This is a genomic window from Parabacteroides chinchillae, assembly GCF_900108035.1.
Classification (GTDB): domain Bacteria; phylum Bacteroidota; class Bacteroidia; order Bacteroidales; family Tannerellaceae; genus Parabacteroides; species Parabacteroides chinchillae.
In genome coordinates this window covers 115343-172217 of record NZ_FNVS01000008.1, presented here as the reverse complement: position 1 = coordinate 172217, position 56875 = coordinate 115343, and the positions used below count along the sequence as shown (strand labels likewise).

Below are 56875 nucleotides of genomic sequence, written 5' to 3'. Positions count from 1 at the left end.
ATTAAAACTATTATATAAATCCGAAGATACCTGGCAATGATGTGCTAATCCTAACAAGTGATACTGATAGACTTTGCTATCATAACCGGCTTGTATCACTTTATTATCGGCCAGATATTCCAGATTATGGCGCACTTCGCGCTTGAGCAGCCAAACAAATGGGTTGAACCAACAGAAAATAGCTATAATCTCACTTATGATCACGTCAACTGAATGCCATTGCGACACATGTGTACATTCATGTGTCAATATTTCATCAGTCTCTTTATCCGAAAAGTTTTCAGGACAAATGAATATGAACCGGAAAAAAGAAAACGGTCCTGCAGAAGGCTCCAGCAACCGTACCATCACTCCATGAACCATCGTCTTCCGGCAAGTAAAAGCAAGCCGTATAATACTACCTAATTGAATGAAAAAACGTATAATCAACAAAAGAACCCCTACTCCATATATACCGACAGCACAAGCTGGTAAAACCAATTTCCAGTTTATTGATTGCTCTGCTGCCTGCACAGTCACATCCGGCAACATGACGGCACTATACATATATATTACGTCTGCAATAGGTTCCTGGCCTCTCACCCAATCTTGTATATTAAACAAGGGATAGAGCAATGCCAAACCAAAAAACGCCAACAGAATCATACGTCTCAGCTTAAAGAACGTATCTTTATAAAAGAACAGGCGGTAGAAGGCGTAAAAGAGTACAAGCGCCATATTCACCTTCATAAAGTAGGCAAATTCCGGATTCATGGTATATATATTTTAACGTTATTCTTTCTCTTTTTCAATCATATCGATGATGTCTTTCAAATCATTGGCCGAGATTTTCTGATCTTTGGCAAAGAATGAAACCATCTCTTTATAAGAGTTTTTGAAATAGTTGTTCACTACTCCCGTCATGAAGGTTCGCTTGTAATCACTTTCCTCTATCAAGGGTGTATACTCGTATGTATTGCCATAACGTTTAGCTTTGACATACTTTTTACGTTCCAAATTCTTTATTACTGAAGCTAGCGTAGTATAGGGAGGTTTGGGATCGGCATATTTTGCCAGAATATCTTTTACAAAGCAAGGCCCCAGATGCCATATCCAGAGCATCGCTTCTTCTTCCTGATGTGTTAATTTTTCCATGACAATTATATTTTATGACAACATCACAAATCTACGAATAAATCGTAAACACATACAATTGTTTGCGTTAATTAGTATTAATATAACTAATATCATCACTAAAGCTGATTAATTTTTATAATTATGCAACAGTACAACTTTATTATACGTCTTATAAAACGAATGAACTTAATAAAAAAGTTAGATTATGAAAACACGTACTTGCCTATTTATTTTTTGTTTATTGATAACAGTTTCAGTTGGTTGCATTGCTCAAAAAAGCATTCGTGGCAACGGGCATATAATAACAAAAAAGATCGAAATTTCAGATTATGAATCTATAAATATGATTGGTTGTTCTGCTTATATTGAGTATAAGCAATCTGATGAAACCCCGAAATTAACTGTAATCATTGATGAGAATGTGCTTCCTTATATTTCCATTAAAGTAGAAGGGGGAACTCTGAAAGTAGCCCCCAAGGCATTGGATGATCCCGATAACGAATGGAGAAACACCTGTAATATTAATCCCAGTAAGTTTAAGATAATAACCAATTCAAAAAACCTTAAAGAAATTCAGGCTGTAGGGTCCGGAGATTTTTCCGTATTAAGTGACTTGTCCATTAATAAACTGGCGGTAAATTTAGCAGGAAGTGGTTCTGTCAATTTCACAAAAGCGGTAAAAGGAAGCAAAATAGCCCTATCTTTAGCTGGCAGCGGAGATATTAATGCAAATGATATACGTGTAGATAATCTTGAATGTTCACTGGCCGGAAGCGGAGATATCACTTTAGGAGGTGAAACGCCACGTGCCAATTACAACGTAGCTAGTAGCGGTGAAATAAATGCTTATAAATGCATTGTAAAAAAACTGGATTGCAGTGTAGCCGGAAGTGGCGAAATAAAAGCTTACGCAACAGAAAACATTGATGCCACTGTAACTGGTAGCGGCAGCATCTATCACAAAGGAAACGCCAAAGCAAGCACCTCTGTATTTGGACCAGGTTCGATAAAAAAAGTCAATTAATAATTCATCTGAGTCTCTATGGTTTGAATACAAACAAAAGAAACTTTTTTTGCTATTTTTGTAACGGATTTGGTTTACAAGTCGTCTTATTATTAGAAACAATTCTAAAACATTACGTATATGAAGGCAAAAACCTGGTTGCTTACGGCATTGGTAATATGTTTCTCTACCACCTCTATTATGGCGGCAGACAGAGTGAAAGGAGATGGAAATCTTACTACAAAAAAGATTTCTATTGACGATTACAACGAAATAAAAATAGATGGAGTGATCGACTTTAGTTATGAACAATCTGAAACGACACCATCCATGGAAGTAACTATTGATAAAAACCTTCATCAATATGTAAACATAGAAGTAAAAGACCGTGTATTGTCTATCGGATTTAAAGGTGCAAAGGTAGATCACTTTACTAAATTCATTGTGAAGTCAAATTCAAAATGGTTAAAAGGCGCAAAGGTTTCGGGCAATGGCAATTTTATACTTAATACTCCTTTAACCGGAGATGAATTGGAAATTAAAGCAAATGCAAACAGCCTGGTACAATTAAAACATTTGGTTACCGTAAGCAAACTGGAAATGGATGTTTCAGGCAGTGCCAATATGGTAATAGACGACCTGAAAGTAGATATAATAGAATGTAATGTGGATGGCTCCGGTTCTATTACTCTGAAAAACGGCAGTGCAAAAGAAGGAAAATATAGTATAGTCAGCAGTGGAGATATTCACGCCTTTGGCGTTGCTGTTCCCGATCTGACCTGCAAGATTACAGGCAATGGTTCTGCCGAAGTTCATCCTACCGATAACTTGAAAGCTACCATTATAGGCAAAGGAAATATCCGTTACAAAGGTCCCACGGCAGTTCAGCAGAAAGTGATTGGCAAGGGAACCGTTGAAGAAGTAAAATAATTAAACCATAAAGGGCAAAAGTTATGAAAACATTACTAATAGGACTGGTATGTATCGTTTCCATGCTAACGGTGTTACCAAACATCAGCTTTAAGAGTGGCCAGCAAAAGGTAAAAGGTAACGGTTCTATCGTAACCCGTACCATAGAGATTGGTGATTTTTCAGAAATCGACTTAGGCAGCAACATCGAGAGCGGAAAAAACATATTTGGCGGATCCAGCCACCCGGCTGTATTCAACTACGTTTTAACAGAAGATGCTCCACAGTTACAAATCACAACAGACGAAAATCTTTTGCCTCTTATAGAGATTAAGGTAAACGGAAACAGTTTAACTATAAAATCCAAAGACGGGAAGACCAAATTAATTCCTACCCAATTAACAATCAATGGATCTTCACGGAATCTGACAAAAGTAAATATCAGCGGTTGCATGGACTTTGTATCCGAAAGGCCTATACAACTTAAAGAGCTTAAAGCTTCCGTCAGCGGTGTTGGCGATATAAAAATGAACGATCTGGAATGCGGTGATTTGTCATGCCGCGTATCGGGAGTAGGAAATATTAAACTGACCGGTAAGGCAGACAAAGGAGACTTCCATGTATCTGGTGTAGGCCATATTTATTGCTACGACTGCGTTGTGAAAGATATGAAATGTGGAGTATCAGGTGTAGGAGGAGCCGAAGTAAATGTCTCGGATAATTTGGAAGCGAATGTTTCCGGTGTCGGTTCTATCAAATATAAAGGTACAGCCAATGTTCAATCCAACAAGTCCGGAGTAGGAAGTATAAAATGCGTCAATAACTAATCGATAACAATATGACAAGAAAAATCTTTTTGTACTTATGTGCAACTTCCATATTACTTTTACTGAACAGTTGCTTTTTCAAAGTAGTAAATGGAGATGGCAACATTGTTACCGAAACGCTTTCCATCAGCGACTTCGAAGAGATAGATATGAGCGGGTGCAAGATGATTCTTAACTATACTCAATCTGCAAACGAAGCTTCCATGCAAGTAACTACAGACAAGAACATTTACGATATGTTCGACTTTATTGTTGAGAACCACACCCTCAAAGTAAAGCCGAAAACCGAATATCGGATGACTAGTTTCTCTCCAACCGAATTTACAATAACTGCCAACTCCAGCAAGTTGGAAGAATTGGAAACATCCGGTTCTATGAATGTCAACGTAAACAGCACACTCATATCAGACAAACTAAATATATCCATGAGTGGCAGCGGGACAATAAACCTGAATGACAGTGTAACTGTACAGAATTTCTCTATCGATATAGCAGGTAGCGGCACTCTGAATGCAAAGAAACTATTCTGTATAGAACTGAAATCCGAAATTGCAGGTAGCGGCGAATTAACTCTAGGAGGCGAAGCCGAAAAAGCATCCTACGAAATTGCAGGCAGTGGAGATGTGTATGCGCTGGACTTTATTGTAAACGAAGTACGTTGTGAAATTGCCGGTAGTGGAGATTTAGAGGTATATGCAAATAAATTTATCAAAGCTGAAATTGCCGGTTCGGGAACTATTAAGTACAAAGGCAATCCTCAGATTTCCACTGAAGGAATAAATTCGGGAAAAATAATAAAGGTTGACTGATTTATTTCAGCCAACCTTCCTTTTTATACCACGCAATACTTTCCTCTAACCCTTTCCACAACGGATAAGAAGGAACAAAACCCAGTTCTTTCCGAAGCGGTTCCACATCGCATATCCAGTTACGTTGTTTAAGGATAATATATTTATCGCTGTTCAATGTCATGCTTTTATTCAATAGTTTCCCGATAGCCTCAGAACAAATACAAGCTATATATGCCAAAAACAAAGGAATACGGGCATGTAATACATGTTTTTTCTCTAACAGTTCCTGGATAATACGCGCAAACTCTTCATCGGTATATACATCTCCGTCCGCAACAAAATAATGCCGGTTAAGAATCGTCTCGTTCTCCAAAGCCAGGAAAGCTACGGTTGCCAAATCTTTCACATATATAAATGTAATGCGTTGGGGAACGAACCCTACAGCAAAATCAAGTCCGGAACGAATGCTTTTTATTTCCATAAAATAGTCTTTCTCACCCGGGCCATATACTCCGGTAGGACGTAAGATGACATAAGGAAAGTAGTTTTGCGAACGTACATAATTTTCTGCCAGCAATTTGCTTTTTCCATAAGCCGTGTCCGGTTGTTGAGAATCATCCAGGCGGATAGGACTGAATGTATCTTCATCGCCACAACCATACGAACTGAGGCTACTCATCAACAGGAATTTCTTTGGTTGGCAACCGGCAGCATGAAGTGCTTCAACGAAGTTATACGTATTTTCCGCATTTACCCGGAAAAAGTTGCGTTTGTCCAATGTCTTTGTCAGTCCGGCATTATGGATTATATAATCCCACGCACCTCCGGCAGTTGCAAACTCCGCCAATTGAGCAGTCAACGCTTCCCTGTTATTATACTTCAGGTCAATAAAATGGATTCGTTCATCCTGCAAATGTTCGCGGCTGCTGCCGGAACGGATTCCCGCCCATGTTTCATATCCTCTCCGAAGGGCTTCTTTTACCAGGAATCCACCAATAAAGCCACTTGCACCGGTTATCAATATCTTCATATCCGTATTATTTATCTTTCATATAATAGGTATAGTAATACCATAATAACCCGATCCAGTTCAGTAAAAGGATAGTAAGTATCCAAAGCACTTTCTTGCCCGTACTGATGAACGGGTTTTGCATTACTGCCGTACAGCCAAACATAATAACTGCAATTCCGATAATATATCCGATCTCGGAAATGCTTATAAGGCCTAAGATATGTGGTATCATTGTATAATAAAGATTTAATGGATACTAATGCTCATGTTCATGTGTTTTCAGTACCCGGTGCGGCAAGTTTCCGTGTCCGACAAGTTCGATCGGGCAAGCATACTTCTCGCCCAGCCACTCTTCCGACACATCTGCTCCCGGATGATAATGCAGAGACTCGTTTACACAAGCAATGTTTTTCACCATAGTCAGCACAGTTCCTATATCATGGGAAACCAGGATGATGGCACTTTCCTTATTTATTTCTGTCAGCAATTGGTAGAAACGCGATTCAAACCGCTTATCGACGTACGAATTAGGCTCATCCAGAATCAGCACTTGCGGTTGTGAAACAATAGAGCGTCCCAGCAAAACACGCTGCAACTGTCCGCCTGACAATTCCCCTATAGGGCGGGTAGCCAAATCTTCCAGTCCCATTTGCCCTATCACCTTCTCTATCCGTCCCTGCTGCGAACTATTATATTTTCTGAACAAAGGTTTCTCTGCTGCTAAACCCGAAGCAATTACTTCACATACCGATATGGGGAATTTTTTATCTATATTATTCATTTGCGGCAGATAGCCTATCTTCAAGGAAGATACTTCCCCGCCATTGCTATAGAAACGGATTGTTCCCGATTTTGGAGACAACAATCCTAATATAAGCTTCAGCAAAGTTGTTTTTCCTCCGCCATTCGGCCCGATAATCCCCAGGAAATCATCTTTCCATACATCCAGCTTAATATCCTTCAATACGGTTTTCGTTCCATATCCGGCCGTTACATTGTCTATTTCAATCAGCTTTTCCATCGGCAAGAGATTGGGCAATATGTATCATTTCTTTATTCCAGTCATAATCCAGCGGATTTATACGTATCAGCTTACAGCCTGCCTCTTTGGCAATCAGTTCGGCATTTCTTTGGTCAAACTCCTGCTGGATAAAGACAACTCTGGCATCATGCTCCTTGGCTGTTTCTATTAATCGCTTCAGTTGTGCCGGCGAAGGCTCCTTGCCATCCATCTCTATACAGAGTTGATGCAATCCAAACTCATCAGCCAAATAGGTCAAAGCCGGATGATAGATAATAAAAGCCGTCCCTTTCAAGGGTTCCAGTAAAGAAGTAATAGACTCAGAAGTCTGGTTGATTTCACCCATAAGACGATCGTAATTGTCGCGGTAATACGCCTCATTCTCTTTATCCAAAGCAATAAATGCATTCAGCGTATTTTGAGCTATCACCTTCGAACCTTGCAAAGAACTCCACACATGCGGGTCTATACCTCCCGGATGATGATGGTGGTGTTCGCCTTCATGGTGATGTCCGTCATGCTCTTCTTCATTACGGACAAATTCCATTCCTTCCGAAAGATCAAAGATTTTCAGATCCGGATTGTTCTTTATAATATTATCCATCCATGCCTGTTCAAAACCGATAAAACCAATCCGGAAGTAAGCCTGGCTTTTATCGATCTGTATCATTTGCTGGGGCGTCGGGTCGTATGTCTCCGGGCTTTGGCCGGATGGAACAACACTATTGACTTTAAATTTATCCCCTGCAATCCGTTCCGCAAAATACCGTTGAGGTTCTATGGTTACAGATATCATCTTTGCATCCTGTTGTTTGTTTGTACAAGTCGCCAGCAAACACAGTGAAAGACAGATCATCCATATATTCAAATGTTTCATCTTCTTCATCTTTTTGCAAAGATAGACAGATTTGCAGAGAGAAGAAATATGTTTTCGTATTATTAATAACCCGCCCCTGCTCCCTTCCTGAAAAAAGAGAGCAGGGGCGCATTTTATTATATATCCTCCTTCAGGTTATCTATGCCTGTCTATGATGGCCAATGCGTCGGAACAAAGCGCACTGATGTGTGCCCAATCTCCTTTAGCTATCGTTTCTGCCGGAAAAAGTTTCGATCCCATTCCTACACATGCCACACCTGCATGAATCCAGGCGGACAGGTTCTCTTCGGTCGGTTCCACAGCCCCGGTAGCCATAATCTGTGTCCAAGGCATAGGCGCCAGCATATTCTTAACAAAGGAAGGGCCTCCCACCGATCCGGCAGGAAATATCTTACATACGTCGCAGCCGGCTTCTTGTGCCGTACCAATTTCCGTTACCGACCCACAGCCCGGAATGTATGGAACCAAACGGCGGTTGCACACCTTGGCCACTTCGGCATTAAAGCAGGGGCCAACGATAAAGTTTGCTCCCAATTGCATGTATAAAGCAGCCGTAGCAGGGTCTACAACAGAACCAGCCCCAAGTATCATATCCGGGCATTCGTCCTTTAGCCGGCGGGATACTTCGCCAAATACTTCGTGGGCAAAGTCGCCACGGTTAGTAAACTCGAAGGCACGTACACCGCCTTCGTAACAAGCTTTTATTACTTGCAGCGTTATTGCCGCATCTTTATTATAGAAAACAGGAACCATACCTGTGCGGCGCATTGCCTCTATAGTTTGCAGTTTATTGAATCTTGCCATAATGTTTATTTATTATCATCTTGCAACGCGTCCGCTGCCGTCACCCGACATTAGTTTCTCTACTTCTTCAACCGACACCTGGTTGAAATCGCCATAAATCGTATGCTTCAGGCAAGAGGCCGCCGTTGCAAAATCCAACGCTTTCTGGTCGTTGCCTGTATAAGTAAGCAAGCCATAGATAAGACCTCCCATAAACGAATCGCCACCACCTACGCGGTCAACAATATGGGTTATGTCATAACGGCGGGATTCATAGAGCTTGCCATCTGCATAAAGCACACCTCCCCAGGTATTATGATTGGCATTAATAGAACCCCGAAGCGTGATGATCACTTTCTTTGCACGCGGGAAACGGGTCATAAGCTGGGTGCAAACCGAACGGAATGCATCGGCCTGCACATTTCCTCCCGTATGCGCCACGTCAAATCCTTCGGGTTTGATACCAAACACTTTCTCCGCATCTTCTTCATTTCCCAGAATCACGTCGCATCCGGCTACAAGTTCCGGCATAACCTGCGAAGCTGTCTTTCCGTAGTTCCAAAGGTTCTTGCGATAATTCAAGTCGCAAGATACAGTGATCCCCATCCGGTTTGCAACCCGAATAGCTTCCAGGCAAACAGCCGCCGCCCCTTCCGACAAGGCAGGAGTAATGCCTGTCCAATGAAACCAAGTTGCATCCTTAAACACTTCCTCCCAGTTAACCATACCGGGTTGAATGGTCGAAATAGAAGAATGTGCACGGTCGTACGTCACCTTGCTGGGACGTGCTACAGCACCCGTCTCCAGGAAATAAATACCGAGACGTTCTCCTCCATAAACAATGTGCGATGTTCCTACACCGTATTTACGTAAATCCATTACACAGGCGCGTGCCAGATCATTCTCAGGCAGGCGGGTTACGAACTCGGTCTCGATACCGTAGTTGGCAAGCGACACGGAGACATTAGCCTCTCCCCCACCAAAAGTGGCGTTGAACTGGTTGCTCTGGCAGATACGTAAATAGTCCGGTGTGGCTAAGCGGAGCATAATTTCTCCGAATGTAATTACTCGATGTTTCATAATGGTTCTCATAAATTGTTAACGAATTACTTATTATTGGTTTATTCTCATACAGCTAAGTCCGTCTATTTCTATTTCTTTATTTCCAGGTAAATACACTTTATGTTTGTTTTCATCCATGTTTACTACAAGTATGGCCTTCTTGCCGTCTACGCTTGTCCATTCGGCTGCGCGAACTACCGGGGAGATTTCGTAACCGGGTATATCACGCGTTGGATTATCGCCCGCAGGAATAATTTCCTGCATATAACGTCCGCCCAGGAACAAGTCGTGTTGTTTCTTGCGGAATAACATCATATTTTTCAGGAATTGTGCTTCGGTACGCGATTCGGGTTTCATCAGAAGCACAGGATTCACCCATCCGAGTTGCGAACCCCACAACAAACTCTGCATACTGATATAGCGGAACACTCCATCGGTCAGGTTTGAAGGCTGATAAGCAAATCCACTATATATAGCACGATCCGAATATACGATCGGGAAAAGAGGTACCATACGGATATTGGCATTATGAGCCGTATTTACCACAAGCAGCATGTCGAAAAGGTCGATATAACACTCTGCATTTTCTTCACTGGTGAAGATATTGTCTTTTTTCAGATGATTAGCGTGCATATCTGTCAGCAGGCTGCGATAGGCCTTAGGCCAGAAATCTCCGCCTCCGGCAGGATGCGAATGATTTTTAGCATAGCAAGGTTCGGAAGCCGCTGCTGCTATCTGGTCGATATATACGCCGCTGGTTCCCAGTTCGTTTTGTATACGGTCTACCAATCCCTTCAATATATTCTGCCAGATCGGGGAAGAAGGACAGGTTACCGAGTTAGGCACTTTAGAACCGTACACCTCGGTATACAAAGCTCCGTCCGCTTTACGGCAAGAGGCATCCTTACCATTCAACCGGCCATAGCTTTCCGTTGCCGGGTCCCATAAACGGCCATTTATATAAGGTGTAACATGACCTCCCAACTTCTGCGCTTCTTTTACAGCTTCTGCAAAGCCTTCTTTGGCCGGAAAGTAATCCGGATAATGTGTATCATAAGGAATCTGATGCCAGTCGTACCAATGAATGCCGCATCCTTTACCGTAAAATTTCAAAGCATCCCGTACTCCTTGCATGATTTCGGGAGATAAATTACGCGGACGGATCCACATATCCGCATTGCGGAGCCATTCCGGAATAGAACGTTCGGTCAACAGTTTGCCTCCCCATTCGGTAGTAAAAGTAAACGGACGATACCATTCAGTAGTGGCTGCTATCCAGCCTTTCGGGTTAAAACCGGTAACGGTAGTCCAGGGTAACTTAAAATGCCCCGCTTTTGTCCAGCCTTCAGATGCAACAATATCTGTCTGGAAAGTAGCGATCGTACCGTTATCTTTCACCTTTAATGATTTACCGCACGCGCCACGGTCTTCGGTTGCATAATAAAAAGCACCTTCGGAATTATGCATAAGCAAAAACTGCATACCGCCTGTGCATGAAGGATAACGTGCTCCATATTCGCTCTGCCGTCCCATTTCATATTCTATACCCCAGCCAAAAGGAATGATAAGTTTAGCTCCTTCAGGTCTGGACACCGGAATACGTGGAAATTCCAACTGGCTTACCACCCAACCTTCCGGCATAGAAGCTTCGATGTTCCATTGTGCCAGTTCGGAATCGTCAGACAAAGACACAGACATGCGAACCGGATATGTAGGCGTATACCGTAAAACCATCTGCCAGGTAAAAACGAGTGTGGCACGGTTGCCTTCTTCCTTCACTTCCACTCCTTCGTAGGTGCCGTTTACCGGCAGTAGTGTAGGATTTTCCCCATTCTCTCCTTTATATGTGATTTGCCAGGGTGCCATATCGACTCCTTTTGCAGGAAGCAACGCCCGGTTTCCGGCATGCATGGAAACTAATTTAAAATTCTTGGAATCCGAAAAAACAAGTTCCGTTTTACCATTGGAAAGAATAATATTTCCATTTTTTTTCTTCACAGAAACCGCACTGTTCACCAAGTGCGTAAAAACGAAAAGCATGCATACAAGCATGCACGTCAGCGTGGTTCTTGATCTCTTCATGATATTTCGTGGTTTTAATAATACTGTATGACTTTACAAAGATAGAATCTTTCTTTTATATGTTGCATATCCGAATTCACTTTCGTGTTTAAAAACTATAAAGATATTCACTATCCGTTAGGTTTTTTATAGGGGGCAATACCAATAGTACAAAATATAAAAAAATAGATAAGTCATTATAAAACAATAGTTAGGACGAAAACAACCACTTCGAACAGCCTTCATTAAAGTTGAACTAGATTGAATCAGCTTTTAAACGGAGGCTTTCTTTTTTCTGGACAAAGTTACCTAAGTTTAATTTGGCGCGTGTCACAGGGCTAAAAACAGGCAAATTAAAGATGTTGTTTTGAATGACCCCTGAAAGGGTGTTTTTATGGTATGCAAATGATGCATAAAGTATGGCGTAAATTGTACTAGTGGTTTGCCATAGAAAATGCCATACTTTATGCCATACTTTTTTTCTATGGCGTAAAGTTGTACTAGTAGTTTTTTATAATGATAACAAATATTGCTCATTCTCTTTGTTTGCCAATTCTATTATAGCACGATTAATGCCAAAACCTTTCAATGTACATTCTTTCCAAAAAGTCGTACTTTGAAATTGCTTTAATCGTTCATTCATTAAATGATGGTCTATATGATCTACTTCATGAGCCATACAAGGAGTAACATATGATATGTCTCCTGAAAAATTAGGAGGAAATATACTATTCCATGCATCCAAATCAGATGAAAGTATTATTCCATCAATTAGATCAAATTCTACTGGATATTCTCTATCTCTTATGGTGTCAATTCTCCAATAAGGAAATAGTTTGCTTTTCCCTTTTAGTCGCCAATAAGTAGAACCCAACAGGCAAGCATTTACAGCATATGAATATTCATTTTGTAATGATTGTATATCATAGTTTGGAAATAGTTCAAATATTGCATTTTTGAAATTAGAAAAAGAGGAACTTTTACGAAATAATTCATTAATAATATAAACATCTTCTTTTGTTTTAGCTATGTGAAATCGAAATAGATTTATATTTATGATCTCAGAATAAGCAGTATCAAATGTATTATATTGGAACGACATGATTTTATGAATTATGTATATTAATAGCTTTTGACAGTTGTTGATATTGTAAGGCTAGTTCATCTATTCTGTCTTCCAGTTCGGCTTGTTTGTGGTAATAAGTTTCCTGAATGTTGGGAATCTTAGCGGAGAAATACCACTCTGCATACCAAATGGTGTTTAGTTCTTCTTGATATAGGTTGAAGTTGGGATAGTGTTGCTTTTCCACATTGTCGGACATGCAGACAATAAAGCCGTGCTGCCGCAAGCGATTTTTTAATCTTTTTACATAGGCTTTGCCTTCCGTATCGCTTACTACATATACATAGTTATCACGAATACTCTCCCATTCTGACCTATCTAGTAAACGAATGATCAAATAGCCTCCATCCATGATAGAAGGAACCATGCTTTGACCTTTCACGCGTACACAAAGATATTGCTTCCCATCTTTGATCATTGTAGACGGCATAGAGATGCATTCTACTTCCTCTATGTAGTCTGAATTTATATATCCAGAACCTGCAGCAACTGATATATCAACGATAGGGATACGTGTTAAATCTTCATAGTTGGACACTAATGAAATCAGAGGAGCGTTATTTGCTTTCGCATTCTCAGAAGGAATGATACTACCTCCCTTGAATAACCAATTAAAATCAATTCCTTCACATTTTGTGTATATGAGATCAATATCAAAAGTACCTCTATTGTACCAGTTCGTAATAGTATTAGGTGCAACACCTAAAAAACGAGCTAAATCAGCATTATTTTTTAAAGAATAACGCTCCTTTATCCTATTAAGTACATCTCCTTTGTTAAAAAAACTTCCCATTTTGTGTGATATTTATTCCCATTTTGTTTGCATATTCCCAAATTGTGTGTATGTTTGCAACATCATAACAGCTGTTAGGGTGGCTGTAAAGATAGAAAATATTCACAAAACGAGTTGTATATGGCAAAAATTTTAGTAGACACAGAGATCAGGAAAAAGCTGGAAACAATATTCCAGTGTAGGCGTGAAACCGTTAGCCTTGCATTAAACTGCAAAACTAACAGCGACCTCTCAAAACGCATCCGCAAAGTTGCAATAGACTTAGGCGGTTCTGTAAAAAAAGAAGAAAATGTAACCGTAATCAGTAAGTAATTATGAAAACATGGAGTCCTAAAGACATTGCAGAACGTACAATTGAAACGTACCCGTTTACAGGAGACTGGAAACGTATCTTTGGAGAACCCGATATACGTTTCTCGACCCTTATACAAGGGCCGGCAAAAAGTGGTAAAAGTACATTTTGCGCCAAGTTTGCCCAATATGTCAGCCAGTTCGGACGCATATTGTATATATCTGCAGAAGAACGTATCAATAGTAAGACTTTACAACAACGCATAAAATTATGCGGCGTTACCTCTCAGAACGTGCGGTTTGTGCATTTGCGTGATTTGAATGAAATTGAAAGGCTTCTACAAAAGGGTGGGTACCGCTTTGTCTTTATTGATTCCGTTCAACATGTAAAGATGAATGTAGACCAGTGGGTAAGCCTTCGTAAGAAATTCAGCCGTCGTAAATTATCCTGGCACCTGGTCATGCAAATGGGTGAAAACATTACCAAATATAAACATGAAGTGGATGTTTTGGTATTCGTGAAAGATGGCATTGCCTCTGTACACGGAAGGTATAACCGTTCCACGGCGGTTCAGGTATTTGCCAGCAACCAGCCCGATTTATTTGGAGGGCTTTAATATGAGGGCATTAATTCTACTCCTTATGTCTGTACTTATGGTTGTGTTTGCTGTCGGAGGATTGCAAACTATAGAATGGTGTATAGATGAAGGTATTCCTATTCCCTGGCAAGCATACGCCATGTTAGCCAGTGTGGCTGTTTGGTGTATCATTATGGCCAACCTTCCAAAAAGAGACTTTAAACGAATGAATAAGTTGCTGGATAAGCTAGGCGGTGGAAAATAACATAATTAAATCATAATACAATGACAACTAAAAGCTACAAAAGATTGATATTGACAGCTTGTGTTACAGGCTACAGCAGACAAGAGGCCAAAGAACATGCCCATGATTTTTTCAGAATGCATGGAGATAAAGAACTAACTTCAAATACCTTCGGAATAGAAACGAAAGAGCTATCTGCAGAGTCTTTTCTGATCTCCTTCTATGATGTATACTTTGTCAAACATCTTTCCTTCAAGGATTATGTTCGCCACTTGTTCCGCAAACTCTGTACAGCAATAATCCCAAATTTCGGCATAAAGATATTCTTCGTCATAATAGAACCGAACGGAACGCAACCGCAGTTTGCGCTTATGGATTGGGCACTCCATACCAAGCAATGATGGTTTAATCCTGTCTATAGCTATTCTTAGCTGATTTTCGGGGTCTTTAAATAATTCAAGGTCAATCATACTCTGAAAATTAATGTTTTGATGATGCAAATATAAACAAATTCCACTAGGAAAGCCAATGACTTGCAATTACCGGAGCGAGACCGGGGTGGAAACAATTTAAACAGTATTTAAACAATGAATATCCGGCAAAATGACATAGTAGTACGACGCTTCCAGGAAGCCACAACCTTGTGGGTTTCGGAAAGGTATATCTGCGAGGTGCTGGGAGAACGAATGTCTGACTATCTATGGAAAATAGGTAGATTAAATTATAAGAAATCCGTCCCTCCCTGCCACCAGTCAAAGGATATTCTACCCGATACAGGGAAAGCCTGGCGTTATGCCCGTATAAACGGCCAGTTTTACTATGATTTTGACAGAATACCGGACAGGAAAGATACACAGTACCGTTCACGTCTGGGCGATAAAGATTCGTTGTTGCTGGCTGCTGACAGTTCCGTGGAAATAGGACGCAGGGCTGTCGAAAGAAGTACAACGGATATGATCCAGCAATACGTAAGCCAGCGGATCAGCAATAACGACGTGACTATTTTCCGTTTTAAGAAGATAAATGGTACCTGTAAATACAACCTTGACAAAGCCCATGAGTTGGCTGAAGCTATTACATGGGCACGCTGCATAAAAGCCCTGGTTGTTAATGGAGGATTCAAAGAGTTCGGCATCAAAACAAAAGAGGCTTTCTATGAAGCCTGTGCAACCATCCTCCACAAAAAGCAACTGGAAGGTTTTATGATTACAACCGGAGGGAGCCTCCGCAAAAAATTACATTATTTTCCGGCAGATGAATCGGAACAATATGCCTTTTTTGTAACGAACCGGTTCGGTAACGATAACGCCCGTAAACTGGGTAAATACAAACTGGTAGACGAAGATACAGGCGAAATAAAACGCTTTGACATCCACGAAGCACTTATCCTAAAGCTATGGATGAACTTCGGCGGATCAGCCAAAGAAACAAAGGTTGCCCTTTGGAGCCAGTACGAACGCGATATACAATGGTTGGGCGAAAAGGTTCTGAGTTATTCCACCTTCTGCCATTATACCAACATGTATGATACACGCCTTAAAACCTACAAGGAACGTCACGGATGGAAAGCTTATGCTTCTACTTTCCTGTCATACATACCGTCTGAATCCCTCCGTTATGGAAATTCCCTTTGGTGTGCCGATGGTTCCGGAACATTAGCCTATTCTTATCTCGATAAAACCGGTAAACTCCGTTCCATGCGTCTGTATATCATTATGGTTACAGACGTTGCAACGGGTAAAATCGTAGGCTGGGCACCTGCCATAAAAGGTCAGCACAAAGAGACGCCGGAAATGGTGAAGCAAGCCGTTTTGATGGGCTTGGAAGGATGCGGACGCCGGGAGATCATGGAGTTTGTAAGCGACAACCACGGTGCATTCACTGGCGGTGAAAGCGTAGAGTTTTTGACACAAGTTTGCCGAAAGGTTAGAACCATCGAAGCGCATAACTCCCAAGCTAACTATGCTGAAACCCAGTTCCGCCTGTTTAAGAAAACAATCCGTAATGAGTTTAACTGGCTTGGGTCAAGCTGGGGTTCTACTGATATAGAGAATACCGCCAATGAGGATTACCTGAATAAAGAAACATTTCCGTCCTATGAAGAAGTAATTGGACAGATAGCCCGAAAGATAGACGATTGGAACAACCAGGTAACCCGTACAGGTGAAAGCCGTACAGAGTTATACGCTGAAAGTATCCACCCGGAAGCAAATGAAATTGATTCCCGTGTATGGCGGCATGTGGCAGGCAACTATACCAAACAGGAAATTACCCGCCAGCGTGGCAATATCGTAATCGAAAAAGCAGGACAAAAATATATGTTTGAAATACCGGATGTCGCTTCAATCAGTGAAGTGATCCGTAATTACCTGGGTTATGCTGCCACAGTGGAAGCCCATATGTATTGGGATGAAGAAGAATGCGACCTCTATACGATGGACGGACGTTTTATGTTTACCTGCTTTGCTGCCCGTAAGGCAGTTAAGAGCCACGCCGAAGAAACGGAAGAAACCGCCCATAACCTGGGACACCATGTATGGCGCCAGGCAGCCCAGAAAGAGGCTGTTTTACAATATGAAAACGAAGCCCGCGAAGTCGCAGACTGGCTGGATGAACAACTGCCGTACGGCGTAGCTGCCAAACTTAATGGCGGTAAGAATGCAAAAGAGGTTACCAACGAACAAAAAGAACGTGCCCTTGAAATAAAGGCAAACCGGAAAAAAGAGGTTGTCCCTTCTTCCAGCCAAGACGAAGACGAATATATGCAAATGAGAAAGAAACTATATAAAAACAATTGATATGATAACATTAGAACAAAAACGGGAAATTGCACAAGCCTGCATTGATTATGCAACCGCTAACGGTTGGGTAAGTGATAAGACAACCGGGGTCAACCAGATGGCCACTTTTACGAAAGTGAATGTCATGTATGTATCACATATTTTACGTTTTGATTTTACGTATAAGGATTCAAAAACAGGAGAAAACAAGGAAATAGCCGAACGTTGGTTCCGGCAATTGGCCGAATGTATCGGCATGAAGCTGCAAAAAGAATACTGGCCACATGTTGACACCCCACAGTATAATGCAATTGACCTTGAACTACGCGAATCATTGGCAACGAGTGCTACCCGTGTCTTGATTTGTGAAAGCGGATCAGGGAAAACATATACAGTTGACAGGTTTAAAAAAGAATTTCCGAACCGTGTATTTGTTATTACGTGCCACCGCTATGACACGGTAAATGACCTGATAGATAAGATGGCAGAAGCAATGGGACGTACGGCGGAAGGTAAAAGCATCGGCAGGCGCCTTACCATCTTAAACGTATGGTTATACACACAAGGGCGTTTTGACGGGAGCAAGCCGGTTATCATCTTTGACGAAGCCGAAAACCTGACACTTAGCACATTCCAGGCATTGAAAGCCATGTACGATACAATCAATTGGAGTTGTGCTATTGTCCTAATCGGAACCGACCAGCTCATAAATACAATGGAACGGTTGAAGAATAAAAACAAACAGGGCATGCCCCAATTCTATCGCCGCTTTAAAGCCGGAATCCGGTATATCACGCCGATGGATCGTGACTTTAATGTATTCCTGGCGGATAAGCCTTTCCCTGTTGCATTCAAAAATACGATCCGTAGCTTGTGTGAAAACTACGGGGAATTGCACGACTTCCTTGTACCTGCCATGCGTGAAGCCGACGAAATGGGGGTTCCGTTCACAGAACGCTTTTTCCGTATGAAATACCAATTGCCAATAAAAGACTGATTATTCACTGTTAAAACATCATTTATATGGAACTTAAATTAGACAAGGAGGCCATTTGTGCCCAATGCAGGAAAAATAAAGTACATGCGGATGTATGCCGGATGAAGGATAAGTCACTTCGGGGACAGGTAGAAATAGAATTTTCAGTGTGTGGAGTGTGTGGGAAAGGTTATTGTAGCCTCCGTGCTGATCCCGACAAACGGCAATGCGAGTTCTGCGAAGATTCCATTTATAATAATGTGAATGAAGACGGGACTTTGGAATGTGAGCTGGTCTGGAAAAAAAAAGACTAATCCCGAACGGTTAACGGGGCGGTTCGATTCCGCCTCCGGGAACAATAATAATCACTTAAAATACAATCAAATGAAGGCAAACGAAGAAAACCTAAAGCAAAAGCGGAAAGTATTCCATGTGTTGTTGGCCAAAAGTATGATGCTACAGGCAAAGCCGTACATGCTCGAGAGCTATGGGGTCGAATCAACCCTTGATTTATCTGAAAGCGCACTGGACGAGTTAATAGCCCGTGTACGCCGGATCATGTATGGTAAAGAAGAAGATACAGACAAGACTGTCCGTGAATTACGTCACAAATGCTTACGTATTATATCAGAAATCGGTATTGATACAAAGGATTGGGAAAACGTAAACCGGTTCATGATGAATCCACATGTATGTGGCCGTATGCTGTATGAATTGGACGAAGAAGGTTTGCGTGCTCTACGGATGAAGCTGTATGCTATCCGTGACGAGGTTGAACGCCGCCGGATCACCAGCCAGGAGGCACAATTAAAAGAACAGCGGCTTGCCGCATTAAACTAATGCCGTCATGGTAAAAATCAAACAAGACAGGAAAGTTACCACTCCTGCCGATCGGGAGGAAATGAAGCGCCTGGAAGAAGAAAGCGACCGGATTCTGGATTTGCTTTTCGAGAATCCAACAGACCAAAGGCTACTGGATAAGCTTAACCAGATAGATGTTGCCTATGTCCGGTTGTCGGGTGAGAAATCAATGGAGTATTAATAACATAAAACAATTACAATCATGACAGATTTAAGTAAACTATCAAGTGAAGAAATTGCAGTCCTGCTCAAACAAAAACGGGAAGAAGAACGCCAGGCTGCACTGAAAAAGCGGGAGGCTTACGAAGGTATCCGTGCCGAATTGGTACAGAGGGTGTCTACAAAAGTACGTTCCGTATGTGAAGAAGTAAAGGGCTTGCATACTTTCTGCGTGTCCGAAATGGGCGCTTTCCGTCAGGTCTTGGCTGAATACGGACAGCTTCGCAACGCGGAACAAATGAACTATACGGTACAGGAAGGTGACTTTAAAATAGAAGTAAAAGCCTGTAAAGTAAAGAAGTTTGATGAGCGTGCCGATGCTGCAGCAACCCGCCTGATCGAATTCCTGCAAGCATGGATTCAGGGAAAAGAAGACGGGCAGGACAACCCGATGTACCAGTTGGCAATGACATTACTGGAGCGTAATAAGTATGGCGATCTGGACTACAAGTCTATCAGTAAATTATATGACCTGGAAGGACGTTTCAATGACCCGGAATATTCCGCTATCATGTCCCTGTTTAAGGAAAGCCATTTGGTAGAAGGCACTTCGGTAAACTTTTATTTTTCCGAGAAAAACACAATGGGCGTATGGACACGTCTGGAGCCATCATTCAACCGGCTGTAAAACGATGTAAATCCGTAAATCTCATCCCGGGATATTGGATATATGTATGTCCCTGTGGTTGTCAGTATTCGGTATCCAGGGTGGCACGGAAAACAGAAAAATACTTTGTCTATTGCTTTGCCTGCAAACAACAAAATGGAAAATATTACAGAGTTATGATTGAAAGAATAGAATTTACAACGAATTGGAACGGAAAGCTGAACTGCAACAGCTTCACTACGATGCGGCTCCATAATCCGGTTAAGTATTGCGTAGGGGCCATCAAGCAGATATATCTGCAGGGCGTGTGGAAAGGCAATGCCAAGATAATAGAGGTGCGCCGTATCTATCTGAGGGAGATCAACCGGTTTATAGCAAAACTGGACACTGGTTTATCGCCAGAAGATTGCCGCCAACTTTTCCGCACCATGTACAAGAACCGCCCCGGTATCAACTGGGAAACTCAGCTAATAGACCTCTGTCTGTTGGAATACACGAAAGAAAGTAAGGAACCTGAATTATTTAACTACTAATCCTGAACGGTTATTTGTGTCGGGGTTCGATTCCCCGACCGGGAACAAATTTTATAAACTATTTATTATGAGCATAAAACAAAACTCAATCCTTGTTATGCCTCCTGAATATCAGGAAGTGTGGGAAAAAATATCATTCACAGGCTATCGGTGTCCGGTCTGTAATGGGCAGAAAAGTTTTTCGGAACAAGTTGGGTATAACCAGTATGAAGAAAAAGCCTGTGATTATTGCAAGGGTACCGGCAAGGTCAAGGCAGAAATCACGATAAACTGGGTACCAGATGCGGATTGACAATATTACTAACTATTAAATATACAGCGATGAGCAAATTAAGAGCAGAAGACGCAAGAAAGATTGCGAATGACAATTCCGAAGCCATCCAAAGTATTTTGGATGATGTATTTAAAATGATTGAACGTACTGCAAAAGAGGGACGTTTTAAACTGAACTACACATCTGAAATTTCGGATGTCAACCTCATTACTCCGGTCATGGAGCAATTAACAACAATGGGCTACCGAGTCGATAGCTGTAGCCTTAAAAATATCAATTTAACGATAGAATGGTAACCTAAAAAATCAATACAATGAAAATAAAAGAAATGAATAATGTATCTGAAATGATACAAGGTTGCAATGAAGCAGTAGTTAATTATGCATTAACTGATAATATGAAATTAGTTCATATGGTTACTTTTTACAATTCAAATGATTGCGACATTGAACATGTCTGTAGTTCATTGAACGAAATCTGTAAAAGGCAAGGTAATATATCAATATGTAAAGCATTTTTATACAAAATCATATCATTAGCAAAAGTTGCTAAAAATAAAGGTTTTGATTTTCATGCAATACTATTTAAAGATATACCGGGCTATGCGCCCGATCAAGATCGTGTTTCTGATTGTAGAACCTCAAAATCAACAAGGATATGAAAATACTTTATTTTTTCCATAGAGAATATGCACCTCAATCGGGTATCATATTAGCGGCCTATTTAAAAAGGAGTTCAAACGGACAAATATTTTATGAAAGGGTAGAATACTTAACCCTCTTTACGCTCAAAGGCTCAAATCAAGTTGTTTCTTTTTATCATGAATTTGCAAAAAACGACCATGATATTCTTTGGATAAGAAATAGAAAAGAACTGCTTTCTGACATAGCAAAAGATCAATTAGAGATTATTGAAGGTCATAATTATATTCGTTTTCGAGAGGCTGCTTTAAATATTTATAAAGGCGTAGAAATACCTGATTTAAAAACGTTCAACCATAAAAAAGTATGAATATAAAATACAAGGATATAGATGCTATATCATACGCATTGTGCTACGCTAATGCAATGTTAGATTTCAAAATAGAAGAGCTTGAACAAAAAGGATTCAACAATGCAGTAGCAGGCTATAGAGCAAAAAAAGAAGAAATAAAGGAAGGAATAGATGCACTTCAAAAGATAAGGAAAGAACTTCATTTGAAGGATGATTATGCTTATAATGAAGTATTCGGAGTGTTTAACGTATAACTTAATAAAGAAATGAAAATAGCAAAAATAATAGACACCTGTACAGAATGCCCGAATAGTAAGAGGTTTATCGATGATTCAGCAAATCATGGCTATGTGTTAATTTGTCTCAAATCCAAACGGCTAATAAGTATAAATAATGTCTTAAACCATCAATACGGGGTCGATCCTGTCAATATTCCTGAATGGTGCGAGATGGAGGATTATAAAGGAGAAAATAAACCTGATAGTTTATAATGGTTTCAAAACCTGTAAGATATGAACCTCTCGATGTATAGGTAATCGAACGGTCTTTGACGTATTGGATTTATCGCTTATGTTATAAAACATACAAATAATAATGTGGTAAGTTTGCCACATTGAAAAATTAATTGTATATTTGTAATACAATATAAAACAATTAGAAGTGGTGGCAACACTTATAAATTCTGCAGTTTAAAAATGGCAAAATATACTATCACTTGCAAATGCGGTCACGAGATCACAGTTAATATCGTAGGAAAAGTATCTGAAAGAGAAGGAAAGGCTGAATATCTTGCAGGCAGATTGTGTCCTGAATGCTACAAGAAAGAAAAAGAGTTAAGTGCTAAAGAATTGGTACAGGAAGATATGAATCTTCCTGAACTGAACGGATCTGACAAGCAAGTATCATGGGCCACATCCATCAGAACAAAATTTATTGAAACGGCTGAAGAATTGTACACTAAAGCTCCTGATTCTAACAAAGAAAAAATACGCCAGGTTATTGATTTGTACAAATCCGATATGCTTAAAAATACATCATCCTCTTTTTGGATTGATAAAAGATACGATTTGTCTCTAACCGATGTCGCTAGAGAAGCAAGTAAATACGTAGGCAAATAATACTTTAAAGCTGGACTATCGGCATGACGGGTAAAAAAAACAATGACAGAACACATATACATTATCAACGACTGTTATTTAGATAGGGAAGCTCTTATAGACACTATCAGGAGAAAAAAAGCCCTCATTGAAAAGACAGGACATCCCTATTTATTTGAGGAAAAAACAGCTTATGAGTTAAAAGATGAAGAAGGATATAAACACGAGTATGTGGCCGAAGATCAATTATCAGATGAAGATATAATTTTTATGATCGAAAAAGGTAGTGGAAACTATCTTGATCTTAAAAAACAAGATGAAGATGGGTTGTTTTCCTATATTAAACAAGAACCTGAAATTGTACAAGTTAAAACTATCAATCTTTACAAAGCCGAGAAAAGTATCAGAGAAACTATAGGTACAAGAATTAGTGATATCCGAGATAAAAGAGGATATACACAAGATCAACTGGCATCACGCGCTGGTATAGATAGATCAAACTTGTCAAAGATAGAGGCTGGGAAATACAACGTAAGAGTTGATACCTTGGAGAAAATATGCTCTGCATTAGGATGCAGACTTGACATTGTCGAAGATTATACATTATCAAACATAGATTTATCTCTTTGAAAAATTATTATTAGTATATTTGCAGATATAAATGTCGCACTTCTGTGCGTGGATAGAAACAATTGTTGGTAACAAACAGTTTGTAGGCGGTAAATTCAAAACTTACCGCCTTTTTTATGTCCGGGCGGTATCTAAGTTCGGACATTTTTGTTTCAAATCAGATAAAAGATGAAATTCTCTAAATAGAACAGCAAAGTCGCCCAGTTGCAGCCGGGCGACTTCTGTAAACTCTCACGCGGCGTTTAACCGCCGGATAAGCAGTGTTTAACCAATGTCCTACAAAGATAGGGCTTTACTTTGAAAAATATACAACTATGGAAGCACAAGTATTTAACCTATCAACAAACAGATTTCCGTCCTATTCCAATCATCTATCTGTTAACACAAGTTCTAAAGGCATCCTATTCTGCGATTTTGCAGCCACCTATCTTGCCAAATGCCGGAAATCAGTTAAAGCAAAACATTGTTACCAAAACGTACTGGATCACTTTGTCAAGTTTTGTAGGATCAACAATATTGCTCCAATGACCTACGAAATAGGCATGGAAATGATGGAAGATTTTGTTTATTACTTACAAGCTACGGCAAAACTTATGAGTACCACCGTTGCCGGCCACCTATGCCATATAAAGACATTGTTAAAGATGGCCTCTTATAGCGGGTATGATATTGATTATACCTATTCTGACGTTAATGTTAAAATGGACGAGCACGACGTTGTTACGTTGGATCGGGACGAGATCACCCGGATATACGTATATAGTAATTTGACAAAATCAGAGATTGTAGTACGTGACTTGTTTGTTATTGCCTGCCAGACAGCTTTGCGTTATTCCGACTTTTCCCGTTTGACTGAGGACAACTTTATTGACAATGTAATCCAGATCAAAACACAGAAAACTGGCACCCTTGTAATTATTCCGCAATCGAAGTATGTGCGCGAAATCTTACGTAAATACAACTACCAGTTACCCAAATGTCCTTGTATTCAATATTTTAATAAAGTCATAAAAAGCGTGTGCCGAAAAGTCGGAATTACCCAGTCTGTACCATACGAGCGTACTATAGGCTTGGAACGGGTTTCATTGATGGTCGAAAAATGGAAACGTATCGGTTCTCATTCAGGTAGACGTAGCGCCGCGACCAATATGTTTTTAGCCGGAATACCGGCACTTCGGATCATGAAAATCACCGGACACAAAACAGAAGAAGCATTTATGCGCTATATTGGATTAAGCAAAGAAGAAAATGCGGCGGTATTGGCAGGGAATATGTTTTTCCATTAGAATTTATTGCTAATTTCAAATCAATTCATACTTTTAATGCTGAAAAAGTATTTTTTCATAGTTTAAGTTTTAGGTAGGCAGTAGCTGTGAAGCTGCTGCCTTTTGTTTTTATTACTGTTTTATTTGGCTTGTGTTGTTTATGACCTTTATTTTGTAATCAAAGTATAGGAATATGCCGGAACAATACGAATTAGGATTTGATGTTGGGACAACAGTCCCGGAACGACTCAGAAGGAGACGGGTAAGAATGCCTGCAACTTCTGAAACCGATCTTTCGAATCGTCGTATGCGTGTAAATGATCGTAATCGTACCTTGATTGCTCGTTATTATTATTGGACAGAGATACGCCGCAGGCGGTTTGATGATGTAATGTATATCCTTTCAAAACAAGAATTTTTTGTAGAAGAACGAACAATAAGCAATGCTTTACTTGATTTGAGTGATTATTTAAACGACCTTTACAAAGTAAAAAAAGAAGCTAGAGAACTAAAAAAGGAGTTCCCTAGCTGGAATTGGGATAATAATTAAACTGATTTGATATGAAAAGACTATTGATGTTATTATTGGTTTTGATACCTGTTCTTTCTTGGTCACAAGACAAAATAAATTATGATTCTGAATATAAGTACAGCTCAAGATATACAGTGATAGCCACTAATACTGTTAAACGGAAAATTTATCAAAAAAATGATAGTATTATCATTGAAAAATATTTTAAAGATTCAGGGGCAAACCTTTCTTTGAAGATTGACAAAAAAGATGATAATAAGGAATTGATGTTTCTTAAGCGAAAAGACAATGCCCCTTGGTATTACTGTCATGATAAACTTGGATATAAATATATCCTAATTGGATTACATAGTAAAACGGTTGATTTATATACCATCTGGTCAGAATTGGAAATCGAAAAAGAAACCTTTGAATAATAAGTAAGCGGGGCACTCCACCCCGCTTTATTTATTGTAGTTCCATAAACGTTGTCCCATAAACAATAGTATATACCTTAACCTTGTTTGCTTGTACAGTTGATCTCGCACTTTTCCGGCTAACGGGTGAAATAATTTCTTCTGCTGTCCAGCCTTGCATACAGTTTTGTATCTTCTCTATTATATCCAGCCTTTCCAGTGCCTTACGCCGTACGGCTTCCGGCGCTTTACTGTTCGTTTCTCCGGCAGGTTGGAATCCTATACGTAAAGTAATGTTTGCGGTAACAAGTTGCTCCGTTTCGTTTTCATCCTGGCAGGAAGGGTATTGGATATCTACCAGACAACAGGGAAAATCTACAGCCGGTCGTATATCTGCTGCCGTATTCAGTTGTCCTTCGTCTTCATCTATCCAGCGTAGTTCCGGTACTTCTTTCTCCAAATGGTCGCATAGCGCAATAAATATTTCTGCATTCATGGTTTGTCTATTTTAATGAGTTTATATATCCTTCTATCCGTTTGTGTATTTCCGCTGCCAGTTCATCCGATTTACCCATAAACTGGCGTTGTGGTATGTTTGCCTGGCGGGTGTGCTCCTTAACATTCACATCCCCGTATTTTCGCGTTCGGCGCACATGTGCAGGCACTACCACCGATCCCGCATAGCCTTCGTTGTGTACTTTGGCATAGCCTACCTGATCGTTTCCGGCAGAGATAACAACCTTATCACGCCCTACATAAGCCGGGCGGATGCTGTTCAAAAGTTTCCCGCTGTCTATCAGCAGGGAGCCTGTTTTCTTTGGGATTCTGGGCGGCACCCAGGGGTTTCCGTCAAAAGCCTTTTCGGTAAAGCGTCTTTTATAATATTCCGTGGCCGTCTCCGCCACTATGGCGGATGCCCTGTCCAGCACTTTGTCCGGCAGGGTGGTTAAATAATTTTCTAATCCGTTGAAATCCATATCAAAAAGTTTTATATATTTGTAATCAGAAGCGCATAGTTCCGGGGGTGAATAGACGATGCCACCCTCGCGGGTGATGGGGGCATTATGAAGGCTTGGGCTTTATACAGCGGAGCGATGCGTTAACCCGAAGCGGCGATAGGAAACTGGCTATCCAATCCGGTAAAGCGGAAAACCTCGTGCAGGCATTCCAATAAGGCGGACGGACGCAAAGACTTGTCACCGCGTTATTTTTTTATCAACAGCCCCCGGCGGTACCTCCATCTGGGATCTATTTTCCGGCTTTTCTTCGATACCTCCCTGATCCGTGGGTTTTGTTCTATTTCAAACCACGTTGCCACCCGGTACACCGTCCCGTTCTTTACGTCACACACCACGTTTATAGCCTTGCCGGAGTAAAACTTGATAAAGTTCATGTTCCTAAACTCCCCGCCTTTTACATAATCGTTGATCCATATTTCATCCGGCCTGGAAAGCGTATCAACCATGCAATCAAGCAAAGGAATACGTGTTTCCGTGTACTTCCCAGCCGTGTGCTTTTTGAAAACATTCTCCGTCAGTTCGACATCCCGTCCTTTGTAATCCTTTATCAACCGGTGAGAGGCCAGCCATTCATCCGTATTGCCTTCAAACAGGGGGGCTTCTGTTGTTGCTGCCCCCAGTTTCTTCCCGAATGAATCCAACCCGTAATCATTGTAATAAAGGTTACCCACCAGCTTTGATGCCTTGTCAGGGAATTTCTGTATATACATCTGGTTGCGGGTGAATACCTCTGCCGTCTTACCCCTGTTCACATCCCAATGCTGGGCTTTGTTCTGTTGCCATTCGGCCGTATCAAAATAAGCGTCGCACCTTTCCTGCATAGCCTTAATATTGACGCCCGCTACTTCATGCGCCATACGCGGAACCACATAACAGCGGCATTTCCACCCGTTTGGCGGGAATATCTTATTCCACCTCGGATCATTAGCCGGCAATATCAATCCATCCAGTTCGGCATGTTCCGGCCGTACCTTATCATCCCCTGCTGTTTTGTACTCCCAGTATGGGAACAGGTCGGTTTGTTTGACAAGCCGCTGGTAATTACTTGCCGATTCCGCCGTTAATACCGCAGTCTCATGCTCTGTTTTCTGCCATTGCTTGTTGAAAACTTCCGTTACCTGTGATGCTTTCTGATAAAAGTCTTCAAAACTGTTGCTCTCCCGGAACAGGCTGTTTAATTCCTGCAATTCTGCCAATGTTTTAGCGGCTGAGAAATGAAAGAGGTTTATTTCCATAGCCGTGGTAAACGCATCATCCCTTGCCCCGTATGTAACCCCGGTATCTGCAAGTCTCAATTTCTTGTTGTTACCTTCTGAAATAGCGGCTACCAGATCGCCGGAAATAAAATTGAATAGTTCGCTATCGAAATAAAGTCCGCCTCCACTTTCGGCTATCCGGTTAATGATTCTGTTTTCCAACGTGTCATCACTCAGCCGTATGCGGGCTTTTCCATTCAATGCCCCGGCTTGCGGGGCTCCTGCGAAAAAATCCCACAAACGGAGATACCAGCTACGGTCATGGTTCTTTATATCCGGTTTCTTGTCTTTCTGGCCGTCAGGATCGGCCGGATTATCAGGATCATCGTCTGGCGGTAAAATAAGTTGCGGCTGTTGTTCCTTCCGTGCTATCGGCTCGTCTCCTTCGGGTAATGGAATATTATACTTGTCATACAGATAAGATTGCGGTATAGGTAATATATCCGCCAACTGTACAGTCTCTGCTACCGTTATCTCCTGTGCCTTATCCAGGAATTTGAACTTACCACCCGATACCGGATAACCCCGTTTTTCAAGTAACGGAACAAAGAACTTATTCAACATGCGTTCCACAAAACGGCGATCTGCGCGGTGTTTCTTTTCCTGTACTTCCATGTGTACCTGGCTTTGGGAAAGTGAACTGCCGTCCTGTGTTGTCATGGTTTGCCCCAGGATAGTAATAAGTACCTCCTCGTTGCAGGCGTTCCGAAAGTCATTATAAAGAGCCCCGTTACCGCTGTTGCTGAGTGTGGTTTGTTCGGCTTCCGTTTCTTTGGGTATTACCAAATACGGGGCGGAACCAGCCTCTTCAAAGGCCTGTATCAATGCGCGGCGGCTTTGTTCGTCCATACTGCTATACTTTCCGATACGCTGGGGCATCCCGAACAGTTCGACAAATTGCGCCCAGTCGCCAAAGCCGCCCCGTTTGTAAATAACATAAGGCGCGGCACGGAGCAGTATGCCGTAGTCATCATCTTGTCCGAACTGGGTAATAAGATCGTTGCCGGCATAAGGTATGCCGTGTTCGTCTTCTTCGCGTATTGCTATCTCTTTTGTTTTCGGACGGATGTGTTTACGCGGTATTGATTTAAAGCTTAGTCCGTCCTTAAAGTCAAATTCATCTACCGTTATGCCCCAGAAGCGGGATAACATTATATCGCGCAGGAGCAATTCAAATTCCGGTGTGTCCATCAGGTCGTCAATCACATCGGCACGCTTACCGTTAATTGTAAATGCCAGGTCGGCATCCGTTACCGCATCGATACGTTTGTCGATTGCATCCGAAAGGTAGCCGTCAATCAGGAGGTCTGTATAGAGGTCATATAGTTTTGTCCGGTTCCCCATATCCGCCAGGCGTAGCGCGCTTCGCCACGTACCAATATCATTTATCCCGCGGTGTATGGGGCGTACCAGTATTTCGGTATGTACCGGAGCTTTATTTTTACCGGGCTGATTTAAGCCCGTTTGAAGCGTTCTCTTTTTTTTGTTTGCCATGATTCATCTTTTTATTTTGGATTGATTGTGCAAAAGTTTAAACAGCGTTTAAACGCTCATTCTAGTAATGCTGTGTCCTCTTGGGATTGCTCCCGTAGGCAACCGGGCCGATCGGATTGTTTTTTTCGGCTTTTCCTCCTTCCGGTTCCTTACTCGGTAGATCGGGCGAAACATCGCCACGCTGTACGGCTTTGAGCCAGTCAACGGCACGTTCGTACCGGTCTTGCCTGAGAGGTAATTCACTCCCTGCATTGCACAGGTTGATAAGATGCCATACGGCAATGTCCTTTACGAAAATCAGCAGTAGCTGGTTCCGTTTACTACCGGAGGCGGAAAAGGTACGCGCCGTATCAAACCGGGTCAGGTAGCCGCGCGCCTCGGCAATGGCGGCATCGATAGCCGCTTCGGCAATCGTATTGTCTCCCCGTGTAATGGTTTCCACCTGTTCATCGTGCAGGTGGGTGCTTAGTTCTTGTAATGTCAGGTATGCCATGTGTTATAATGGATTGGGTTATTAATATCGTTTATTGTTCCGTGGCCGGGTGCCTACCGTGCAACTTCCGGCCTTTAGTGATACCATTTTCTGCTGGCAGACATAGAAGCCGCCTTCTACACCATCCGGGCCGTCGGCAGGTGCCGGCAGTCCGTCGTCAAACAACAGGAATTGTTCTTCCAGGCGAGCCATGTGAGGGTTGTCCTTTTCGGCAATATTCAGTATCATACGCCCGGCACGGTTCAGGGGTTCAAGATTCCCCTCTATACGGGCAAACTTGTCCGGCTTATTACGTAAATCCGGGGAGATTGGGATAATATATCCGGTTTCCTCCCATTTCTTTTGGAAAAGCGGAACAAAGACCTGCTCATAAAAAGGGTCTTGGAGTTTGTTGTTTTCAATAAAGTTATAGACTTGTGTTTTGTCTTTCACATAGTCACGTTGGTAGTAGTACCAGTTGACAAATTCTTCATTCTTTACATGATCCAGATACCCTGTTATCACATAGAGGTTGCCTTCCAATATGCCTACAAGAAAGTTTGCTTTGTATGATCCCAGTTTTTTTACCCCCTTTTTATTGGCGACTTTATTGGATGGTGCCGGGTCTCCATAACTGACCAGGAACGGGAATTTATGTAGAGGCGGGATAGCGCCCCATTTAATCTCTTTAAAATAACTGCCTTCCGTCACCGGGTTGTTGAAACATTCTTTTTGGGCACTGGCGGCGCTTACCTGTGCCAGTACATCGTCTATCGTTTCCTCGTCGTTCTTTTCCGGCCAGACGGATGTTCCATAGGCAAAGTCATTTTTTGCGTCAGGGTGGTTCATGTCCACCATGCGCAGGTTGATAATATCCCAGTTACCGATTGGATGCTCGCGCTCTGAAAGTTCCCTTGCTTTCTTTCCGGCACGGGCTACACAGCAGTCTTTAGCTATGATATTACCGCAAAAGATGGTAAGCAGCGGTTCGGAAAAAGAGCGGGTAAAATAAAGCGCCTGTTCAAACCAGTTCCATTTGTCATTAACGATCTCCGGGTTCCGGCATTCTTCGTCCGTATCGTAATCATCAACCAATATTGTGTCAGGGCGTACTTCTTCGATCTTTACACCGCGGGGAGATTGGCGGGCGCCAACGGCTATAAAAGATACCCCATTTTTCGTAATAAAGTTATCTTCCGTCCATTTAAACCCCTTTTGGTCGCCATAGTAGAATTGTATTCGCTGGTTGGCTTCGAGTTGCGCCCGGTAATGGCTCAGGAGCTTTATTGCATTGTCGTTACTGTTGGAACAAAGGATGATGTTGCGTTTCTTTCCGGTAAGTACCAGGAACAGTACAACGAACATGACAATGGTACTTTTTGCCAGTTCACGCGCCCAGGATAAGACTTCATACCAGTTCTTGGGGCTGTATACGAGCCGTTTTATAGCTTTTTTCTGAAATTCGGCAAACTCATATTTTGCATAGTTCGGAAACATTTCTTTCATCCATAGTAAGGGGTGGCTTTCCAGGTAAGAAAGCCGTTTTTGCCGTTCGGCATAATCCATGTCGAAATCGACAGCCGTATCTTTACGGAGTGCCTTAAGATATCCGTCCCAGTCTTCAATGGCCTGTTTGTCTATCGCTTTGAACGTTTTCATTTCAATCTCTCCTTTATGTATGCGTCAAAATAGTAGCTTAATTCTTTGGCCTTTTCCACATCGGTTTTGCGTAGCCAGTCTAGCAGCCCTTTAGACACACTGATAATATCCGATATACCTGTTTCTTTTTCCATCTTCTCAATGGTAGATGCCAGTTTGTTGATCGTATCGGCTTCTTTAGACGTAGCAAAACGTTCGCCGTCTTTACGTCCGGCTATGGCCTTGTTAATCTCCGCTACCTGGCGGTAGAGGTTGGCCAGTTGTTCCTCGCGTGTAAGACTGACAGAGGTCTTCAATTCCTCCCATTTTTCGATCTTTACCCACTTACATAAGGTTTGTTTACTCACTCCCACACGTTCGGCTACCTCGGCCTGCGTAAGATGTTCTTTCAAATAGAGCATTTTCGCCCAGTCCTTTTTTTGTTTTATGCTTAAATCCGCTCCCATCTATATACCTTTTTTATTGGTTTACACCATCAAAAGTACAGACCTGAAACCGACTAGAATAATCGTATTGTATTGGTCTACAGATATATGTAAATAAACTGCACAAATAGCGTAACCATTACAAACTGATTTTTTTACCTCATTTTAAGCCTCCAACTTTGGGGTAGAAAATCAAAAAAACGATGGCGAAAAAGACATTTATATTACACGATGATACAGTTAACACACAGGGATTCCGTATGCTCACCTCCGGGGCTGACCTTTCCGTGTTTATCAGTAATCCGGTAATGCTCCTTAACCATAATGATTGGGATTTGCCGATCGGCCGATGGGAGAATATCCGCAAAGAAGGCAACCGGATATTGGCTGATGCTGATTTTGACGAAAAAGACGAACGGGTCGCTGCTATCATGGGGAAAGTAGAACGGGGCTACCTGAAAGCGGCCAGTATCGGTGCATGGCCTCCCCTTGAAACATCTTCCGATCCTGCCCTGATGCTACCCGGACAGGAATTGCCTACGGTTACCAAATGGCTTGCGCGTGAAGGTTCCATTTGTCCCATCGGGAGTAACCACAATGCACTGGCCATGTATGATAAGGAAAACAAACGCATAGACCTGAGCGACAAAAAGCAGCTTATAAAATTATTCGATACCGGAAACGGTAGTAACCCATATAAAAATGAAGTACAAATGACAATTTTAACAGGACTATTAAAACTGTCGGATAATGCCAACGAACAGGCCATTGCCGACGAAGTGCGTAAAATCATCCAGATGCGCGACAACCTCCAAACGGAGAACGGGACATTGAAAACAGAGAACGGGGCGCTGACTGCCAAGTTGCAAGCCTTTGAGAAAAAGGAGAAGGACGCCGCTAAAGCTGCTGCTATCGGGTTGGTAGATGCAGCCATTAAAGACGGCCGTCTGGATGCCAAAGGGAAAGATGCCTGGCTGGCCATGTTTGACAGCAATTATGAGCAGGCCAAAACGCAGTTGGAGGCTATACCAGCCCGCGGATCGGTAGCGGCACAAGTGCAAACCTATGCCGGTGATAAAGGTGCAATCAAGTTGGCGGATATGGCATTTGCCGACATCGTTAAGGCTGACCGCCTGAAAGAACTGAAGAAAGAGCCGGAGTTGTATAAACAGAAGTTTTTTGAGGCATACGGAAAATATCCGGCCTGAAACAAGTATAAACCATATAAAACAAAATGTAAGAATGAAAGCAAAATTTATTGTTGCGCTGGTAACTGCGCTATTGTTTAACGCCCTGACTAGCGGGATATTTGCCGATACATTAGGTATCAGCCACGGGGCTATGTTTGCCGTACAGATGGGATTGTCACTTATTCCCTTGAATATGACAGGCTGCCTGTGTGAAGGGCTGAACCGTGAAATCTGGATTCCTGAGATTATTGAAAAGTTCTATCCTGCGGATTCGTTTTTGACCTATTCCAAAAGCCTTGATGCCTGGGTGGATAATAACAAACTGAATCTACAGGAAGCAGGCGTTGATCCGGCTGTATATATCGACAATGAACAATACCCCATCCCGGTGGCTGTCCGTACGGATATACCTCATGAAATTGTCCTCAAACGCTTTGATACCGAAAACACGGTGCATATCAATGCAATTGAGATTGAGGAATCCGCCGAAAAACGCCAGAGTGTCATTGAAGGACACCGTAATTCCCTCCGCCAGAAGTTTGCCCGCCTTGCCGCCTTTAACTGGGCACCGGCACAAAACGGGGAGTTTACGCCTGTCAAAGCATCGGACGGAAAAACCAATGCCCGTGGGTATAAGTCCATGACATACGAGAAGGTAATGGACATGGAACTGGTATTTGACGAGTTGGAAATACCACTGGATAAACGTGTCCTTGTTTTGAACCCGTTGCATGCAATGGATTTGCGCCTGCAGGATATGGATATGTATAAGGCTTTCTACAGTGAAAACAAACTGTTCTCCTTTACTGTTGTTCGTTCCTCTCTTAATCCACGCTATAACGGTACAACCGGAAAGAAACTGGCCTGGAATGCTGCTGTCTCTGCTACAGATGCTCCTTGCTCACTCTTTTATTACCAGGAAGCAGTTGCCCGTGCCCGTGGTACGGTTGACATGTATTCAAGACTGAATGATCCGGGGTACCGTGGAGATGTGGTTGGCTTTAATATGCGTGGCGTGGCTACGCCTGTAACGGGTAAATACCTGGGTGCCGTTTACTCCCCGAAAGCCTGATGTTTAACTTTTTAATCATTATATAAAATGAGCTATATCAATATGAAATCGCGTAGGAGTTTTGACTTCTACGCCCCTTACAACGAAGAAGGCGAACGCGTGGTAACTATCCCGTTCCCCGTTGCAGTAAAACGTGAAGTGTCTGAAACAGGTATCGTACATGATGCTAACCCGGCTCTGGTAACAGTTGCACCCACAGCCGAAAAGACAATTGATGTGGAAACGAAGGTGCAAGCCGGGTCGTTGATGATTGTCCGTAATGAAGGTACGGCAGTGGCGACCGTCGGCGGCGCCAATTGTGCAGCCTCCAAGGTAACCACCCTGATGTGGGATGGTAACGCGTATGTTGAACTGGCAAATTCTACGATTGCATGAGAACCGGATATAAGGGAATCAACCTGATCAAGTCATTTGAAAGCCTCCGGCAGGAGGCCTACAAATGCCCGGCAGGCGTCTGGACGATTGGCTATGGGCACACTAAGGGTGTCAAGCCTGGGGATAAGATAGACGAACAGGAAGCGGAACAACTGCTGGCGGAAGACTTACGACAGTTTGAAGCCGTTGTAAACCGGGAATGCCCCGGTATCAACCAGAACCAGTTTGATGCACTGGTGTCGTTTTGCTTTAATGTCGGTACAGGCAGCTTTATCAAATCAACTTTACTGAAATGTGTCAAAGCGAACCCCCTGAACACAAATATCCGTCATGAGTTCAGCCGCTGGAATAAATCAGGTGGTATGGTATTGGCCGGACTGATCCGCCGCCGCAAGGCAGAGGCCGATTTATATTTTTCTTAATACTAAAGTGACGCTATGAACTGGGATTTATTATTGTCCATGCTGGGGACAGGCGGGTTGGTTGCTTTTGTGAACTGGCTTATCAACCTGAAAGCAACGCGCCGTAAAAGCGTATTGGATAAGGACGAAATATCCCGGATCATGGCGGAGCGGGATAACGAAACGATACTCAATTTGTATAATGAAAACAGGAACATACTTGAAAAACTGGCATCGCTGGAAAGCATGTTGTATAAGCTGGTTGTTTGCAAGCATTTTGATACTTGCCCTGCCCGTTACGAGTTGCAGAACTACAAACAGAACAACAAATACCAGCGCGCTAGACAGTCTACAGTGGAACAAAAGGGTAAGCGTTACCCTCGCGACAATCCCGTCCAGCCTGGCAAAGTTGATAATCCCGACGGACAGCCTCCGTAATCTGCCCACCGGGGCGGTTTATGAAAAGAAATCCGGGCAGGCAACCCTTAAACTGGGATATAAGGACGGGAATATAATTGCAACGGCAACCTGCGACAGCCTGCAGCAACTGGTGTACACTTATGAAGAAGAATTAAGCCGACTAAAAAAAGAAAACACCGAACTGCAGGAACAGATCAAGCCTCCTGAAAACCCGTTTAAATGGTATTTGTATGGTGTTTTAACAGGCATCATCCTTACAATAGCAAGCGTTTTAATAATCAAACACAAACGAAAATGACAGAAATAAAAAAAACACGATCCGTAGGCCTGAAAAAAATTTTGACAGGTGCCGTAAACCCGGCCGGAGGAATGCCGGAAGCATTGGCCGCACTAGGTAAAACCTTTAAAGGCACGGCATCTTTTAATACCGAAAATGACCAGACACAGGATTTTTATTCGGAGGAAGTCCCGACTGCCCCAGAAGAATCCGTACCTACAGAAGCCGGATTGAAGCAGTTGAAGTGGAACTTGATGGAATGGGATAACCAGGCCTTGATAACAGTATTCGGAGGGGCAACAAAACAGGTTGATGTTATTGTTGATGGTAAAACGTACAGCGTTGAAAAATACGTTGCCCCCCGTGACACGGTAACAATAGAACAGGCAGTAAGGGCTATTAGCCGCTACAATGTGGTTATTGACATTCCGCGTGCTCAAATAACAGCCCGCTTTGTCTGGAACCTTACACAAACCGAAATTGCCCAAATTGAAATAACGGCAAAGGCAATGGCACCTAACGGCGAAGACGACGGCCCGTATGAGATTTACAAATTAGGCGAACCTAAACCGGCTGCATAATGAATACGGTAGAAATGAACGCCGCCGATGCCCTGATGGATCGGCGGCTTAAAATAATACTCCCTGCACCGTGGATCATGCGGGTGTTTGGCAAGAAGACCATACCTGTATGGGTAAAACGTCCGGTTGCCCAGAACCTATTGCGTATATCGCGCCTGTTAGTCAAAATGGGTATAAACCTGAAAGAATTGAAAGCAGGTGAATTGGGTACTTTAATGGAATGTATCGCTGAGAACCTGGTGCCGGCATCGCGTATTATTGCCTATGGAATGATACGGGGATCCATTGCCTCCTGGATGTTAAACCGTCCGCTTGCCTTATACCTGCGTTGCTATATGGACATGCGTAGTCTGGCGGAACTGGCAAACATTATCGTGCTGATTAGCGGAGGGGAGGATTTTGTGAGTATTATCACGTCGGTGAGCAATTTAAGGATAACGCAGCCGACGGAGAGCCAGACAGGAAACGGGAGTTAAAGGAGGATTATGAACCTCCCCATAGCCCATTCGGGCGTATCTACGGATTGGTATCACAAGGGGTGTTTACGCTTGATGAAGTAATGAACCGAATCCCGTGGTGCGTATTGATGATGATGGTTAATGACCAGGGGAAGCTGAAAGAGACAGAAACGGCCGAAGCAAAAGAGGAAATAATAGAAACGGAAGACGAAGAATTAAAATTTTTAGGACTAGCTTGATATGAATACGGAGCCGATTTATGTAACGTTTGAATTTAACGGCAACCTGGGCGAAGAAGTCTCCAAGGTTAAGCTGGGTATTCAGGGGCTGCGCAATGAATCCGCCAACACCTACAAACGGTTATTGGCAGACAGTAACGAAGCCTTTAATGCCATGAGTGCGAACAACCGTAAACTGGCCGTATCGATCCAGGAAGATATTAATTCGCTCCGCCAGCTAGCCGCTGCCCAGAAAGCAGCGGATGATGCGTTAGCAAAAGGTACTATCTCTGCTAAAGACTATGCGGAAACCAAAGCCCGTTTGTCTGTCCAGGAAGCGGATTTGAGGCAGGGCATACAGGATAATATGGCTGCTTTGGATGAATCCATCCAAAAAGACCGCGAGGCGGTAGGCTCTATTGAAGCCAAACAGGAAGCCCTTGCCAGGTTGGAAGAAACCTACCGCAAGTTATCGTCCGCCAACCGTAACGGACAGGAAGGGCAACAGTTACTTGCACAGATAAGCACACTTAAATCCGAACTTAGCGGACTGGATAAGGCTTATCAGGATGCTACCGGAAGCGGGCAAAGCCTGTTACAGACGATCCAATCCACACCGGGCCCGGTTGGCCAGACAGCTTCGGCTATCGGTAAAATGACAAAAGCGGCGCTGGCTTTTATTGCGACTCCGTTAGGAATGTTCCTTGCTGCTATAGCCGCCGGGCTGGCGGCCGTAACGTCCTGGTTCCACCGGACAGAAGAAGGAGAGAATGCTTTGGCTGTGGCAACAGCTACTTTCGGGCAGGTACTTGACAGCCTGTTGGATGTGGTGGATAATGTAGGCGAATGGCTGTATAAAGCATTTACCAATCCGAAAAAAGCATTATCCGACCTGTCCGAATTTATCAAAGGGCAATTCATGAACCGCTTATCTTCCATATCCAAGATGGGAAGCGCCATTGTTAAGATATTTTCTGAGGATTGGAAACAAGGATTTGCGGATTTTGGAAACGCTTTCCTGCAATTTCAGACAGGTATAGAAGATGCCGGAAAGAAGGCGTCTGAGTGGATGGATGATACTATTGAGAAAAGTAAGAGACAGGGAGAGATTCAAAGAGAATTAAATAAGATCAAGGATGAAACGCGTGTGCTAAATGAGCAGATTGCCCAAGATGAAATCAAAAAACTAAAACTTCAAGAAAAAGCTAGAGATGAACAAGTCCCAGAGAAGGAAAGACTGGCAGCTTTAAAAGAAATCAATAAAATCATTGATGATACTTCACGGAAAGAAGCTGATTTAGCTAAAAGGAAAATGGATTTAACAAAAGAATTACATACGTTATCCCATTCTGATAGAGCTGCCAATGATGAGGATTCTCGTTTGAAAGTGGAATACTTGAATAAACAAGCAAACGGAATACGTGAACAATTGTCTTTGATCCGTCTAAAAAATGGTATTACAAACCGGATAAACAAAGAAGAAGCCAAAACCGCCATTGATTTGTTAAAAAAGGAATTGGATAAGAAAAAAGAGGCTTACGCTTTGTATTACCAGCAGGTTGAGAATTTAGGTAAAGCTGCCGCTGATAAAGCCTATGCGTCTTTAATTAAGGATGGAGCCAGTTACCGGGAATACCTGCAAAAGCAAATAGTGGAATTGGAAAAGAAGAATAACCGTTCCAAGGATGATAACGACGCTCTATCTTTTCTCTATTATGAAAAAAGCCAATTGGAAGGTAAAAAGTCTGCCGCCGACCTGATGAAAGAAGAAATCGAAAAGCTAAAGACTCTCTATGGAAACGATTTGTCAAAGCTTAAAGAGGAATTATTGAAATTGCAGGAAATGAATGCTGGTGACAAATCAGAAACCGGGGTACAAAAAGGAAATGTCATCAATCAGGCATTGAACGAAGCTGACAAAGAAGCGGATGCCAAATTTAAAGACTTACTGAAAACATACCAGACCGGATTCCAAAAGTTAGCCACCCTGGAAGAAAACTACCGGAAGGATGTTGCTTTCCTTCGTTCCCGTATCAATGAAAACTCAACGGAAGAAGAAAAACAACAGATTGAAGACGCTGTAAAAGCACGTACAGAGGCGTATGGTAATGCGCTATTGAAAGAAAGCGATATGTTTACCCGGTTGTTCAGTGATTTGTCGAGGGAGTCAACCAAAGAACTGGAGAAATTACTGGATCAGGCGAAAAGTACCGATCTGACAGGTTTTTCGCCTAAAGACATCAAAGTCTTTCAGGATGCCGTCATTAAGCTAGAGAATGAACTTAGGGAACGTAATCCGTTCAAGTCTTTGTCTAATGACTTTAAGGAACTTATATCCGACATAAAGGGAGGTAAAGATTTAACCCAGGCACTGGATAAGCTTGGAAAGTCTTTTTCTGCTGCCAAAGATTACATAAACAGTTTAAGCAAACCTCTGGGACAGGTATTTGGCGATGATGTAACTTATGCGATTGACCAGGCGATGGAATTGGCACAGGCAGTGTTTGATGTAGGCACAGGCATAGCCAAACTGACGCAGGGAGACATCATTGGGGGAGTTTCCGGTATCATCAAAGGTATTGGTTCCGTGTTTTCTATGGGCAAAAAGGTTAAGGAAATGAACCGCAAAGCCCGTGAAGAACAACAAAAATACTATGATGAAGCAATTGAAGGAGAACGGAAATATCAACTTATGCTTCGCGAACGTTTACGTACCCAACAGGAAATCGGAGAAAGCGCTCTGGCGTATAACAAGCGAATCACAACGGAACTGGCCAAACAACAGCAAGCCTCTGCCAACGAATACCAACGTTTGCTGGCGCAAATACAAGGAGAGGATTATATCAGCGGTGTAGGTTATAAACATGGTACCTGGTTCCGAAAAGCGAAAACATGGAACGAATACAGCAGCCTTGCCGGCAAAAGCTATGAGGACATTGAAAAGCTATACACGGAGGGCAAACTGGAAGATAAAGTAGCCAAACTGTTTGAGCAACTAAAAGAACTGAAAGAAGAAGGTGCGGACATTAACCAGATGTTGGCAGACCAAGCGGAAGCCATGCGCGAAGCGTGGACAGGAACAACGGTTGACAGTATTGCAGACAGTATAATTCAGGGATTTGCAGAAGGGAAACGTTCTGCCGCTGATTTTGCCGATAGTTTTCAAGAAATGCTAAACACTGCCGTATTGCAAGGCATTAAGATGAAGGTGTTGGAAGAACCTCTCCGGCAGTGGTATGAAAGTTTTGCCGCCGCCAGCAGTGGAGGGCTCACGGCCGATAAGATAGCAGACCTGAGAGCACAATATGACAAGATTATTGCTGATGCTGCCAAACAATTGGAAGATACGGAAAAAATAACAGGCATACCGGTTGGTGCGGAAGCAAGCAGGACAGCGGCAGCAAAAGGCATTGCTTCCATGAGTCAGGACAGCGCTGACCAGTTAAACGGCAATTTTAATGCCCTGTTGATCTATCAAGACAAAACAAGTAAGGCGATAACAAATATCAACACGTTGCTTGTCCAGGGATTGAGCACATTGAACCGGATAGCAAACAATACAGACCGGCTGGAAAACATTGAAAAAGACATAACGTCCATGCGAAGTAATTTCCAACAGATAATCAATAACGGCATATTGCTTAGAAAATCATGATAGATAATTGCTACATAGATGGTGTAAGTGCCCGTAGCCGTTTCGGTGTATGGGTGACAAAAGGCGGTTATAAAGATTTGCTGACCTTCCCGGCATTGAAAGAGCCGGATAAAAACGATTGGCCGGAAGAAGATGGCATAGAGGTTGATTTATCCGAACCAAGATTGCAAGAAAAAGATATTACAATATCTTTCCTGGCAAGCGATCCCAATATAGATGCGTCTGATTTCATAGCCTATGTAAGCAATCCGGGGTACCATACTTTATATGTGCCGATCTTAAAACGTACGTGGCAACTGCGCTTGTCAGATCAGCTGGCAAACAGGGTCTACCCGTCTGCCCGCGAGTTCTCATTAAAGTTCATAGAAGATGCACCGGTTCGTCCGGTTGCATCACTTCCTGATCCGGGTTTGTTTATCCGGGATTCAGGTTATGAACTGGATGGCGTTTCTTTTGCCGATTACGGTGTTGTAGTTGATGTTGCCCGCAATGAATTATTAAAAGCTCCGGCAGCAAAAAAGAATCTTTGCCGCAAAGTCAGCACAACGGATGGACAGATATATGACGTGGATCACCTCGTATTTGAAAGTAAGGATGTAACGTTTAAATGCCATTTTAAAGCCGTTTCAATGGATGCCTTTTGGCAATGTTATGATGCTTTTTTTGCTGCATTAATACAACCGGAGGAAAGGCAATTGTATGTAGATTACACCGGAGAGGAATACCCTTGCTATTACAAGCAAAGTTCCGGTTTTAAGATTTTAAGCATAAGTAATCCTGTACTTGTTGAGTTTAGTTTTACGCTGGTATTTACAGTATTCCGCGTTGGCGAAACAGAATATTTGTTGGCCACCGAAGGAGGCGAATTAATAGTATTGGAAGATGATGGCGAAACAGTAATAGATTTAGGATATGGCGAATAAAAAGAAAAAAATATCAGAATTACCCCTTGTTGGGTCTCTTGTCGGCCTTTACACGATTGGCGTAGATGCTGCAAACAAAAGCGTAAAGGTTTCTTTGGAATGGCTCAAAACGGCCACCGACAATATAACGACTGCAATCAGTAATGCAACCAAAGCAACAGACGCGGCCAACACTGCAGCTGGGAGAGCAGACAAGGCGGCTGAGGATGCTGGGGCAGAAATGACTCGTATTTCGCAAGAGGTGAACCAGGCTCTTGTCGATGTATCTGACGCCGCCGCTGATGCTAATACGGCTGCAGGGGAAGCGGATCAAGCACGTACATCATTGGCGGAAAGCGTACAGCAGAAGTTAACTGAGGTTGACAATAAAATGTTGACGGTTAAGGATGGTAAGACGGCACAGTTTCAAGCCGGAACAAATACTTCCGGTGCTGATCCCTCCATTGCCGTTGAACAAACAGGTGTAGATGCGCAAGGCAACCCAATTTACCAAATCAATATCGTTACCGAGAAAGGCGGCAAAGGAGATAAAGGTGATACTCCTGTATTTGAGGCTGGCACAGCAACAACCGGATTACCTGGTACAGATGTTCAGTTTACCCTTGTTCCTGACGGAGAAACACCGGAAGGTGTACAGAAGTATAAAGTAAATGTAACTGTCCCACAGGGTATGCCGGGTACAGGGAACGTTACTGCTGTCGGAACAGGATTGGTAAAGGATGAAAAGTATTTGTTTGTGCCATCAGTGAATGACGAATCTACGGGTGTCTGGGTAAAATATATTGAGCCTAATAATTTCCCTGAAGCCCCGAAGGATGGCAAACAATACGCCCGTCAAGATGGCGCTTGGTCAGAAATTCAGTCAACAGGTGACGGTATCATTTATCCGACATTTGAGATTAACGATGATGCCCACCTTATCGTTAACAACATTACTGATCCGGCAACTTTTGAGGTTAACGAATCAGGACATTTAATATTTAACCCACAAATACAATAATATATGGCAGGAGTAGATTTAGGTAGAGTGGCTTATGTCCCCAAAGGGGTATATGATGCTGGGGTAACATACAACAGGCTGGACGTTGTGTCGTACCTTGGTAGTAGCTGGGTAAGCCTTATAAACAATAATATAGGTAATACGCCCACGGAAGGTGCAAATTGGTCGCTTGTCGCTCAGAAAGGTAATACCGGTGATAAGATGGCATTTGCTGATTTGACACAGGCAGAGAAAGACGAATTAAAGGGAGGCAAAGGCGATCCATTTACTTTTGCTGACTTTACTCCAGAGCAATTAGAACAGCTAAAAGGCGAATCTGCTTATCAAATCTGGTTAACCCAGCCCGGTAATGAAGGTAAAACAGTAGAAGAATTTATTGCCTCTTTAAAAGGTAACACGGGTGCACCATTTACTTATGATATGTTTACGCCTGAGCAACTGGAAGGCTTGAAAGGGCAAGACGGTGTTATCTCTGTCGATGCACCAGCCGATGGAAAGACGTACGGAAGGAAGAATGAAGGGTGGGCGGAAGTTGTGTCAGAAAGTGATCTTATAGAAATCCCTGAGGCTGTATTCGCTTTGACTACGGAAAGCACGTCAAATGAAGTATTGAATGCTTTTGGTGGAATAGATGGATTTAATAAAATTAAAACAGCATTTGAAGCAGGCAAAAAGTTTGTTAGAACCCCTGCTGAAGGAGTCAATGCAATGTCTGCCATTCCGGTATGTATATCATTTTTCAAAGACCCCAGCAATCAAACAGAAGAAGGATTATACATTTTTGATGTTACTCGGTCTTTATTTATAATGGTTGTTGTTTTCTCAATTGATTTAAGTAACTTTAGCATAGAAGGTAAGCTAACTTACCAGCCGGTTACATCAGACGGAGCAGGGTCTTTGGAACTCACAACAAAAGGTGATGGTACAAAGGCTCTTATGGATAACGGAATGTATAAAAAAGTGGTATTGTTTACTCCAATAGCAACAGTAACATCTTTAACTAATCTACCGACTACAAATTACTCCATCAAGGCCACTCTTTCGGCTGTAAGTGCTCTGTCGTTTGCTAGCGTGCCGGCAGAGGGCGAGGAGTTTATGATCAACATCAAAAGCGCTTCTTCATCCGATCTTGCCATACCATTGCCAAACGGGAGCTCTTGGTTATGCAGCGAAACAAGCATAACTATACCGGCAAACGGACACGCAGAAATATCAGTGAGGTATTCGCACGGTCTTTATTGGGTTATGACTAAGGTTTATTAATTAACGGAAAAAACTATAAATAAATGATGGCGGATAGAAACAATAAAAAAACAGTGTTTGAGGATTATGATGCATTTGTAGATAAATTTAAAACGAAGAAAACTACAGATGATTGCTACACTCCCTCTGAAGTATATAATTGCGTGTTGAAATATGTTTCAGAAAAATGCAATATAAAAGGCGCGGAAATAGTGCGTCCATTTTATCCAGGTGGAGACTACGAGAATTACGAATATCCAGATGGATGTATTGTTGTTGATAATCCTCCATTTTCTATTATATCAAAAATAGCTAGATTTTATATTGACAATGATATCAAATTCTTTCTTTTTGCTCCACATTTGACATTGTTTTCGCCAAGAGTAGATTATACCAGAATAGTTGTAGGTGCTTCCATTACATATGAAAATGGCGCAAAGGTTAAGACTTCGTTCATATCTAATCTATTTGACGATACAATGGCGATGTCTGATCCTGATCTTTACCGGGATTTGGAAAAGATAAATGAACTAAAAAAGGCAAATCTACCAAAATATAAGTATCCTGATGAAGTGCTTACCGTTTCAGCGATGCAATGGTGCTTAGAACGTGGTGTATCAATGCAATTTAAAAAGAACGATGTATATCACATAAGAGGACTAGATAGTCAAAAAACGCATAAGAAGGGCATATTCGGAGCAGGATATTTATTGTCGAAGAAAGTAGCGGCAGAGAAAGCAGCAGCAGAGAAAGAAAATATCATAGTTTGGGAACTTTCGGACAGAGAGAAAAAAATTGTAGAATCATTGAGTAATTAATTCAAAATGGAAAAGAGGTGAGCTATGCCAAAGAGGATAATAATGACAAATGATACCGGTAGAAAAAAGCCTACAGCCGAAGGTGTATATATACAGGACATTAAAGGGCGTTATTACACACAAGCTGAATGGCTAGGAACAACACGTGATTTAATACCCAATGGTATAGCAGTAATAAATCCTAATGCTGAGTTTCTTGTAGCATTAAATCAATCACCCACAAAATTAAGCTATGGAGGAAATGGTAAATTACTAACAGGGGTTACTACTACTACAAATATAGACACTGCAAAAACTGATTATAACGGTAAATCAAATACAGAGCACATTATATCCCAGCTTGGAGCAGGCAATGCTCCTGCAGCAGGGTATTGCTTTAATTATATATTCCCAAATGGGCAAAGAGGATATTTACCAGCGGTTGGTGAATGGATTATTGCACGAGATAACAAGACAGAAATAGACGAACTATTAAGCTTGCTGGGAGGAGGTATATCTGATAAAACGGATTATTCTTTAGCTTCTACGCAGTATGGTACCGTAGGCTGTTATGGAGTGTATTGGTCTGATATCTATGTAGCAATGCTTTACAAAACAAACGGCTACTACACTAGACCGTTTGGGGAACTTATTTAAAAATTTATAGATTATGATATACATTAACAAAACAATCCCATTCTGGGAAACAGAAAAAGTCCTTCCTCTTTCTTACAAAACGGGGGTAAGCATAGAAGATTACGAGAACGGAGCTTTTCTACTCCTCAGTGACGAACAGTCAGCTTTTCATGTCGCGCATCCTGATGCTACACCATTGGAAGTCTGGAAAATGGAATTAACTCCTGCACCTGATCCAGCCCCCGAACCTGATCCGTTAAAGACGGCCAGACAAGCAAAGTTGCAGGAGATAGTAGCACAGGACGAGTTTAGCAATAAATTCTTTGTCTCCGTCCTATCCGGTGGTACTGAGATTGCTAACGTAGAGTTATGGATTGATAAGGATTTGCGTAATTCCTTATACAGCATTACCCTGCCAGCTTTGCAGGCGGACGGTCAAACAACTACTAAGTTGTGGACAACCGGCACGCCTCCGCAGTCTATAGATGTACCTATTGTATGGGCATTGGATAAGTTGCCATTGCTTGAGATATACGCAAAGCGTACATACGACCTCAAGGCAAGTAACGAGGCTGCAGCTTATGCCGCTACAACCGTCGAAGAGATAGCTCAAATTGACGTAAAAGCGAACTATCCTTATTTTTTGACGTTTGAACTTAACTTGGATTTAAATACACAAGACAATGCAAACAATACTACAGAGACAAACAGTTAAGCAGGAGTTGATGATCCTGTTTGCAGTGGCAACAATCGCTTTTGCCGGTTATCGGCAAGCTGCAGCGCCTCATTACATGTCAAAATCAAAGATAGAGGAGGGAACAGTTGTTCAGCGTAATGACAGTGTAACAACGGTAATTATACCAGATATAAGGTAAGGAGGAGGTTATGCCGAAAAGAATAGTGATGACGGAAAAAGAAGGTAGAGAAATATATTTGTCTAATCCTATTTGTCTTACACATTTAGATAGAGCAGTAGCAACTGATGCTGTAGGAAATGCTCTGACTTATAGTGGTTCGTCTTTTAGTACCGGAAAATTTGATAATGCCCTTTCTTCAGGAATAGCAACGGTTAACGTTCCAAATGCAAATATGTATGGTAAGGATTTTACTATAGCTTGCTGGTATTCTAAGATTAATTTAGCATCGGAGAATTCAATAGGAGTGAGAGTCAATTGTACTTCTGACTGGTCTGAGTTTGCTCAAATAGGTTTTAATCTATATAAAAGCAGCCAATACTTTTTCTCATTATTATTGGCTAACAGCTCATTAAATAAATGGGTATCCATTGAAGCATTAAGAGATATCCCTTCTGGCGATGATGGAATATTTCACTTCATTGCAATTACATATAGATCAAATGTTAATCAGTTTAATGTATACCTTGATGGAATACTAAAACAGACAGCAACTTCTCCTCTTTATTATAATGGTAATCAAGGTAGGATAAGTATTCGTTCAATGGGGGCTGTATTGGACGAAGTAGCTATAGTAGAAGGAATCCTTTGGGAATCAGATTTCACTCCACCGACTAAGCCATTTAAAATAAAAAAATAATTTCGGTGGTGACTCCTTTATGCCCAAGATATTAAATAACTCAACTCTGCCCATAAGTGAAACAAAATAATAAATCGGGCTAAGCCCACAAAATAACAAATTATGATAGGACTAATAATTTTATCTCTCTTAATAATCGCCGGTTATACAACAGCAGTGTGTATTAAAACAAAAGGTATTCCATATTCCATCTCGGCTACCTATTACACGCTGGATCATAAATTGATCTTTGGTGCTTGTATGGCACTTACGGCAATGTTTTTATTTCCGGTAGTGTGGGAGCTCAGTACATCTTTTACGATGCAGCTGCTTGCTGTAGCTGCCTGTGCTGGACTGCTAGGTGTCGGGCTAGCTCCCGACTTTAAAGACACATGGATAAACAAAGTGCATTGTACGTCAGCAGCCGTTACATTGATATGCTCGCAGCTTTGGGTTGCACTTACTCCTATTTGGTGGGTGCTTATCCCGGTATGGACACTGTACATAATCTATACTGTTTGGTATATGGCAAAGCACGTTACGGATAGTATAGTTTCCGATTTTATAAGGACTAGGCCGATGTTTTGGGTAGAGGTAGCTGCTTTAACTTCTTTAATCATATCTATAATAGTATTAACCCCATGATTATATACGATAAAAACAACGTTAAAATACTGGATATTCCGGTAGATGATACCAGTTATCGCTACCGGGCGATCCGGCAGGGAGATAAGGTGTTTCTTTATTTCTCCCTTACGGAGCATGTCGAGATTCCTGTGTATAGTTATATTGAGTTTCAAGGCCAGCACTATACACTTTGGTCACCTACAAACCTGACAAAGCATGGCGAGCGGAATTTGGAATATACCGTTGAGTTTGGCGGATGGTGGGAATTACTGAATCGTACAAAGTATAAGTTCCTTTCCGGCAAGCCTCATAAACTTAAATTCCCGTTAACAGCAACACCCCGTATGTTTATGCAACTTTTGATTGACAATCTGAACTTACACGATTCAGGATGGACATTAGGAACTTGTATCGAGGCTACGGAAAAGGCTTTAGCATTTAGCCACGAAAGTTGCATGGAGGTACTTAATAGGCTGGCAGATGAATTTAATAGCGAATTTGAGTTTGTTGGTAAGAAAATCAATTTTGGCAAGGTCGAATACTATAAAGGTGACCCTTTGCCTCTATCATACGGAAAAGGGAACGGCTTTAAGACTGGTGTTGCCCGGCAGAACCAGGGTGATAAAGCCCCAGTTACTATATTATATGTACAAGGCGGAGATCGTAATATTGATTCAACAAAGTATGGTAGTGGTTCCTTATTGCTACCTAAAAGTCAAGAACTCGAATATCAAGGCAGGCTCTATAAAACAGATGCAGACGGTATGTATATTACGCGTGCGGATAGAGAGTTGACCGTATATAATGAAGACGGTTACGATGCAACCAATATCTACCCGTCACGTGTTGGTACTATCAGCGAAGTGATAACAGTTGATAAGGATAAAAACTTCTATGACATCAAAGACAACACGATCCCTGATGCACTGGACTATTCCAAATGCCGGATAGCTGGCGAAAAGGTAACTATTATCTTCCAGTCGGGTATCATGGCAGGGAAAGAGTTTGACATAGAGCAGACAGACAAGGAGTTAACCGGTTATATTCATGCAGAGAGGCGTTTTAAGATAGTTCCCCAAGAAATAGACGGAACAATCATGCCTGACGAAACCTTTAAACCCTCTGTTGGCGATACGTATGCCATCTTTAACATATCTCTTCCTGATGCCTATGTGTGTGATAACGTAACTAAAACAGGCGCCAGTTGGGATATGTTCCGGGAGGCCGTTCAATACATGTTTGAGAATGAAGAAGAAAATTTTACTTTCACTGGTGAGTTGGACAGCATGTGGTCAAAAAAGAAATGGCTAGAAATAGGCGGCAAACTGCAACCGGGCGGTTATGTCTTATTTAGTGACAAGCAATTTCAGCCTAACGGCCTTTTGATCCGTATAACTGGGATAAAGGATTATATCAATAAACCCCATAGCCCAGAACTGGAACTATCAAATACCCCGGTAGCAGGCTTTGTGTCCTCTGAGCTGGGCAAAATAGACGGTAACGAAGTAAAGGACGAAGGGCGGCACAATGACGCGCTTTCGTTCACCAAACGTCGTTGGCGGGATGCGGTCGAAGGCCTTTCAATGCTGGAAAATGCTATTTCTGGTTTCAGTGCTTCAATTAATCCTATTACCATCCAAACTATGGCGATGTTGATCGGAGATGAAAGCCTGCAGTTCCGATTCGTGAACAACAAGACAAGTCCGACAGAGATATATCCAAACTTTGTCTACAACCAACAAACAAAAGTATTTACTGTTCCTGCCACCATCCTGCAACACATGACACTGGGGATATCTAAAATGTCATCCTCACATACGGCATCGGAGTATAAATACTGGAATATGTCAGCCTATACATCGCCTGTACTGGACGATACGACAGCGATGTACTTGTATTCAAAATGCAGCAAGTCCGGGACCACCGGAACATTCCTTCTGAGCAAAACGCCGTATAAGATGGACCCAGGGGACGGTTATTATTACTTCTTGACCGGGGCGTTATCTAGTGAGTATGAGGCGGAACGTAGCTTTGTAACGGTGTACGGCTTCACAGAGATACTACCTGGACGGATTACGGTAGGGATGATCGTCAGTCCCGATGGGCAAACTTACTTTAATGTGGCACAAGGAGAGTTCGGGGGAAAGTTTGTATTTAAGTCTGCATCAGGCTATAACAACATAACCGACCGCCCTAATCTCCAACCACTTTATGATGGGGTTAACGATGCCCTGACAGATGCCGAAAACGCATCCAATGCAGCTAATAACGCAGCTGGTATGGCAAATAGTAAATCGACGGTGTATTATTATCAACCATCTGGCGGAATGAAAGTAAATGACCTATGGGTGGACGGCACCAATATCTGGCGTTGGAGTGGTTCTTCATGGGTTAAAGCATCTGCCTATGATAATACTTTGACTTCGATAAATGGAGGACTTATAACTACTGGAGCTATAGCTTTTGGTAGTACAGGAGGTATGGCATCCTCCGGCACTGTCCGGATTTGGTCTGGAGGCCGTGCGGGAGCAAATGGCAAACCTCCTGCAACTCCTACATTCCGGGTTTATGATACGGGAAATATTGAAAGCCGTGGTTCTATGTGGATTGCCAATAATAATGGAAATAAATTGGCTGGTTTTTCGGGAGATGGAACATCTGCGACATCAATACGTATATGGGCGGGAAATGAGACCCCTGCTAATGCCCCATTTAGAGTTACGCAAGACGGCTCAGTTTATATGAATAAAGGAGTAATTGGTGGACTCACTATTAGTGACACATCGCTTGAATCTGTGATGACTTACAATAGAGGTAAAATGATTATAGATTCTGCAGGTGGAATTTATTTTAACGAATCAAATTCTAGATTTGCAAGGATGGGGCCATATCCTCTGTCAATGTCCAGTGGAATCCAAACATTATTAGCTTTATGTGACAGTGAAACAGATGGTGGTGCATCCAAAAAGACATTAGCGACTTTTCGAATAGGTCGGTCAGTTAATGCACTTTTACCTCAAACATGGATAGATTGTGACCATCAAGAGGGATGGGGTAGCAAATTTAAAGTCGAATCTCGCTATTTGGGTAACGCTGATGCTCAGGAAAGGACTTGTATAAATGTGGGGGCTTTAATGGATTTTAATCAAATAAAAAAGATAAGCGGTCAAGAACCGGAGCTTTATCCTATGTACTGGGATAATAAAAGCCAATATGTATGCTATAAATATTAAAACAAAATCATGGAACTAACATTAAAAGACAGAGTATTAATACTCAACAACGTGCTACCGATGTACGACAGTCGTAAAAACATTGGTTTAAAAATATCCGTAACGGATAAAATTAAACTATCCGATACAGAGCAAAAGGACATTGTAACCACTCCCGTAGGAAATGGAGAGTTTGAGGTATCTTTTAAGACTGTCGATGCAATGACCGGCATTAAATCATTCGATTTTACGGATGATGAACTGATGTATCTTAAACAACGTGTTGACTTTATAGATCGAAACGGTATGTTCTCAGCGGAGACTATTGAGTCATACACGAAAATATTGGATGAGCCTTTTGTTTCTGCCGACAAACAGGCTGAGTGGAATAAAGCACAAGGTATGGATACGGAACAGTAATGCTCTTTACTGGTAGATTAAGGTTTGACGTTTAAGTAGTCTTTAAATGGTACTTAAACGTCAAACTATTTTTTTACTTTTCGTTCTGAAAAACTGTACTGGTGGTTTTGCCAATTATATTTTATACCTGATATTTTAAGTTGAATATCCTATACATTTATTCTTTTGACCTGGGTCGAAATTAATTATTACCTGGGTAAAAATCAATTTCCAGCAAGGACAAAATTAATTTCCAGCCGCCAAAAAGAATACAACTTCCTATACATCTTATTAAATTGTGCTTTATCAGAAATTAAACAACCGGATATATCCGATTAACTTTCTTATTCTGTCAACTGATTTCATATAACACAAAAAATAGCTATCTTTGCCATCTCCTTACTAACAAGTGGAATATATAAATAAATCGTCGATATGATTCTATTTTTCAAATCTTCAACAAAGACTGTGCTGGCCGTAGAAGCTGCACAAACTTTCTCACCCGAAGATGTTCAAAAACTGGTATGGTTGTTTAGCGATGCAACTCCTGTTCAGGCAGAAACATTGGAAGGTTGGTTTGTTGGTCCCCGCCGGGAAATGATCACCCCATGGAGTACAAACGCTGTAGAAATAACCCAGAACATGGGTCTTTCCGGCATCTCCCGCATAGAAGAGTATTTTCCTGTATCGGGCAAGGATGCAGACCATGATCCGATGTTGCAACGTATTTACAACGGGCTGAATCAGGAATTATTCACTATCAGCAAACAACCGGACCCTATCGTTTACATAGATGACCTGGAAGTTTACAACAAGCAGGAAGGGCTGGCTTTAAGTACCGAAGAAATTGCCTACCTGAATGAAGTAAGCCAGAAACTGGGACGCAAACTGACAGACAGCGAAGTGTTTGGTTTCTCGCAGGTAAACTCGGAACACTGCCGTCATAAAATCTTTGGCGGTGTATTCGTTATCGACGGTGAAGAAAAGGAAAGTTCACTGTTCAATCTTATTAAGAAAACATCGGCCGAGAATCCGAACAAACTGGTTTCGGCCTACAAAGATAACGTAGCTTTCAACGAAGGCCCGGTAGTGGAACAGTTTGCTCCGAAAAGTGGAGACAAACCCGACTATTTTGCCGTAAAAGATATTAAAACCGTTATCTCGCTGAAAGCAGAAACGCACAATTTCCCTACAACCGTAGAACCTTTCAACGGTGCTGCAACCGGTAGCGGCGGTGAAATCCGCGACCGTCTGGGCGGCGGTAAAGCTTCGTTGCCAATTGCCGGAACAGCCGTATATATGACTTCGTATCCGCGTACGGAGGAAGCCCGTGAATGGGAAAAAATTCTTGACCCGCGTCCGTGGTTATACCAGACGCCCGAACAGATATTGATTAAGGCATCCAATGGTGCTTCAACATTCGGCAACCATTTCGGACAACCACTAATCTGTGGTTCATTGCTTACCTTTGAACATACGGAAAACCATAAGAAATATGCTTACGACAAAGTGATTATGCTTGCCGGCGGTGTAGGTTTTGCCAATATGCGCGATGCACTGAAAGGTAATCCCGAACCTGGTGAGAAAGTAGTCGTTATTGGTGGCGACAACTATCGTATCGGTATGGGGGGAGGTGCCGTATCTTCTGTAAATACGGGACAATATACCAGCGGTATCGAACTGAACGCCGTACAGCGTGCCAACCCCGAAATGCAAAGACGTGCTGCCAATGTAATCCGTACGATTGCCGAATCAGACGAGAATCCGATTGTTTCTATCCACGACCACGGCGCAGGTGGCCATCTGAACTGTCTATCCGAATTAGTGGAAGCTACCGGAGGACATATAGACATGAGCAAATTGCCTATCGGCGACAAGACACTTTCGGCCAAAGAAATCGTAGGTAATGAAAGCCAGGAACGTATGGGCTTGCTGATGAAAGAAGAAGACGTAGCCCGTGTGCGCCGCATTGCCGAACGCGAACGCGCTCCGATGTATGTGGTAGGAGAAACAACAAACGACATGAAGTTCGTTTTCGAACAGGCCGACGGAAAAAAACCTATCGACATCAAGCTGGAATATATGTTTGGCAAACCGCCAAGAACTGTGATGACAGACCATACCGTTACCGAAAGTTTCCAGCCGGTTGTTTACAAAGAATCGGAACTGCATCATTATCTGGAAAACGTTCTCCAGCTGGAAGCCGTTGCTTGCAAAGACTGGTTAACCAATAAAGTAGACCGTTCGGTAAGCGGAAGGGTTGCCCGCCAGCAATGCCAGGGCGAACTGCAATTGCCATTGAGTGACCTGGGTGCCGTAGCCCTCGACTACCGTGGAAAAGCAGGTATTGCAACATCCATCGGGCACGCTCCGCAGGTAGCATTGGTAGACCCTGCAGCAGGCTCGGTAATGGCAATAGCAGAAGCATTAACCAATATCGTATTTGCTCCGCTCAGCGATAAACTGACAGGTGTATCACTGAGCGCCAACTGGATGTGGCCGTGCCGCAACGAAGGCGAAGATGCCCGTTTATACACAGCCGTAGAAGCGGCTTCCGAGTTTGCCATCTCTTTAGGCATCAATATTCCTACCGGTAAAGACTCTTTATCCATGACGCAAAAGTATGGCGATGATAAAGTAATTGCTCCGGGTACGGTTATCATCTCGGCAGGTGCCGAAGTAAGCGACATAAAGAAAATCGTTTCTCCGGTATTAGCCCGCGAAAAGAATTCGAGCCTGTATTATATAGACTTCTCATTCGACACATTAAAATTAGGAGGTTCCGCCTTTGCCCAGATATTGAACAAACTGGGAGACGAAGTACCGACTGTAAAGGATGCCGAATACTTCCGCGACGCATTTAACGCCATACAGGAAGCAATAGAGAAAGGCTTGATTCTTGCCGGACACGACATCTCTGCCGGCGGTATGATTACTGCTTTGCTCGAAATGTGTTTTGCCAATGTAGAAGGCGGTCTGGAAGTAAATCTGGACAAGATAGGCGAAACGGATGTTATCAAAATATTGTTTGCCGAAAATCCGGGTATTCTGGTTCAGGTAAAAGACAAGAAAGCATTTGAAAAGATGATGGAAGAAGCCGGTGTAGGTTTCGCCGTCATTGCAAAACCGACCGATGAACGCCATATACTGGTATCGAAAAACGGTGTACAATACCACTTCGGCATTGACTATATGCGCGACGTATGGTATGAATCATCCTATAAATTGGATATCAAGCAGAGCGGTAACGTTTGCGCAGGCAACCGTTTCGAGAACTATAAGATGCAACCGCTTGAATTCAAATACAACAAGAACTTCACCGGAAAACTTTCTGCTTACGGCCTGACTGCCGACCGCAAAGGTCCGAGTGGAATCAAGGCTGCCGTAATCCGCGAGAAGGGTACGCAGTGCGAACGCGAAACGGCTTATGCACTCTATCTGGCCGGCTTCGACGTGAAAGATGTTCATATGACCGACCTTGCCAGTGGACGCGAAACACTGGAAGACGTAAACTTCATCGTATTCTGCGGTGGATTTTCCAACTCCGACGTGCTCGGCTCAGCCAAAGGATGGGCAGGCGGCTTCTTATATAATGAGAAGGCCAAAAAGGCAATCGAGAACTTTTACGCACGCACCGATACAATGAGTATGGGTATCTGTAACGGTTGTCAGTTGATGGCCGAACTGGGACTGGTTTATCCGGAACACGAAGTGAAGCACAAGATGCTGCATAATGATTCCCATAAGTTCGAATCGAACTTCGTAACACTGGAGATTCCGAAAAACAACTCCATCATGTTCGGTTCGCTTAGCGGAAACAAGTTGGGTGTATGGGTGGCTCACGGCGAAGGTAAATTCTCATTCCCGTATGAAGAGAAGGAATATAATGTAGTAGCAAAGTATAACTACGAAGGCTATCCTGCCAATCCGAACGGTTCGCCTTGGTCTGTAGCCGGCGTTTGCTCTAAAGACGGCCGCCATCTGGCAATGATGCCTCATCCCGAACGTGCCATCTTCCCATGGCAATGTGGTTATTATCCTGCCGACCGCAAGGAAAACGATCAGGTAACTCCATGGATCGAAGCCTTTGTGAACGCATACAAGTGGATCGAAGGAAACAAGAAGTAAAAAAGACATATATCTTTTAAAAGTAAAAGAGGTTATATCAAATGAAGTGCACCCCAAAAGTTAGATAAAAAACTTTTGAGGTGCATTCTTTATGAAATATACTTTTGAAAAAAAGCTCAATATAGTGCTATTGCTACAGGGCTGCCGACTGCAGGAGGCATTGACCTGACAGGGGAAAGCGGGACGCCGGACGAGGCTAAGACAAAAATGTTGTGCATATAATTATGGTAATATTGGTTGATATCCCCCCTGTAATATTATTGTAATAATTTGTTCCTATCTTTGCAATGCTGTCGAAACGTATGTGAAACAGAAAAACTGTTTATTTGCAGGCGGAAACAGTGAGTCATATTTTTATTCACCGCAACCAACAAACTAAAATGAAAATTGGAAAAAGAATGGCGCTCGCTCTGTTAGCGCTGCTTCCCTTAGCGATGAAAGCTCAGGAAACAGAGAACCTAAACCCTCGTATAGATTCGCTTGCAGAAGAGACTGCAACTCTGGACAAAATTGTAAAAAAACTCAGCAAATTTAAAGTATCGGCCTATATCCAGGGACAATACCAATATGGGCAGGAAGATGCAACCCTTAAAGTAGGAGATAAGAACGAACATGAAGATAAAGGCTTTAACCGTATCGGCATTCGTCGCGGACGTCTGAAATTTGAATACAACGACGGTATTGGTACAGGTGCCGTGCAAATAGAGGCAAATGACAAAGGTATAAGCTTTCGTGATTTATACATCGGAGTCAAAGACCCATGGACAAAACGCAATCAACTGATGGCAGGTGTATTCAATCGTCCTTTCGGCTATGAAATCGGTTACTCAACCAGTGGACTGGAATCTCCCGAACGTGCAACAATCATTCAGTATTTTTTCCCCGATGAACGAGATCTGGGAGCTATGCTTACCTTGCGCACGCCGGAGAAAAGTCCGCTAAACTTTCTTCGTCTGGATGCCGGCCTGTTCGCAGGAAACAGTATTAACCGGGAAACAGACAGCCGGAAAGATTTTATCGGCCGCCTGGGAGCCGAAAAACCTATCGGGAATTGGGGCAAATGGGGATTAGGTGTTTCATACTATCACGGTTACGTTTACAATCCGACAAAAGAGGCTTATGAAATGGACGGTAAGCATTTCGTCAAGATAGACAAAGGAGAGACCGGTACATACATGAAACGTCAGTATATAGGTATGGACGCCCAGTTTTCCTTCTTAAGCTCTCTAGGCAAAACAACCTTACGTGCAGAAGGACTTTTAGGCACCCAACCGGGTATTGCCGGAAGTAGCAGAAGCCCCAATTACAGTTCACGCCCTGAAGATTTACCGGAAAACTCATTATTCAAGCGTCCTTTCCTGGGTTATTTCTTCTATCTGGTGCAAGACATCGGGGCATCCCCGTTTTCTGTCGTATTCAAGTACGATGCTTATGATCCGAATACTAAGATTAAAGGAAACGAAGCAGGAGCCGAAAACAGCTATACCTCCAAAACGGATCTTGCACAAAGCACTTTAGGCCTGGGTGGTATATACAACTTCAACAAACATATCCGCCTGCAAGCCTATTATGAACTTAATTTCAACGAAAAGAGTACCTTTGTAAAAGGTTACGAAAAAGACCGCAAGGATAATGTACTGACGGTTCGTTTGCAATACAAGTTCTAAATAAACACAACATATGGATGTCCATCTTATAGATACGGGGTATTTCTATGCAGACGGCGGCGCCATGTTCGGAGCAATTCCTAAAA

At 42.4% G+C, this 56875-nt stretch carries 66 protein-coding genes (2 of these 66 cut by a window edge); 49 read left to right on the top strand and 17 right to left on the bottom strand.

All coding sequences use genetic code 11. The features are described from left to right. Positions 1-753, bottom strand: partial view of a M56 family metallopeptidase gene (locus C4S38_RS08360; RefSeq protein WP_103983346.1) — the 5' end (the start) only. Its footprint begins 1122 nt before the window's first position; only the first 753 of its 1875 coding nucleotides appear in the window; its start codon is at positions 751-753; its stop codon lies off the left edge, out of view. 18 nt (positions 754-771) lie between these two features. Continuing rightward, positions 772-1134, bottom strand: a complete 363-nt coding sequence (locus C4S38_RS08355) for a BlaI/MecI/CopY family transcriptional regulator (RefSeq protein ID WP_103983345.1) — start codon at positions 1132-1134, stop codon at positions 772-774. A gap of 187 nt (positions 1135-1321) precedes the next feature. Here C4S38_RS08355 and C4S38_RS08350 point away from each other — a divergent pair, with 187 nt between their 5' ends. The 4 genes from C4S38_RS08350 (at position 1322) to C4S38_RS08335 (ending at position 4664) form a co-directional block, all read left to right on the top strand. Then, on the top strand, positions 1322-2140 hold the full coding sequence (locus C4S38_RS08350; protein ID WP_103983344.1) for a head GIN domain-containing protein: 819 nt from the start codon (positions 1322-1324) through the stop codon (positions 2138-2140). Positions 2141-2260: 120 nt separating this feature from the next. Next, positions 2261-3049 (top strand): head GIN domain-containing protein, encoded by a 789-nt coding sequence (locus C4S38_RS08345; protein WP_103983343.1) that lies wholly within the window; start codon positions 2261-2263, stop codon positions 3047-3049. Positions 3050-3072: 23 nt separating this feature from the next. Continuing rightward, a complete protein-coding gene (locus tag C4S38_RS08340) occupies positions 3073-3855 on the top strand; it encodes a head GIN domain-containing protein (protein WP_103983342.1) in 783 nt (260 codons plus the stop codon). 11 nt (positions 3856-3866) lie between these two features. Next, positions 3867-4664 (top strand): head GIN domain-containing protein, encoded by a 798-nt coding sequence (locus tag C4S38_RS08335; RefSeq protein ID WP_103983341.1) that lies wholly within the window; start codon positions 3867-3869, stop codon positions 4662-4664. A gap of 1 nt (position 4665) precedes the next feature. Here C4S38_RS08335 and C4S38_RS08330 read toward each other — a convergent pair whose 3' ends face one another. From C4S38_RS08330 to C4S38_RS08285, 9 genes are all read right to left on the bottom strand, one after another. Then, positions 4666-5676: an NAD-dependent epimerase/dehydratase family protein gene (locus C4S38_RS08330; protein ID WP_103983340.1), complete on the bottom strand. Its 1011-nt coding sequence runs from the start codon at positions 5674-5676 to the stop codon at positions 4666-4668. 7 nt (positions 5677-5683) lie between these two features. After that, positions 5684-5890, bottom strand: coding sequence for a hypothetical protein (locus C4S38_RS08325; protein ID WP_103983339.1), 207 nt, complete (start codon positions 5888-5890; stop codon positions 5684-5686). 24 nt (positions 5891-5914) lie between these two features. Then, positions 5915-6679, bottom strand: coding sequence for a metal ABC transporter ATP-binding protein (locus C4S38_RS08320; RefSeq protein ID WP_103983338.1), 765 nt, complete (start codon positions 6677-6679; stop codon positions 5915-5917). Next, positions 6663-7556, bottom strand: coding sequence for a metal ABC transporter solute-binding protein, Zn/Mn family (locus C4S38_RS08315; RefSeq protein WP_103983366.1), 894 nt, complete (start codon positions 7554-7556; stop codon positions 6663-6665). The genes C4S38_RS08320 and C4S38_RS08315 overlap by 17 nt, the downstream gene beginning before the upstream one ends. A 135-nt stretch (positions 7557-7691) precedes the next feature. Next, positions 7692-8360, bottom strand: a complete 669-nt coding sequence (locus tag C4S38_RS08310) for a bifunctional 4-hydroxy-2-oxoglutarate aldolase/2-dehydro-3-deoxy-phosphogluconate aldolase (RefSeq protein WP_103983337.1) — start codon at positions 8358-8360, stop codon at positions 7692-7694. Between the two features lie 15 nt (positions 8361-8375). Further along, positions 8376-9419 carry a sugar kinase gene (locus tag C4S38_RS08305; protein WP_103983336.1) on the bottom strand — a complete coding sequence of 348 codons (1044 nt, stop codon included), beginning with the start codon at positions 9417-9419 and terminating at the stop codon, positions 8376-8378. Between the two features lie 33 nt (positions 9420-9452). Next, positions 9453-11483, bottom strand: coding sequence for a DUF6259 domain-containing protein (locus tag C4S38_RS08300; RefSeq protein ID WP_234999326.1), 2031 nt, complete (start codon positions 11481-11483; stop codon positions 9453-9455). Between the two features lie 490 nt (positions 11484-11973). Beyond that, complete coding sequence (locus tag C4S38_RS08290) at positions 11974-12564, bottom strand: hypothetical protein (protein WP_103983333.1); 591 nt, start codon at positions 12562-12564, stop codon at positions 11974-11976. A gap of 4 nt (positions 12565-12568) precedes the next feature. Continuing rightward, on the bottom strand, positions 12569-13378 hold the full coding sequence (locus C4S38_RS08285; protein ID WP_103983332.1) for a LexA family transcriptional regulator: 810 nt from the start codon (positions 13376-13378) through the stop codon (positions 12569-12571). 120 nt (positions 13379-13498) lie between these two features. On the opposite strand from C4S38_RS08285, the gene C4S38_RS08280 reads away from it, so the two are divergent. From C4S38_RS08280 to C4S38_RS08175, 21 genes are all read left to right on the top strand, one after another. After that, positions 13499-13690 (top strand): hypothetical protein, encoded by a 192-nt coding sequence (locus C4S38_RS08280; protein WP_099463433.1) that lies wholly within the window; start codon positions 13499-13501, stop codon positions 13688-13690. Positions 13691-13692: 2 nt separating this feature from the next. Next, the gene (locus C4S38_RS08275; protein ID WP_099463432.1) at positions 13693-14286 is read left to right on the top strand and encodes a P-loop NTPase family protein; all 594 of its coding nucleotides are present in this window, start codon (positions 13693-13695) and stop codon (positions 14284-14286) included. 25 nt (positions 14287-14311) lie between these two features. Then, entirely contained in the window at positions 14312-14512 is a 201-nt protein-coding gene (locus C4S38_RS08270; RefSeq protein WP_146059467.1) for a hypothetical protein, read from the top strand. A 20-nt stretch (positions 14513-14532) separates the two neighbouring features. Further along, the gene (locus tag C4S38_RS08265) at positions 14533-14892 is read left to right on the top strand and encodes a hypothetical protein (RefSeq protein ID WP_103983330.1); all 360 of its coding nucleotides are present in this window, start codon (positions 14533-14535) and stop codon (positions 14890-14892) included. Positions 14893-15078: 186 nt separating this feature from the next. Next, on the top strand, positions 15079-17289 hold the full coding sequence (locus C4S38_RS08260; protein ID WP_103983329.1) for a hypothetical protein: 2211 nt from the start codon (positions 15079-15081) through the stop codon (positions 17287-17289). Position 17290: 1 nt separating this feature from the next. Then, positions 17291-18268, top strand: a complete 978-nt coding sequence (locus tag C4S38_RS08255) for an ATP-binding protein (RefSeq protein ID WP_103983328.1) — start codon at positions 17291-17293, stop codon at positions 18266-18268. 26 nt (positions 18269-18294) lie between these two features. Next, the gene (locus C4S38_RS08250; protein WP_103983327.1) at positions 18295-18561 is read left to right on the top strand and encodes a hypothetical protein; all 267 of its coding nucleotides are present in this window, start codon (positions 18295-18297) and stop codon (positions 18559-18561) included. A 70-nt stretch (positions 18562-18631) separates the two neighbouring features. Beyond that, on the top strand, positions 18632-19087 hold the full coding sequence (locus tag C4S38_RS08245; RefSeq protein ID WP_103983326.1) for a hypothetical protein: 456 nt from the start codon (positions 18632-18634) through the stop codon (positions 19085-19087). 7 nt (positions 19088-19094) lie between these two features. Beyond that, positions 19095-19289: a hypothetical protein gene (locus C4S38_RS08240; RefSeq protein ID WP_103983325.1), complete on the top strand. Its 195-nt coding sequence runs from the start codon at positions 19095-19097 to the stop codon at positions 19287-19289. Between the two features lie 21 nt (positions 19290-19310). Continuing rightward, positions 19311-19955, top strand: a complete 645-nt coding sequence (locus C4S38_RS08235) for a DUF3164 family protein (RefSeq protein WP_103983324.1) — start codon at positions 19311-19313, stop codon at positions 19953-19955. Positions 19956-20110: 155 nt separating this feature from the next. Beyond that, positions 20111-20467, top strand: coding sequence for an ASCH domain-containing protein (locus C4S38_RS08230; RefSeq protein WP_103983323.1), 357 nt, complete (start codon positions 20111-20113; stop codon positions 20465-20467). Positions 20468-20534: 67 nt separating this feature from the next. Beyond that, a complete protein-coding gene (locus C4S38_RS08225) occupies positions 20535-20759 on the top strand; it encodes a zinc finger-like domain-containing protein (protein ID WP_146059466.1) in 225 nt (74 codons plus the stop codon). Positions 20760-20788: 29 nt separating this feature from the next. After that, positions 20789-21037: a hypothetical protein gene (locus C4S38_RS08220; RefSeq protein ID WP_103983321.1), complete on the top strand. Its 249-nt coding sequence runs from the start codon at positions 20789-20791 to the stop codon at positions 21035-21037. Between the two features lie 17 nt (positions 21038-21054). Continuing rightward, positions 21055-21402, top strand: a complete 348-nt coding sequence (locus tag C4S38_RS08215) for a hypothetical protein (RefSeq protein WP_103983320.1) — start codon at positions 21055-21057, stop codon at positions 21400-21402. Continuing rightward, a complete protein-coding gene (locus tag C4S38_RS08210) occupies positions 21399-21752 on the top strand; it encodes a hypothetical protein (RefSeq protein ID WP_103983319.1) in 354 nt (117 codons plus the stop codon). Before C4S38_RS08215 ends, C4S38_RS08210 begins: the two co-directional genes overlap by 4 nt. Further along, entirely contained in the window at positions 21749-21988 is a 240-nt protein-coding gene (locus tag C4S38_RS08205) for a hypothetical protein (protein ID WP_103983318.1), read from the top strand. Before C4S38_RS08210 ends, C4S38_RS08205 begins: the two co-directional genes overlap by 4 nt. Positions 21989-22429: 441 nt before the next feature. Continuing rightward, entirely contained in the window at positions 22430-22852 is a 423-nt protein-coding gene (locus C4S38_RS08195; protein ID WP_103983316.1) for a hypothetical protein, read from the top strand. 42 nt (positions 22853-22894) lie between these two features. Further along, the gene (locus tag C4S38_RS15925) at positions 22895-23461 is read left to right on the top strand and encodes a helix-turn-helix domain-containing protein (RefSeq protein WP_200817951.1); all 567 of its coding nucleotides are present in this window, start codon (positions 22895-22897) and stop codon (positions 23459-23461) included. 314 nt (positions 23462-23775) lie between these two features. After that, positions 23776-24747: a site-specific integrase gene (locus C4S38_RS08185; RefSeq protein WP_103983315.1), complete on the top strand. Its 972-nt coding sequence runs from the start codon at positions 23776-23778 to the stop codon at positions 24745-24747. Positions 24748-24919: 172 nt separating this feature from the next. Further along, positions 24920-25276, top strand: coding sequence for a hypothetical protein (locus C4S38_RS08180; RefSeq protein ID WP_103983314.1), 357 nt, complete (start codon positions 24920-24922; stop codon positions 25274-25276). An 11-nt stretch (positions 25277-25287) separates the two neighbouring features. Next, positions 25288-25674: a hypothetical protein gene (locus C4S38_RS08175; protein WP_146059465.1), complete on the top strand. Its 387-nt coding sequence runs from the start codon at positions 25288-25290 to the stop codon at positions 25672-25674. Positions 25675-25705: 31 nt separating this feature from the next. Here the strand turns inward: C4S38_RS08175 and C4S38_RS08170 are convergent, their stop codons facing one another. The 6 genes from C4S38_RS08170 to C4S38_RS08145 form a co-directional block, all read right to left on the bottom strand. Continuing rightward, the gene (locus tag C4S38_RS08170; RefSeq protein WP_103983312.1) at positions 25706-26149 is read right to left on the bottom strand and encodes a hypothetical protein; all 444 of its coding nucleotides are present in this window, start codon (positions 26147-26149) and stop codon (positions 25706-25708) included. Positions 26150-26156: 7 nt separating this feature from the next. Beyond that, positions 26157-26630: a phage virion morphogenesis protein gene (locus C4S38_RS08165; RefSeq protein ID WP_103983311.1), complete on the bottom strand. Its 474-nt coding sequence runs from the start codon at positions 26628-26630 to the stop codon at positions 26157-26159. 227 nt (positions 26631-26857) lie between these two features. Next, positions 26858-29422 (bottom strand): phage portal protein family protein, encoded by a 2565-nt coding sequence (locus C4S38_RS08160; RefSeq protein WP_103983310.1) that lies wholly within the window; start codon positions 29420-29422, stop codon positions 26858-26860. Positions 29423-29483: 61 nt separating this feature from the next. Next, entirely contained in the window at positions 29484-29915 is a 432-nt protein-coding gene (locus tag C4S38_RS08155; protein WP_099465853.1) for a phage protein Gp36 family protein, read from the bottom strand. A 21-nt stretch (positions 29916-29936) separates the two neighbouring features. Next, positions 29937-31553 (bottom strand): DEAD/DEAH box helicase family protein, encoded by a 1617-nt coding sequence (locus tag C4S38_RS08150; RefSeq protein ID WP_099465852.1) that lies wholly within the window; start codon positions 31551-31553, stop codon positions 29937-29939. After that, on the bottom strand, positions 31550-31999 hold the full coding sequence (locus C4S38_RS08145) for a helix-turn-helix domain-containing protein (RefSeq protein ID WP_103983309.1): 450 nt from the start codon (positions 31997-31999) through the stop codon (positions 31550-31552). Before C4S38_RS08145 ends, C4S38_RS08150 begins: the two co-directional genes overlap by 4 nt. Positions 32000-32181: 182 nt before the next feature. Between C4S38_RS08145 and C4S38_RS08140 the strand changes: the two genes are divergently transcribed. The 24 genes from C4S38_RS08140 to C4S38_RS08040 form a co-directional block, all read left to right on the top strand. Continuing rightward, the gene (locus C4S38_RS08140; RefSeq protein ID WP_099465850.1) at positions 32182-33186 is read left to right on the top strand and encodes an HK97 family phage prohead protease; all 1005 of its coding nucleotides are present in this window, start codon (positions 32182-32184) and stop codon (positions 33184-33186) included. 34 nt (positions 33187-33220) lie between these two features. Continuing rightward, a complete protein-coding gene (locus tag C4S38_RS08135; RefSeq protein ID WP_099465862.1) occupies positions 33221-34240 on the top strand; it encodes a hypothetical protein in 1020 nt (339 codons plus the stop codon). 42 nt (positions 34241-34282) lie between these two features. Further along, on the top strand, positions 34283-34615 hold the full coding sequence (locus C4S38_RS08130) for a hypothetical protein (RefSeq protein ID WP_234999325.1): 333 nt from the start codon (positions 34283-34285) through the stop codon (positions 34613-34615). Continuing rightward, on the top strand, positions 34612-35037 hold the full coding sequence (locus C4S38_RS08125; RefSeq protein WP_103983307.1) for a lysozyme: 426 nt from the start codon (positions 34612-34614) through the stop codon (positions 35035-35037). The genes C4S38_RS08130 and C4S38_RS08125 overlap by 4 nt, the downstream gene beginning before the upstream one ends. 15 nt (positions 35038-35052) lie before the next feature. After that, on the top strand, positions 35053-35454 hold the full coding sequence (locus C4S38_RS15825; protein WP_160034679.1) for a hypothetical protein: 402 nt from the start codon (positions 35053-35055) through the stop codon (positions 35452-35454). Beyond that, entirely contained in the window at positions 35426-35734 is a 309-nt protein-coding gene (locus tag C4S38_RS08120) for a hypothetical protein (protein WP_234999324.1), read from the top strand. The genes C4S38_RS15825 and C4S38_RS08120 overlap by 29 nt, the downstream gene beginning before the upstream one ends. Beyond that, a complete protein-coding gene (locus tag C4S38_RS08115) occupies positions 35731-36294 on the top strand; it encodes a hypothetical protein (protein ID WP_103983306.1) in 564 nt (187 codons plus the stop codon). Before C4S38_RS08120 ends, C4S38_RS08115 begins: the two co-directional genes overlap by 4 nt. Then, complete coding sequence (locus tag C4S38_RS08110) at positions 36294-36770, top strand: hypothetical protein (protein WP_103983305.1); 477 nt, start codon at positions 36294-36296, stop codon at positions 36768-36770. The genes C4S38_RS08115 and C4S38_RS08110 overlap by 1 nt, the downstream gene beginning before the upstream one ends. 83 nt (positions 36771-36853) lie before the next feature. Next, the gene (locus tag C4S38_RS15820; RefSeq protein ID WP_160034676.1) at positions 36854-36991 is read left to right on the top strand and encodes a hypothetical protein; all 138 of its coding nucleotides are present in this window, start codon (positions 36854-36856) and stop codon (positions 36989-36991) included. 1 nt (position 36992) lies between these two features. After that, the gene (locus C4S38_RS08105) at positions 36993-40625 is read left to right on the top strand and encodes a hypothetical protein (protein ID WP_103983304.1); all 3633 of its coding nucleotides are present in this window, start codon (positions 36993-36995) and stop codon (positions 40623-40625) included. Continuing rightward, positions 40622-41548 carry a hypothetical protein gene (locus C4S38_RS08100; RefSeq protein WP_103983303.1) on the top strand — a complete coding sequence of 309 codons (927 nt, stop codon included), beginning with the start codon at positions 40622-40624 and terminating at the stop codon, positions 41546-41548. Before C4S38_RS08105 ends, C4S38_RS08100 begins: the two co-directional genes overlap by 4 nt. Continuing rightward, complete coding sequence (locus tag C4S38_RS08095; protein WP_103983302.1) at positions 41538-42548, top strand: phage tail tape measure protein; 1011 nt, start codon at positions 41538-41540, stop codon at positions 42546-42548. Before C4S38_RS08100 ends, C4S38_RS08095 begins: the two co-directional genes overlap by 11 nt. A 3-nt stretch (positions 42549-42551) precedes the next feature. Continuing rightward, positions 42552-43811, top strand: coding sequence for a hypothetical protein (locus C4S38_RS08090; protein ID WP_103983301.1), 1260 nt, complete (start codon positions 42552-42554; stop codon positions 43809-43811). A gap of 23 nt (positions 43812-43834) precedes the next feature. Further along, positions 43835-44608, top strand: coding sequence for a chromosome partitioning protein ParB (locus tag C4S38_RS08085; RefSeq protein WP_103983300.1), 774 nt, complete (start codon positions 43835-43837; stop codon positions 44606-44608). A gap of 24 nt (positions 44609-44632) precedes the next feature. Then, positions 44633-45244, top strand: a complete 612-nt coding sequence (locus C4S38_RS08080) for a hypothetical protein (RefSeq protein WP_146059464.1) — start codon at positions 44633-44635, stop codon at positions 45242-45244. A 13-nt stretch (positions 45245-45257) separates the two neighbouring features. After that, positions 45258-45938 carry a hypothetical protein gene (locus tag C4S38_RS08075; protein ID WP_103983298.1) on the top strand — a complete coding sequence of 227 codons (681 nt, stop codon included), beginning with the start codon at positions 45258-45260 and terminating at the stop codon, positions 45936-45938. Beyond that, complete coding sequence (locus C4S38_RS15730) at positions 45907-46098, top strand: hypothetical protein (protein ID WP_146059463.1); 192 nt, start codon at positions 45907-45909, stop codon at positions 46096-46098. Before C4S38_RS08075 ends, C4S38_RS15730 begins: the two co-directional genes overlap by 32 nt. 28 nt (positions 46099-46126) lie before the next feature. Next, positions 46127-46777 carry a LamG-like jellyroll fold domain-containing protein gene (locus C4S38_RS08070; RefSeq protein ID WP_160034671.1) on the top strand — a complete coding sequence of 217 codons (651 nt, stop codon included), beginning with the start codon at positions 46127-46129 and terminating at the stop codon, positions 46775-46777. Between the two features lie 102 nt (positions 46778-46879). Further along, positions 46880-47401, top strand: a complete 522-nt coding sequence (locus C4S38_RS08065) for a hypothetical protein (RefSeq protein ID WP_234999323.1) — start codon at positions 46880-46882, stop codon at positions 47399-47401. Next, a complete protein-coding gene (locus C4S38_RS15815; RefSeq protein WP_103983296.1) occupies positions 47398-50616 on the top strand; it encodes an NHL repeat-containing protein in 3219 nt (1072 codons plus the stop codon). The genes C4S38_RS08065 and C4S38_RS15815 overlap by 4 nt, the downstream gene beginning before the upstream one ends. A 9-nt stretch (positions 50617-50625) precedes the next feature. Then, on the top strand, positions 50626-51015 hold the full coding sequence (locus C4S38_RS08055) for a hypothetical protein (protein ID WP_103983295.1): 390 nt from the start codon (positions 50626-50628) through the stop codon (positions 51013-51015). Between the two features lie 414 nt (positions 51016-51429). Beyond that, a complete protein-coding gene (gene purL / locus C4S38_RS08050; protein ID WP_103983294.1) occupies positions 51430-55122 on the top strand; it encodes a phosphoribosylformylglycinamidine synthase in 3693 nt (1230 codons plus the stop codon). 380 nt (positions 55123-55502) lie between these two features. Beyond that, the gene (locus C4S38_RS08045; protein ID WP_103983293.1) at positions 55503-56789 is read left to right on the top strand and encodes a porin family protein; all 1287 of its coding nucleotides are present in this window, start codon (positions 55503-55505) and stop codon (positions 56787-56789) included. Between the two features lie 13 nt (positions 56790-56802). Further along, positions 56803-56875, top strand: the 5' end (the start) of a protein-coding gene (locus tag C4S38_RS08040; protein ID WP_103983292.1) for an MBL fold metallo-hydrolase. 749 nt of this gene lie beyond the right edge of the window; 73 of the gene's 822 nt are visible here — the first part of the coding sequence; its start codon is at positions 56803-56805; its stop codon lies off the right edge, out of view.

What these genes read in the sequence shown, in the direction of transcription:
- C4S38_RS08355 (WP_103983345.1), bottom strand. Translation starts at nt 1,134, where the DNA reads ATGGAAAAATTAACACATCAGGAAGAAGAAGCGATGCTCTGGATATGG.
- C4S38_RS08350 (WP_103983344.1), top strand. Translation starts at nt 1,322, where the DNA reads ATGAAAACACGTACTTGCCTATTTATTTTTTGTTTATTGATAACAGTT.
- C4S38_RS08345 (WP_103983343.1), top strand. Translation starts at nt 2,261, where the DNA reads ATGAAGGCAAAAACCTGGTTGCTTACGGCATTGGTAATATGTTTCTCT.
- C4S38_RS08340 (WP_103983342.1), top strand. Translation starts at nt 3,073, where the DNA reads ATGAAAACATTACTAATAGGACTGGTATGTATCGTTTCCATGCTAACG.
- C4S38_RS08335 (WP_103983341.1), top strand. Translation starts at nt 3,867, where the DNA reads ATGACAAGAAAAATCTTTTTGTACTTATGTGCAACTTCCATATTACTT.
- C4S38_RS08330 (WP_103983340.1), bottom strand. Translation starts at nt 5,676, where the DNA reads ATGAAGATATTGATAACCGGTGCAAGTGGCTTTATTGGTGGATTCCTG.
- C4S38_RS08325 (WP_103983339.1), bottom strand. Translation starts at nt 5,890, where the DNA reads ATGATACCACATATCTTAGGCCTTATAAGCATTTCCGAGATCGGATAT.
- C4S38_RS08320 (WP_103983338.1), bottom strand. Translation starts at nt 6,679, where the DNA reads ATGGAAAAGCTGATTGAAATAGACAATGTAACGGCCGGATATGGAACG.
- C4S38_RS08315 (WP_103983366.1), bottom strand. Translation starts at nt 7,556, where the DNA reads ATGAAACATTTGAATATATGGATGATCTGTCTTTCACTGTGTTTGCTG.
- C4S38_RS08310 (WP_103983337.1), bottom strand. Translation starts at nt 8,360, where the DNA reads ATGGCAAGATTCAATAAACTGCAAACTATAGAGGCAATGCGCCGCACA.
- C4S38_RS08305 (WP_103983336.1), bottom strand. Translation starts at nt 9,419, where the DNA reads ATGAAACATCGAGTAATTACATTCGGAGAAATTATGCTCCGCTTAGCC.
- C4S38_RS08300 (WP_234999326.1), bottom strand. Translation starts at nt 11,483, where the DNA reads ATGAAGAGATCAAGAACCACGCTGACGTGCATGCTTGTATGCATGCTT.
- C4S38_RS08290 (WP_103983333.1), bottom strand. Translation starts at nt 12,564, where the DNA reads ATGTCGTTCCAATATAATACATTTGATACTGCTTATTCTGAGATCATA.
- C4S38_RS08285 (WP_103983332.1), bottom strand. Translation starts at nt 13,378, where the DNA reads ATGGGAAGTTTTTTTAACAAAGGAGATGTACTTAATAGGATAAAGGAG.
- C4S38_RS08280 (WP_099463433.1), top strand. Translation starts at nt 13,499, where the DNA reads ATGGCAAAAATTTTAGTAGACACAGAGATCAGGAAAAAGCTGGAAACA.
- C4S38_RS08275 (WP_099463432.1), top strand. Translation starts at nt 13,693, where the DNA reads ATGAAAACATGGAGTCCTAAAGACATTGCAGAACGTACAATTGAAACG.
- C4S38_RS08270 (WP_146059467.1), top strand. Translation starts at nt 14,312, where the DNA reads ATGTCTGTACTTATGGTTGTGTTTGCTGTCGGAGGATTGCAAACTATA.
- C4S38_RS08265 (WP_103983330.1), top strand. Translation starts at nt 14,533, where the DNA reads ATGACAACTAAAAGCTACAAAAGATTGATATTGACAGCTTGTGTTACA.
- C4S38_RS08260 (WP_103983329.1), top strand. Translation starts at nt 15,079, where the DNA reads ATGAATATCCGGCAAAATGACATAGTAGTACGACGCTTCCAGGAAGCC.
- C4S38_RS08255 (WP_103983328.1), top strand. Translation starts at nt 17,291, where the DNA reads ATGATAACATTAGAACAAAAACGGGAAATTGCACAAGCCTGCATTGAT.
- C4S38_RS08250 (WP_103983327.1), top strand. Translation starts at nt 18,295, where the DNA reads ATGGAACTTAAATTAGACAAGGAGGCCATTTGTGCCCAATGCAGGAAA.
- C4S38_RS08245 (WP_103983326.1), top strand. Translation starts at nt 18,632, where the DNA reads ATGAAGGCAAACGAAGAAAACCTAAAGCAAAAGCGGAAAGTATTCCAT.
- C4S38_RS08240 (WP_103983325.1), top strand. Translation starts at nt 19,095, where the DNA reads ATGGTAAAAATCAAACAAGACAGGAAAGTTACCACTCCTGCCGATCGG.
- C4S38_RS08235 (WP_103983324.1), top strand. Translation starts at nt 19,311, where the DNA reads ATGACAGATTTAAGTAAACTATCAAGTGAAGAAATTGCAGTCCTGCTC.
- C4S38_RS08230 (WP_103983323.1), top strand. Translation starts at nt 20,111, where the DNA reads ATGATTGAAAGAATAGAATTTACAACGAATTGGAACGGAAAGCTGAAC.
- C4S38_RS08225 (WP_146059466.1), top strand. Translation starts at nt 20,535, where the DNA reads ATGAGCATAAAACAAAACTCAATCCTTGTTATGCCTCCTGAATATCAG.
- C4S38_RS08220 (WP_103983321.1), top strand. Translation starts at nt 20,789, where the DNA reads ATGAGCAAATTAAGAGCAGAAGACGCAAGAAAGATTGCGAATGACAAT.
- C4S38_RS08215 (WP_103983320.1), top strand. Translation starts at nt 21,055, where the DNA reads ATGAAAATAAAAGAAATGAATAATGTATCTGAAATGATACAAGGTTGC.
- C4S38_RS08210 (WP_103983319.1), top strand. Translation starts at nt 21,399, where the DNA reads ATGAAAATACTTTATTTTTTCCATAGAGAATATGCACCTCAATCGGGT.
- C4S38_RS08205 (WP_103983318.1), top strand. Translation starts at nt 21,749, where the DNA reads ATGAATATAAAATACAAGGATATAGATGCTATATCATACGCATTGTGC.
- C4S38_RS08195 (WP_103983316.1), top strand. Translation starts at nt 22,430, where the DNA reads ATGGCAAAATATACTATCACTTGCAAATGCGGTCACGAGATCACAGTT.
- C4S38_RS15925 (WP_200817951.1), top strand. Translation starts at nt 22,895, where the DNA reads ATGACAGAACACATATACATTATCAACGACTGTTATTTAGATAGGGAA.
- C4S38_RS08185 (WP_103983315.1), top strand. Translation starts at nt 23,776, where the DNA reads ATGGAAGCACAAGTATTTAACCTATCAACAAACAGATTTCCGTCCTAT.
- C4S38_RS08180 (WP_103983314.1), top strand. Translation starts at nt 24,920, where the DNA reads ATGCCGGAACAATACGAATTAGGATTTGATGTTGGGACAACAGTCCCG.
- C4S38_RS08175 (WP_146059465.1), top strand. Translation starts at nt 25,288, where the DNA reads ATGAAAAGACTATTGATGTTATTATTGGTTTTGATACCTGTTCTTTCT.
- C4S38_RS08170 (WP_103983312.1), bottom strand. Translation starts at nt 26,149, where the DNA reads ATGAATGCAGAAATATTTATTGCGCTATGCGACCATTTGGAGAAAGAA.
- C4S38_RS08165 (WP_103983311.1), bottom strand. Translation starts at nt 26,630, where the DNA reads ATGGATTTCAACGGATTAGAAAATTATTTAACCACCCTGCCGGACAAA.
- C4S38_RS08160 (WP_103983310.1), bottom strand. Translation starts at nt 29,422, where the DNA reads ATGGCAAACAAAAAAAAGAGAACGCTTCAAACGGGCTTAAATCAGCCC.
- C4S38_RS08155 (WP_099465853.1), bottom strand. Translation starts at nt 29,915, where the DNA reads ATGGCATACCTGACATTACAAGAACTAAGCACCCACCTGCACGATGAA.
- C4S38_RS08150 (WP_099465852.1), bottom strand. Translation starts at nt 31,553, where the DNA reads ATGAAAACGTTCAAAGCGATAGACAAACAGGCCATTGAAGACTGGGAC.
- C4S38_RS08145 (WP_103983309.1), bottom strand. Translation starts at nt 31,999, where the DNA reads ATGGGAGCGGATTTAAGCATAAAACAAAAAAAGGACTGGGCGAAAATG.
- C4S38_RS08140 (WP_099465850.1), top strand. Translation starts at nt 32,182, where the DNA reads ATGGCGAAAAAGACATTTATATTACACGATGATACAGTTAACACACAG.
- C4S38_RS08135 (WP_099465862.1), top strand. Translation starts at nt 33,221, where the DNA reads ATGAAAGCAAAATTTATTGTTGCGCTGGTAACTGCGCTATTGTTTAAC.
- C4S38_RS08130 (WP_234999325.1), top strand. Translation starts at nt 34,283, where the DNA reads ATGAAATCGCGTAGGAGTTTTGACTTCTACGCCCCTTACAACGAAGAA.
- C4S38_RS08125 (WP_103983307.1), top strand. Translation starts at nt 34,612, where the DNA reads ATGAGAACCGGATATAAGGGAATCAACCTGATCAAGTCATTTGAAAGC.
- C4S38_RS15825 (WP_160034679.1), top strand. Translation starts at nt 35,053, where the DNA reads ATGAACTGGGATTTATTATTGTCCATGCTGGGGACAGGCGGGTTGGTT.
- C4S38_RS08115 (WP_103983306.1), top strand. Translation starts at nt 35,731, where the DNA reads ATGACAGAAATAAAAAAAACACGATCCGTAGGCCTGAAAAAAATTTTG.
- C4S38_RS08110 (WP_103983305.1), top strand. Translation starts at nt 36,294, where the DNA reads ATGAATACGGTAGAAATGAACGCCGCCGATGCCCTGATGGATCGGCGG.
- C4S38_RS15820 (WP_160034676.1), top strand. Translation starts at nt 36,854, where the DNA reads ATGAACCGAATCCCGTGGTGCGTATTGATGATGATGGTTAATGACCAG.
- C4S38_RS08105 (WP_103983304.1), top strand. Translation starts at nt 36,993, where the DNA reads ATGAATACGGAGCCGATTTATGTAACGTTTGAATTTAACGGCAACCTG.
- C4S38_RS08100 (WP_103983303.1), top strand. Translation starts at nt 40,622, where the DNA reads ATGATAGATAATTGCTACATAGATGGTGTAAGTGCCCGTAGCCGTTTC.
- C4S38_RS08095 (WP_103983302.1), top strand. Translation starts at nt 41,538, where the DNA reads ATGGCGAATAAAAAGAAAAAAATATCAGAATTACCCCTTGTTGGGTCT.
- C4S38_RS08090 (WP_103983301.1), top strand. Translation starts at nt 42,552, where the DNA reads ATGGCAGGAGTAGATTTAGGTAGAGTGGCTTATGTCCCCAAAGGGGTA.
- C4S38_RS08085 (WP_103983300.1), top strand. Translation starts at nt 43,835, where the DNA reads ATGATGGCGGATAGAAACAATAAAAAAACAGTGTTTGAGGATTATGAT.
- C4S38_RS08080 (WP_146059464.1), top strand. Translation starts at nt 44,633, where the DNA reads ATGCCAAAGAGGATAATAATGACAAATGATACCGGTAGAAAAAAGCCT.
- C4S38_RS08075 (WP_103983298.1), top strand. Translation starts at nt 45,258, where the DNA reads ATGATATACATTAACAAAACAATCCCATTCTGGGAAACAGAAAAAGTC.
- C4S38_RS15730 (WP_146059463.1), top strand. Translation starts at nt 45,907, where the DNA reads ATGCAAACAATACTACAGAGACAAACAGTTAAGCAGGAGTTGATGATC.
- C4S38_RS08070 (WP_160034671.1), top strand. Translation starts at nt 46,127, where the DNA reads ATGACGGAAAAAGAAGGTAGAGAAATATATTTGTCTAATCCTATTTGT.
- C4S38_RS08065 (WP_234999323.1), top strand. Translation starts at nt 46,880, where the DNA reads ATGATAGGACTAATAATTTTATCTCTCTTAATAATCGCCGGTTATACA.
- C4S38_RS15815 (WP_103983296.1), top strand. Translation starts at nt 47,398, where the DNA reads ATGATTATATACGATAAAAACAACGTTAAAATACTGGATATTCCGGTA.
- C4S38_RS08055 (WP_103983295.1), top strand. Translation starts at nt 50,626, where the DNA reads ATGGAACTAACATTAAAAGACAGAGTATTAATACTCAACAACGTGCTA.
- purL (WP_103983294.1), top strand. Translation starts at nt 51,430, where the DNA reads ATGATTCTATTTTTCAAATCTTCAACAAAGACTGTGCTGGCCGTAGAA.
- C4S38_RS08045 (WP_103983293.1), top strand. Translation starts at nt 55,503, where the DNA reads ATGAAAATTGGAAAAAGAATGGCGCTCGCTCTGTTAGCGCTGCTTCCC.